Source organism: Nocardioides pini (genome assembly GCF_026712185.1).
In the GTDB taxonomy this organism is placed as follows: Bacteria; Actinomycetota; Actinomycetes; order Propionibacteriales; family Nocardioidaceae; genus Nocardioides; species Nocardioides pini.
Window position 1 is genome coordinate 54,280 of the sequence record NZ_JAPPUX010000001.1, and the last position, 57,077, is coordinate 111,356.

Sequence of the window (57,077 nt, forward strand, 5' to 3'; positions counted from 1 at the left end):
CGCGCTCGATCGCGAGCTCGACCATGTCGGGCGCGGGCTTGGTCGCCGCCTCGTCGGAGCCGGTGACGATCGCGGTCAGGTGCCGGCGTACGTCGACGAGCTCGAGGAGGGCGTCGACCAGGTCGGTCTCCGACGAGCTGGCCAGCACGAGCCGGTGCCCGTGGCCGGCGAGCGCCTCCACGAGGTCGGCGGCGCCGTCGAGGGCGCAGACGGTTCGCAGGTGCGAACGGAAGTAGTCGTCGTGCAGCTTGCGGACGTCGTCGCCGACGGCCGACTCGGCCGAGTCCCCGGCGACGTGGGCGACGAGCCGGTCGCCACCCATCCCGATCGCCTCGTGGACGCGCACGGCGCTCACGTGCAGGCCGACGTCGCGGAACGCCGCGTGCCAGGCGACGACGTGCTGGTAGACCGAGTCGACGAGCGTGCCGTCCAGGTCGAGGACGACGACGGGATGGTGCAGGGTCTCCGCGTTCACGGCGGCGCCGTACCCCGGGGGATGGGGTGCCATGCACCACCGCCCGGGCGGGTGTGGTGGGTCCTTTGCCGTCGGAGGAGCATCGAGGGCTCAGGCAACACCGATGTGTCGAGGGGATCGATATGGAGCTGCTGCCGCAGAGTCGGGAGGCGTTGGACGAGTACGTCACTGCGTCCATCGACGACATGGAGGGCCTGCTGCGGGTGATCGAGGGCTGGGCCGTGCGCTCGGTGCCCGACTGCGTCGCGCTGAGCGTGACGCTCCTCGACGAGGACCTGACCTTCACCCTGGTCGACCGGGAGGCGACGAGCGTCCCGGAGGATGCGGACGCCGTCCGCGAGACCGTCGAGACGGGGCCCGGTCCGCCGGGTCCGGCTGCGGGTGACGCCCACCCGCTCGACGAGCTCGACTGGGCCGACATGGCGCGCGAGCGCGCGTTCGGCACGATCGCCAGCACGGTGTGCCTGCCGGTCGTGGAGCACGGACGTGCCGTGCTCAACATCGACCTCTACGCCTCCACCGCCCACGCGTTCCGTGACCGCATCGACGGGCTCGTGGAGGCGCTCGGCGCGTGGCAGGCCGGCGCGGTCACCAACGCCGACCTGGGGTTCGAGACCCTCCGCCGCGCGCAGCACGCGCCCGAGCGGTTGCGCGAGCAGCGCCTCATCGACGTCGCGGTCGGCCTGGTGGCGGCCCGGATGGCCGTGACCACGGACATGGCGGCGCTGATGCTCCGCGAGGCCGCCGAGCGCGCCGGGGTCTCGGAGTCGGACGCGGCGTGCGTGGCCCGGGTGCTGCTGGCCTGAGCCCTTCACCCCGTCGGGCGCATGAGCCCCGCCCATCGGGGTACTGCGGGCCATGCAACAGCGACCCAACGCCCCCGTCTCCCGCCACGTCAAGGTCGGGATCATGGAGGAGAGCGAGCTCGTCGTCCACGGACTTCGCGCCATGCTCGAGCCCCACTCCGCACTCGTCACCCTGGTGGCTCACCGGGCCGACGGCCCCGCGCCCCTCGTCGACCTGACGCTCTACGAGCCCCACCGCCGCGCCGCGGGCGTGCGCCCCGCGCCGCAGCGCTTCCCGACCCGCATGGTGGCCTTCGGCTGGGACTGCAGTCCCGAGGCGGTCTCCACCGAGATGTCGCGCGGCGCCGCGGGATTCGTCAGCAAGTGGCTGCCCGCCCGGCGCCTGGTGTGGAACCTCCTGCAGGTCGCCGACGGCCGCGTGGTCGTCGACGCGTGGACCGGCCAGGCCGAGGCGGAGAAGGCGGCCGCCGAGAAGTGGCCCCTCACCCAGCGCGAGACCGAGGTGCTGTCGATGATCGCGGCCGGCAAGGCCAACCGCGACATCGCCGAGGAGACCAACCTGAGCATCAACTCGGTGAAGTCCTACATCCGGGGCGCCTACTCCAAGATCGAGGTGACCTCCCGCTCGCAGGCGGTGCTCTGGGCCATCCAGCACGGCCTGCTGATGTCGCCCGAGCCGGAGCAGACCCGCCCGCGCCTGCACGCCCACGCCGTGCGCTGATGACCCGGTTCGGCTACTTCCTCTCCTGCGAGGAGTACGCCCCCGACCAGCTGCTCGAGCAGGCGCGGCTGGCCGAGCGGGCCGGTTTCGACAGCCTCTGGATCAGCGACCACTTCCACCCGTGGACCAACGCCCAGGGGCAGTCGCCGTTCGTCTGGTCGATGATCGGGGCGATCGCGCAGGTGTGCGACCTGCCGGTCACCACTGCTGTGACCTGCCCGACCGTGCGCACGCACCCGGCGATCGTCGCGCAGGCCGCGGCGACGTCCGCGGTGCTGCTCGGTGAAGGGCGCTTCACCCTCGGGGTGGGGACCGGCGAGGCGCTCAACGAGCACGTCCTCGGCGACCGGTGGCCGCACACCGCGCAGCGCCTCGAGATGCTCGAGGAGGCGGTCGAGGTCATCCGCGAGCTGTGGACGGGTGAGGTGGTGTCCCGCGAGGGCCGGCACTACACCATCGACACGGCCCGCATCTACACGCTGCCCGACCAGCCGCCGCCCATCTACATGAGCGCCTTCGGCCCGAAGGCGCTCGACGTGGCGTGCCGGATCGCCGACGGCTTCATCACCACCCAGCCCGACGCCGAGTCGGTGGAGACGTTCCGGGCGGCCAAGGGACCTGACGCCCCCACGCAGTCGGGGTTCAAGGTCGCCTGGGGTCCGACGCGCGACGAGGCGATCGACGCGGCCTACGAGCTGTGGCCCAACTCCGGCGTCCCAGGAGAGCTCAGCCAGGTGCTCCCGAGCCCGCAGCACTTCGAGCAGGCCAGTGAGCTGGTCACGCGCGAGGCGTTCGCGGAGAAGGGCGCCTTCGGGCCCGACGTCGCCGAGCACGTGGAGGCCTACGCGCCGTTCGTCGACGCCGGCTTCGACGAGGTGTACGTCGCCAACATGGGGCCGCACTACGCGGACATGATCGCGGCCTACGGCTCCGACGTCCTCCCGCAGCTGCGCGACTGACGCCGGTCGGCCGCGCGGCTCAGTCGTCGTACTCGGGGTCGCCCTGCACGTCCGCGGGCCGCGCCTCGTGGCCCTCGCGCCCGCGGGTGCGCCGCAGCTCCTTCATCTCCGCCTCGAAGACGTGGCGCTGGCCGTTCATCAGCTCGTCGAGGGCCCGCTGGTGCAGGCCCTTCGCGCGGGCGTAGAAGCCGTCGTCGAACTCGTCGACCATCTGGAAGGACCACATCCCCGGCAGCGGGTTCTGGCCGAGCACGTCGCGGTCCATCGCGTCGGCGATGTCGGTGTGGCCGGCCTTGCGCACCAGCTCCTCGGCCTCCTCGAGCGTCGACTCGGCGCTGCCCATGAGGCGGTGGAAGGCGTAGAGGTGGCCGCGTGCGTCCTCGACGTGGTCGAGGGCGGCGGACAGCTTGCCGACCGCCTCGACGGTCTCGTCGGTGACACCGTCGGGCCGGCGGTGCTCGGGGGAGGGCTGGTCGTCCATGTTCCGAGGCTCACAGATCCGCGACCTGCCTGACCACATGCCAACGGGCGGTCCGGGGCACTGGCAGTCCACGAACGCATGCACGTCGCATGCAGATCACACGACGGACCGAGGAGGTCTTCGCTCACATGAAGGCAGTCACCTGGCAGGGCAAGCAGGACATGCAGGTCAAGGAGGTCCCGGACCCGGTCATCGAGGAGCGCACCGACGTCGTCATCGAGGTGACGTCGACGGGGCTGTGCGGTTCCGACCTGCACCTCTACGACCCGCTGACGCCGTTCATGACGCCGGGCGACATCGTCGGCCACGAGCCGATGGGCATCGTGCGTGAGGTCGGGTCGGCCGTCACCTCCCTCGTCCCCGGCGACCGCGTCGTGGTGCCCTTCAACATCAGCTGTGGCACCTGCTGGATGTGCACGCGCGGCCTCTACAGCCAGTGCGAGACCACCCAGAACCGTGACACCGGCACCGGCGCGAGCCTGCTCGGCTACAGCAAGCTCTACGGCCAGGTGCCCGGTGGGCAGGCCGAGATGCTGCGCGTCCAGTTCGGCGACACGCTCCCGATCAAGGTGCCGCACGGACCGACGGACGACCGCTTCCTGTTCCTCTCCGACGTGCTGCCCACCGCCTGGCAGGCCGTGGAGTACGCCGACGTCGAGGACGGCGGCACGCTGCTGGTCGTCGGCTCCGGACCGATCGGCGACATGGCCACCCGGATCGCCCTGCACCGCGGCCTGCGCGTCATCGTGGTCGACTCCGTGCGCGAGCGGCTCGCCCGCGTGCACGGCCGCGGCGCCGAGACCATCGACTTCACCGAGGTCGACGGGGTGGGCGACGCGGTGCGCGAGCTCACCGACGGCCGCGGTGCCGACGGGGTGATCGACGCCGTCGGCATGGAGGCGCACGGCTCGCCCGTCGCCGAGACCGCGCAGAAGGCGCTCGGCCTGCTCCCCAAGAAGGTGCAGGAGAAGGTCATGCTCAACTTCGGCGTCGACCGCCTCGCCGCCCTCATGAGCTGCATCGACAGCGTGCGTCGCGGCGGCACCATCAGCATCTCCGGCGTCTACGGCGCCCCCACCGACCCGCTGCCGATGTTCCAGCTGTTCGACAAGCAGGTGCAGGTGCGGATGGGCCAGGCCAACGTCCGCCGCTGGAGCGACGACATCCTCGCCCTCCTCGACCAGGAGGAGGACGTGCTCGGCGTCGAGTCGTTCGCCACGCACCACCTGTCGCTCGACGACGCCCCCGAGGCCTACCGCAAGTTCCGCGACAAGGAGGACGGCATGGTGAAGGTGGTGTTCAAGCCGTGAGACTGCCCAAGCCGCGGGGCGGGCTGAGCGAGTGGCTCGTCGCCCGCCTCGCGGAGCCGGGGCTGACCGGCTCGGCTCCCGGGGCGGACTCGTGGGACGACGAGTCGATCTCCCTCTGGACGCTGCACGAGCTGTCCTTCCGCGGCTTCGAGGACGCCGACGACCGCGCCGAGTGGGACCCCGACCTGCTCGGCGTACGTCGTGACCTCGAGACCGCCCTCGAGGAGCGGCTGCGCGCGCGGTGGACCGAGGCCGGCGCTGTCGCGGCGCCCGCCCCCGCCGACGTGCCGACCGCCCTCGAGGACCTCGTCGCCGCCGACGACGGCCCGTCGCTGGCCGACTTCGTCCGCCGGCGCGCCGACCGCGACCAGGTGCTCGAGCTGCTGCGGCAGCGCTCGGTCTACCACCTCAAGGAGTCCGACCCCTCGGCCTTCGTCGTGCCCCGCCTCCCGGTGCGCGCCAAGGCGGCCCTGATGGCGCTGCAGTTCGACGAGTACGGCGACGGCGACCCCAACCGCCTCCACTCCCACCTCTTCGCCCGCGGCCTCGAGGCCGTCGGGCTGCGCGCGGAGTACGGCGCCTACGTCGACGACGCGATCCCCGAGAACCTCGAGATGAACAACGCCGGATCCCTCTTCGGCCTCCACCGTCGGCTGCGCGGCGCGGCGATGGGGCACCTCGCCGCGTTCGAGATGACCAGCTCGCTGCCCTCCCGCAAGATGGTGCAGGGCCTCGAGCGGCTCGGGCTCGAGGGGCCGATGGCCGACTACTACGACGAGCACGTCGAGGCCGACGCCATCCACGAGCACCTCGCTGCCCGCGACATCTGCGGCACCCTCGCCGACGACGAGCCCGACCAGGCGGCCGAGGTCCTCTTCGGGGCCTTCACCTGCCTCGACGTCGAGGCACGCTTCGCGACCGCGATGCTCCGCGTCTGGGAGCCGCAGCGGTGAGCGAGCGCGACTTCGACCACCCCGACGTCGTGCTCGTGCCCCACGGCCCGATGCTGCTGCGCGGCGCGGAGTCCGTGCAGGACCTCGAGGGCACGGTCCACGCCGTGGACCGCCCGGTGGTCGCCCTCTGCCGCTGCGAGAAGTCGAGCCGCCTGCCCTGGTGCGACGGGACCCACAAGGTCATCCCGCGCTGAGCGGCGTACGGCCTGGGTCCCGGAGCGGTGTCGGAGCCACATTCCGGAGCCCCCGGACGTGGCTGGGCCACCGCCGCGGGCGTGTCGGTCGACGGCGCGCTAGCAGCGGTGCGGGAGCCACATTCCTGCGCCGGGGAATGTGGCTGGGACACCGCCCCACCGCGCGCCAGGCGTACGCCGGCGGCGCGGGGTCAGGCGCGGTCGATGCGGGCGAGCACCCCGCGCACCTGTTGGCGTACCTCGACCATCGCGAGCCGGCCCTCGGTGAAGCAGGGCTCCCCGCGCAGGGCGTCGGCCTGTGCGCGGGTCCCGACCTGGAGCACGGCCGAGCCGCCGGGGGCGAGGTGGTCGTCGATGACCGCGAGGCAGGCGCGTGCCACGTCGAGGCCGTCGTCGCCGCCGTCGATCGCGGTGAGCGGGTCCTCGGGGTAGCGGGAGGTCTGCTCGCGCGGCACCCACGGAGGATCGGCGATGACCACCGGGAACGTCTCGTCGGGCGCGAGTGCCTCCTGCAGCCGCGCCTCGCGCACCTCGACCCGCTCGGCGATCCCGGCGGCGAGGGCGTTCGCCCGGGCGTAGTCGCACGCGACGGGGTTGGCGTCGACGCAGACCAGGCGGCGACCGGACGTCGCGACCGCCAGCAGGCCGATGTGCCCGGCGCCGGCGCAGAGCTCCAGCACCGTCCCGCCCGGCGCGGTCGTCATCAGGTCGGCCGCCCATTCGGACTGCGCGGCGGTCCACTCCCGCGGCCGCAGCACGCGGTCGTCGAAGGCGATGGTGAGGGACCCGAAGGTCAGCTGGTCGGTCATCGGCGGATCCTTCGGTGCCAGAGGGCGGCGCGGGCGGCGTTGGCGCCGGCCGAGCCGTGGACGCCGCCACCGGGGTGCGCGGAGGCGGAGGCGAGGTAGAGCCCCGGCAGGCCGGTGGTGGCGCGGCCGCGCATGGACGGGACAGGTCGGAAGACGAGCTCCTGGTGGAGCTGGGACGTGCCGCCGTTGACGGCCCCGCCGACCAGGTTGGCGTCGCGGGCCTCGAGCTCGTGGGGTCCGAGCACCCGGCGCTCCATGACCAGGTCGCCGAACCCGGGCGCCCGCGCCTCGATCCGCGCCTGCATCCGGTCGGCGAAGCGCTGCGCGTCGTCGTGGCCCCACGCTCCGGAGACCTCGTCCGCGGCGTCGCGGCGGGTCCTCCCGGGCTGCGGCACGTGCGTGTAGGCCCAGAACGACTCGGTGCCCGCCGGCGACCGGGTGGGGTCGCTCGACGTCATCTGCCCGGTGAGCAGGAACGGCCGGTCCGGGACGACGCCCGACGAGACCTGGGCCAGCGTCTGGGACATCTCCTCGACCGAGTCGGCGACGTGCACGGTGCCCGGCGCGCGGTCGGGACGGTTGGTCCACGGGATCGGCCCGGAGAGCGCCCAGTCCACCTTCACGGTGCCGGGGTCGAGCTCGAAGTGGCGCATGCCGCGCACGAGCCGCGCGGGCAGGTGCTCCTCGGCGACGAGCCCCCCGAAGAGGTGGGTGGCCGACACGTCGGCGAGCACGGCGCGGGTGGCGTACGACTGCCCGTCGCGGGTGCGTACGCCGGCCACGCGGCCGCCGCGGACGTCGACGGACGTCACCTCGGCGTCCGTCACGAGCTCCGCGCCGAGGGACGTGCAGCGCGCGACCAGCGCGTCGGTGAGCCGCTGGGCGCCGCCCCGCGGGACGGGGAAGCCGACCGTCTGGCCGAGCATCGTCATCAGCACCCCGAAGACCCCCGAGCCCGGTGAGCCGAGAGGGAAATCGGCGTGGCCGGCGTTGCCGTTGAGCAGCAGCTGGGCGGCCGGGCCGTGGAAGAGCTCGCGGCCGAGCGAGGCGACCGGCGTCGCCAGGCGCCGGACGGTGTCGAGGCCGCCGGAGCGGGCCAGCGCCGGCACCAGCCGCGCTCCCGCGCGCACCGGCGGGAAGGGCGAGGTGAGGCCGTCGACCAGCGCCGGGCCGATCCGGTCCCAGGCGGCGCAGAGCTCCAGCCAGGCGTCGCCGTCGCCCGGGTGGAGGGCGTCCAGGCCGGCGGCGGTGTCGTGGCGGTCGCGGTGCAGCACCGCCCACTGCCCGTCGCCGAACTGGTGGCCGAGCACCGACGGGGCGTGCTCCCACCTCAGCCCGTGCTCCTCGAGCCGCAGGCCGGTCATCGCGCGCGAGGCGACGGCGAGCGGGTAGAACGCGCTGAACGTGTCGTGGACGAAGTCGGGGTGCACCTCGCGGTCGCTGCGGACCGCGCCACCGGGGGTCGGCTGCGCCTCGAGCACGAGCACCCGCCACCCGGCGTCGACCAGCAGGTTGGCGGCGACCAGGCCGTTGGGTCCGGCCCCGACGACGACCGCGTCGTAGGCGCCCGACGCGCCGGCGCTCACCGCGTCCGTCCCTCCACCACGAACGCCAGGCGCTTCAGGGCCTCGGTGTTTCGCCAGTGGAGCTGGGGGTCGCGCAGGGGCTTGGGGACCAGGACGCCGGGTCCGGCGGTGGCGTCCTCCTTCATCGTGACGAGCGTCGAGGCGCCGTCGGGGCGCAGCGAGATCTCGACGTGGGCCTCGCCCGCCGGCCAGCCGCGGGCCTTGAGGAGCAGGCGCCTGCCCTCCTCCACCTCGAGGACCTCGGTCGTGTCGTCGATCAGCAGCGGCCACGTCCCGACGCTGTGGTGCAACCGGGCACCGACCGCGGGCCACGACTCGTCGACGTCCCGCATCCGGGACGCACCGACGACGAAGAGCGGGTAGAGCCAGCCGTCGGCCAGGACCTCCCAGACCTGCTCGGGTGTCGCGGACACGGTTCGGGTCGTGGTGCTCATGGTGTGGTCTCCTCGGTGGTGCGCGTGGGTGTCTCGCGGATCCAGTGCCCACCTTCTCGCCGGACCAGTCCCCGGCGCTCGAACTCCTCGAGCCACCCGGTCATCGGCCACGCGCCCCACCGCTCGTGGAACAGCCGGCCGTTGCGCAGGATGTCGTCGAGGTGCTCGACCGGCGGGCTGCTCACGGGGTGGTGCTGGTGGTAGGCGCGCGCTCCGCCGACCCACCCCAGCCCGATGCCGCTGGCCACCGCCGTACGACCCAGGTCGGTGTCCTCGCCGCCGTAGCCGGCGTAGTCCTCGCAGAAACCCCCGAGGCGCCCCCACGTCGCGGGGTCCACGGCGAACGACAGCGACCAGAAGAGGTCCGGGTCGTCGGACTCCAGCAGCTCGCCGGGCGCCGGGCTCGGTCGCGCGGGGTGCGGGTCGTCCCAGCCCGCGAGGTCCGCGGGGTCGTCCGGGTAGCCGCCGGGTGGGGGAGGAGGCAGGTAGGTCACCGGACCCGACCAGATGCGTCCCGGTCGAGCGGTGACGACGTCGGCGTACGACGCCACGAGACCGGCCCCGGCCAGGCAGTCGACGTCGAGGAGCACGACCACGTCGGCGCCGGCGTCGATCGCCGTGCGGACACCGAGGTTGCGGGCGGCAGCCAGGGGCAGCCGACCGCCGGGGCCGCGGCCGATGCCGACGACCTCACGGACGAGACCGTCGTCGTCGGCCACGACGATCCCGGGGTCGTCCATCGCGACGGCGAGGTAGTGGTCGGGCCGGTGGGTTGCGCGGGCGAGCGAGCGGTGCTGCGCCGCGAGGTGCTCGTGCCGGCCGTGGGCGATCGTGACGACGGCCACGTGGGTCACGGGATCGCCCTCACGCGGTCTCGGGTGGCGACGACGACGTCGGCGAAGCGGTCGGCCGCCCACCCGTCGCACCACTGGGTCCAGCCCCGCGGGTCGAGCGCTGCGGCCCGGTCCAGCACGCCGCCCCACTCGCCGGCCGCGGGCCACGTGGTGCGCACGACGGCGGGCCAGCCGTGCGCGAGCACGTCACCGGTCGCCCGCTGCTCGTCGTGGGGGCGCTGCTGGGGCAGCACGACCGCCGGGCGGCGGGCCGCTGCCGTCTCGGCGAGCGCGTTCTGCCCGGCGTGGGTGACGACGACGTCGGCCCCGGCGAGCACGGCCGACGGGTCGTCGACCCACGTGCTGCGGTCGGCGCCCAGGACGTGCCAGCGCCAGCCGGGCGTCGCCCCGCGGGCCAGGCGTACGTCGTCCGCGCTGACGTCGTGCCCGCCCGAGCCGAGCATCAGCGCGACGGTGCGCTCGTGGGTGTGCGGGCGGGGGCGCAGCACGGGCCGCACGGGGTGGCGGGACAGCGCCCCCACGGGCACCAGCCGCTCGCGCAGGCCGTCGGGCAGCCCGGGCGTCATGTCGTGCGCCGTGCGTGGCCAGAAGCCGACCAGCGCCTCGGCGACCCCGAGTCCCAGGAGGTGGGCGGGGTCGTCGCGTCGACCGGGGAGCACCACGCCGACGGCGGGGATCCCGTGCAGGCGGGCCAGCAGGAGCACCTCGACCGAGACGTCGACGACGAGCAGGTCGGGGCGGGCCTCCTCGATCCACGCGCTGATGGCAGCGGCCCGGGACCGGGTGCCGTCGTGGAGCAGCGGAGCCCAGTGGAGGTGCCCGTGGGCCGACACGCGCCGGGGCTCGCCGTCGTCGTCGTGGGGCAGCCGCACCCACTCGCCGTCCCAGCCGTCCGGGCGGGGCAGGGAGGACAGGCCGGTGACCGCGATCCCGTCGCGCCGGAGCCGGGCGGCGAGGACCGTGGCGCGGTGGCGGTGGCCGCTGCCCACGTGGTGCACGTAGTAGCCGACGACCCCTGTGGTGCCGTCGCCGGTCACGCGGCGTCGTCCTGGCGGGTCAGCTCGGCGTAGAGGTCGACGTAGCTGTCCACCATCGCGTCGGCGCTGCAGGTGGACTCGGCGTGGGCGCGCACTCCGGCGCGGTCGAGCCGTGCCGCGGCCACCACGGCCTCCGCCAGTGCGGCCGCGTCACCGGGCGCCGCGAGCACGCCACCCTGGGGGGACACCACCTGGCTCAGGCCTCCCCGGGCGAACGTCGCGACGGGGGTGCCGCTGGCCATGGCCTCCGCGGCGACGAGGCCGTAGGGCTCGTCCCACATCGGCGTCACCACCGCCACCGACGCCTGCCGCAGCAGGGCTGACAGCTCGCGCTGCGAGAGGTGTCCTGCGTAGTGGGCGTCGGCGCCCAGCAGCGGGGCCACCTCGCGGTCGAAGTAGGCCCGGTCCTGGACGGGACCGGCCAGCACGAGCGGCACACCGGCGATCCGGCAGGCCTCGACGGCCAGGTGGGGAGCCTTCTCCGGCACGATCCGCCCCGACCACACGGCCGGCCCGCCGCCCGGCCCCGCCGGCCAGTCGCGCAGGTCGAGCCCGTTGAGCACGACGTCGCTGTCGACCGCGTGGCGCCACGACCTGGCGGTCCACTCGCTCACCGACACGAAGCGCGGGGGGCGCGGGCACAGCGCCAGCGCCGACTCGATCATCGGGAGCGGCGGGGTGTGCAGCGTGGTCAGCATCGGGACGTCGACCGCCGGCGCCATCGCGATCGGCAGGTGGTGGAGGCTGTTGTTGTGCACGACGTCGTACTCCTCGGCGCCGGTGCGCGCGAGGGAGAGCATCAGGGCGAGGTAGGCGTGGTGCTCGGCCAGCCACCCGTGGCCGGGCGCGAACTTGTCGGCCATCGCCGCCGGGCTGACCTCCACCGTGGAGAGCGGGAGCAGGCGCACCGGCAGCGACGTGTCCGAGCCGGGCCCGGCGAAGAGCGTGACGTCGTGCCCGCGCTCGGCCAGCCCGCGCGCGGTCGTCCAGGTCATCGACTCCAGGCCGCCGGCGAAGGGCTCTCGGATGGGGAATCGGCTGGAGGCGATGAGGCAGATCCTCACCGGCCACCACCCGCCACGGCGTCGTACACCCGGGCGTGGGCGGCGGCGACCTGTGCGCGTTGTCGGCGGCGCTCGTCCACGTCGATCGGGACCGCTGCCTCGCCCGCACGGGCCCGCTGGACCGCGCGCACGAGGCTCTCGGCGCCGAAGTGGTCCTCGTCGTGCTCGTAGGTGACCACGGGACCCTGGTCGGCGTAGTAGCCGCACGAGGGGGCGATCACGGTCGTCCCGAGGTCGCGGCAGGCCTCGAGCCAGCCACTGTGCGTGCCGAAGCGGTAGGGCAGGACGGACACGTCGAGGGAGGCCAGGTAGGCCCACAGCGCGTCGTCGTCGAGGAAGTCGTGGATCTGCAGGTCGACCTCGCCGCGGGCGGCGTGGTCCTGCAGCGCCTCGGCCAGCGGGGCGTCGTACCTCGGCCCGCCGGGCACCAGCACGTCGCGGTGCCCGTTGACCTGCAGCACCGAGCCCGGGAGGTCGCGCACGGCGTCGACGAGCACGGGGAGCAGCGGGTGCGGGTGCATGCCGGCGCGGAGGCTCTTCACGTGCAGGCCGATGCGGAGCCCGCGGTCGCGCGGCCCCCGCCCGAGCACGTCACGCATCGTGGCGGCACGGCGCATCACGTCGAGGGGTACGACGTGGGGGTGCGGCACCACGACGGCCTCGCGTCCCCAGCGGGCGCGGATCTCGTCCGCGGCCCCCCGGGTCAGGGTGATGAGGGCGTCGGCCGCGGGCACCAGCACGTCCAGGTGGCGGTCGTGCGCCTCGCGGTCGAGGTGGTGGGGGTTGCGCAGGTCGTGGACCGTGAAGACCAGCGGCTTGCCGCGTCGGCGCAGAGCGGCGACCAGCTCCTCGAGCTCGGCCGGGCTGCGGGCGTCGAAGCCGAAGTGGAGGTGGAAGACGTCGAAGTCGTGGGTCTCGACCCACGCGGCGTCGAGCATGACGGGAGGCCACCACTGCTGCGTGGTGGCGGCACCCGGGGGCGTGGGGTCGGGCAACCGCACCGGTCCCGGGCCGTCCTCAGGCGCGAGGTGGCGGACGTAGACGTGGTTGGCCGGCACCGAGGCGATGACGAGGCGCCCGGTGCGGGGACGCGGCACGGCCCGCGCTGCGGGCGCGTGCGTCGTCATGTCGGAGGTGGTCACGGGCACAAGTACCCGCGCGCATGGGTGGCATGCGCCGGCACCGCGCGGACCGGACAAGTCCATCCCATGGGAGGTGTCGCGCGGGGCGACGGCACGTGCCCGTGTCAGGCGGGAAGCGCCCCGGTCTCGAGGACGTGCTCGGACACGACCCCGATCTTCGTACGACGGCTGCGCGCGGCGGTGCGCAGCGCGTTGAAGGCACCGACGGCGTCGAGCGACTGCTTCGCCATCAGGTAGCCCACGGCCCGCTCGATCACCACCCGGTAGTCGAGGGCGTACTGCAGCTGCCGGGCCAGCTCGCCCGCGGTGTGGGCCTGCAGGGCGGCTCCGAGGGTGGTCGAGATGATCTCGGCGTACCTCCCGAGCGCCGCCTTCTCGCTGTCGTCCCACTCGTGCGGCTCGCTCTTGTAGACGTCGAGGGTGCCGACCGGCACGCCACCGAGGAGCACCGGCGTGCCCAGCACGGCACGCACCGGCTGCTCCTCCATCGCGCGGGCCAGCGTCGGCCAGCGCTCGGACTCGGCCGTGACGTCCCGGGAGGTGACCACCCGGGCCTGCACGAAGGCCTCGGTGCACGGCCCCTCGCCGGCCTCCGCCTCCGTCTGCTCGAGGAGGCGGCCCGGGCCGTCGCTCGCGGCGGCGTAGACGAGGATGTCCTGCTCGTCGGCGATGAGCACGCCGGCACCGTCGACCGAGAAGAGGTCGACGCACGCGGCGACCACGACGTGCAGGGCCGAGACGATGCTGCCGTCGTCGTCGCGGGGCTGGGACAGTCGGCGCAGGCTCTCGGCGAGCGCGGCGTCGTCGATGTTCATGCCGAGGATTATTCCTTGGCGGCGGCCCCGCTCGACCATCCCGACGCGGGAAGGTGGTGGACGAACGTCGCCAGCGTCTCCTGGTCGGCAGCGTCGGCGGTGCCGTCGTGGGTCTTCACGAGCACTCGAGCCACGGTGCGGACCTTGGTGTTGCTGTCCTGCGAGACGCGGAGCATCGTGCGCCACGCCTGCTCGGTGCTGCAGTGGAAACGGGCCGAGAGCAGGCCGATGGCCATGCCGATGTCGCGCTGGGACTGCACGGCCTCGTGCAGGTGCGCGACCTCGTCGCGCAGCGCGTCGTCGCGGGGGCCGGAGTCGCCCGGGGATGGGGGTGTTGCAGACATCGTCACCTCTTGCATGACGTAGGTCCGCGGACACAGGGCGGAGTCGAACAAGTGCGGTCTCCCACCTTACAGGGCAAGCCGAGCACGTCCCGAAGGGCGTGATCAGCGGAACTGGGCTACAGTCGAGGGGACTCAAGCCGTCGGGTCGTCTCCGCACGCTCCTCCAGGAGGTGCTCACATGCCCGACAGGGCTTCCAGAAGCGATTCTCCGGACGTCTTCGACTTCGAGGGTGACGGCGACCAGGCCCGCGAGTGGCTCGACACGGCCTACGGCTCCTCGCTGGGGCTTCGCGGCCAGATGGGCACCGTCCACCACCGGCGTCGCGAGCGGGGAGGCGTGGCCTTCGACCGCCTCAGGATCGAGGCGCCGATCGAGTTCGACGCGGAGCCGATGCCGGTGCTCGTGGTGGTCGACGTGCTCGGTGGTGAGATCGAGTACACCCACGGCTCCGTCACCGACCGTGGGCACGACGGCGACACGGTCCTCGCGTCCGGGTGGGGCATGCCGTTCTCCGGGAGCGGCAACGGCTACGACGTGCGCAACACGAGCATCTCGCTCGAGGTGCTGACCGACGCGATCGCCGACATCGACCCGGAGCGGACCAGTGAGGACCTGAGCTTCAGCAGGTTCGTGCCCCGGTCGGCGGCAGCGGCCGCGCAGTGGCGGGCGGTCGTCGACCGGCTCAGCGCCCGGTCGGCCGAGGCGGAGGACGCGCAGGCCCGGGGCGAGGCGTCCCGGCTGCTGGCCAACACCCTGCTGCACACCTTCGACAACAACATCGTCCGCGACGACTCGACAGATGCCCGCGACCTGCGCGACGCCACGCAGGCCACGGTGCGTCGCGCCCAGAGGCTCATCGACGAGCGCGCCGGCGACGACCTCGCGCTGTCGGAGATCGCCCAGGCGTGCCACGTCACCCCGCGAGCCCTGCAGTACGCCTTCCGCCGCCACCTGGACTGCACCCCGCACGCCTACCTCCGCCAGGTCCGGCTCGACCTCGTGCACCAGGTCCTGCGCGCGGGCGCCGTGCCCACGGTGGGCGACGCCGCGGCCCGCTTCGGCTTCTTCAACCCCGGTCGCTTCGCGGCGGAGTACCGCCTGGTCTTCGGTGAGAACCCTGGACAGACCTTGGTGCGCGCGTCGTCCTGACGGGGGCGTTCGCTTTGCGGCTGTTGCACTGGTCCAGACCATGCAACTGTGGGGTTGACCGTCTTGCTGGAGACCACGGCAGGCGCCATCAACACCAGGAAGCGAGCCGTGGATCCCCATGTCGATCGCCTCTGCACTCCCCACCGGACCCATCCCCGTCCGGACCCGTCCCGCGCAGCAGCCCCTCGAGGGCAAGGCGCGTGCCCGTCGCACCGACGCCATCGTCTGCGACCTCCGCGACGTCAGCCGCAAGACCGACGCCCACGACCTGACCACCCAGCTCATCGAGACCAATGCGGCCGTCGCGCGCAGCATGGCCTCCCGCTACCGCAACCGGGGCATCGACCTCGACGACCTCGAGCAGGTCGCGCTGCTCGGGCTCACCAAGGCCGCGCAGCGCTTCGACCCCGCCGCCGGTCACGACTTCCTCTCCTTCGCGGTGCCCACGATCCGTGGTGAGCTCCGTCGCCACTTCCGTGACTCCGGCTGGATGGTCCGCCCGCCCCGTCGGGTCCAGGACCTGCAGACCCGGATCGCCGGCGCGCAGGAGGAGCTCGAGTCGCAGCTCGGGCGATCGCCCCGCCCCACCGAGATCGCCACCCACCTGGGCGAGCAGACCTCCGACGTGGTGGAGGCTCTCGCCGCCGACGGCTGCTTCACGCCCACGTCCCTGGACGCCAAGGTGGCCGACGGCTCGTCGTCGCTCGGCGACCTGCTCGGCGACGACGACCGTGCCCTGGCCCAGGCCGAGGCCAAGGTCATGCTCGAGCCGCTGATGCGCCGTCTCTCCCCGCGCGACCGACGCATCGTCCGGTTGCGCTACTTCATGGAGCAGACCCAGCAGGAGATCGCCGACACCGTCGGCCTGACGCAGGCCCAGGTGTCGCGAGTCCTCACCCGGATCCTGTCCGACCTCCGCTCCGGCCTGGTCGAGCCCCAGCCGGCCGCCTGAGTCCCAGCGGGGCCCTCGGGGTCGCCGTGCCACCATGGCGCGGTGACCCCCTCCCTCGCCGTCGGGTACAAGGCCTCCGCCGAGCAGTTCGGCCCCCGGGAGCTCGTCGAGCTCGGGGTCCGGGCCGAGGAGGTCGGCCTCGACAGCGTCTGGGTCAGCGACCACCTCCAGCCGTGGCGGCACGAGGGCGGTCACGCCCCCAGCGCCCTGGCCGCGCTCGCCGCGCTCGGTGAGCGCACCGAGCGCGTCGTGCTCGGCACGAGCGTGCTGACGCCGACGTTCCGCTACAACCCGGCCGTCCTCGCCCAGCAGCTCGCCACCATCGCCCTGCTCAACCCCGGCCGCGTCGTGCTCGGTGTCGGGACCGGTGAGGCGCTCAACGAGATCTCCGTCGGCCTGCCGGAGTGGCCCGACTTCAAGGAGCGCTGGGCCCGCCTGCGCGAGGCCGTACGACTGATGCGCGAGCTGTGGGACGGCGAGCGGGTGACCTTCGAGGGCGAGTACTACCGCACCGTCGACGCCACGATCTACGACCGGCCCGAGGGCGGCGTACCGGTCTGGGTGGCCGCCGGCGGGCCGCAGATGGCGACGTACGCCGGCCGCGTGGGCGACGGCTTCATCTGCACCAGCGGCAAGGGGATGGACCTCTACACCGACAAGCTGCTGCCCGCCGTGGACGAGGGCCTCGCGGCCTCGGGTCGGCCCGGGCGGCGCTTCTCGCGGATGATCGAGATCAAGCTCTCCTACGCCGCCACCCGCGAGGAGGCCCTGGAGAACACCCGCTTCTGGGCGCCGCTGTCGCTCAGCGCCGAGGAGAAGCACCGTCTCGACGACCCCGTCGAGATGGCCGCCGCCGCGGACCGCCTGCCCATCGAGCAGGTGGCGTCACGCTGGATCGTGGCCACGACGCCGGACGAGGTCGTCGACGCGGTCCGGCCGTACGTCGACGCGGGTTTCGACCACCTGGTGCTGCACGGACCCGGGCACGACCAGGAGCAGCTCCTCGCCGACCTCGGCGAGCAGGTCGTGCCCGCCATCCGCGCGCTCCGCGGCCCCCTTACGGCGCCGGCCGGGTGAACTCGGGCTCGACCTCGACCACGGCGAGGGCCCAGATGACCGCGACGTTCAGCCCGATCAGGACCAGGGCCCAGAACGGGTAGTAGGGCAGCCACATGAAGTTGGCCGCCATGGCCAGCACCGCGATCGCGATGCCCGCCCACCTGGCCCACGCGGCGCCGGTGAACAGGAAGGCGCCGACCGCGATGAGGACGGCCCCGATGAGGAGGTGGATCCAGCCCCAGGTGGTCAGGTCGAAGTGGTAGGTGTACTCGGGCCCCCGGATGACGATGTCGTCGTTGGCGAGGGCGGCGATCGCCTGCAGGACCTGGAACAGGCCGACGGTCAGCAGCATGGCGGCCGCGAAGAGCATCAGCCCGGAGGCCCAGGCGTTGCGGGTGGAGTAGGTCGACGACATGTGCACCTTCCAATTTCGTGCCCCGGGTAGGGCGCCTGGTGGGTCGGGACGGAGCAGGATCAGGTCGTGGCGGTGACGGTGCTCGCGTGCCCGCCGCGGACCGGGACGGGCGCTCGCATGCCGAAGCCGATCAGGGTGAACACGATGCCCACCCCGAAGGCCATGAACGCGACGCCGAAGGCGACCACGGAGGTGAACAGCGATGCCTGCAGGAAGGCCGAGTCCATGGCGGTCGCGCGGTTCGGGTCGTCCCGGTCGAGCTCGGAGTAGGTGAGACCGCCGGTGATCTTCATGGTGTGCTTGTCGATCACGTTCGCCTGGCAGTAGGCGGAGAACGGTCCGTCGACCTCGTCGCCCGCAAGACAGCTGGCGTCGTCCGACACGACGATCTTCTGGTCCGCGAGGGTGGTGCTGACGACCACCCAGGTGATGACGCCCGCGATGGCCATCACGATGCCCACCACGATGGCGACGATCGAAGCTGTCGAGCGCATGGTCTCTCCTCCGTGTGGTCCGACAGCCTCACCGTCGCGGTCCCGGGGGGTGGGCGGCATCCCCCGGGCGGGGTGAGGTTTGCCGCGGCCAGGGCGCGGGCGCGCCGGACAAGATGTGGCTGAGCCCGCTCTCCGATCGATGCCTACGACGTAGCCTGCGGACTGCCCACCGTCCTCATGACCAGGACAGCGAGGTCGTCGGCGAGCTGGTCGCCGCTGAAGTCGTGGACCGCGTCGACGAGGCGGGTGGAGATCTCGGCTGCGGTCCTGGCGGAAGCACACCCCAGCACGGCCGTGACGCGCTCGACCCCGAACATCTCGCGTTCCCGGCGTGCCTCGACGAGGCCGTCGGTGAAGACGCACAGGAGGTCGCCCGGGCCCAGGTGGACGGTGGTGTCGTGAAGCTCGGGATCGTCGAACAGCGCGAGCGCGGTCCCCAGCGCGCCGACCTCCTCGGCGCCACCCGTGGCCCGCACCACGATCGGAGGATGGTGCCCGGCCAGGGTGAACACCACGGTGGCGCCCTCCGGGTCCGGGCGCACCTGCCCGTACACGAGGGTGCAGTGGCGCTCGAGGTCGGTCTGGCCGAGCAGGCTGGCGTTCACCTGGCGCACCGTCTCGCTGGGCATGGCGTCGGCGGCGGCCAGCGCGCGGAGCGTGTACCTCGTGGCCGCACTCACCGTCGCCGCCTCTGCGCCCTTCCCGCTGACGTCGCCCAGCACGAAGCCCCACGTGTCCTGGCCCAGGTCGAACACGTCGAGGAAGTCGCCCCCCACCTCCCGGCCGTCGCCGGCAGGCAGGTACTGGCTGGCGAGCTCGATGCCCCGGACGTCGGGGAGCATCGGCGGCACCATGCTGGCCTGCAGCGCCGCCGCCACCCGTGACTGGTCCTCCAGGAGGCGCTCGAGGCGCTGTCGGTCGTGGACCCGCTCGGTGATCTCGTGCAGCACCACCACCACACCCGCCGGGCGGCCCGTCACGTCGCTGAGCTGCTGGCGGGAGACGTCGAAGGTCCGGCGGTGCGGCGCTCCGTCGAGGTCGGGCAGGTCGAGCTCCAGGGTCCCCTCGTCGGTGGCGTCGGCCGGCACGACGTCCGCCAGCCACCGGCCCAGCGACGCCGTACGGCTCGTCCCGAGCAGCTCGGTGGCCGCCGGGTTGAGGTCGACGATCCGCCCGTAGGGGTCGGCCACGAAGACGGCGTCGGCCATCCTCTCGAGCACGGCGCTGCGGGCGAGGGGACCCAGGTCCACGAGCCGCTCGTGGAAGAGCCCCCAGACCAGAACCGCCCCCGTGAGGGTGAACGCGAACGGCGTGAGGTCGATGGAGGCGAACCAGCCGACGTTGGTGTTGTGCAGCGCGTTCACCGCCAGGGGGACGAGCGCGGCGACGACGAGCACCACCGCCATCCGGCGGTAGGTGCGCGCCAGGCGCCCCGTGCTGACGACGAACAGCACGGTGGCCCCGACGAGGATGAGGTAGTTGTAGCCGAAGAACGCGTTGAACAGCGGACCCCCCTCGACCTCGGGGACCTCGCCGTCCGCAGCCGGAGGGTACGACCGCAGCAGGTCGTGGGTGGCGGGGATCGCGAGCAGCAGCGTCGTGGTGATCGGTACGACGGCGAGGGCGCACAGCAGCCGCCAGGTCACCCACCGTTGCCAGCCGACGTACTGCAGCACGAAGACGAACCACGCGGGCGCGAGGGTGACGATGCCGAGGTACTTCAGGTCGCCCCACAGGCTCTTGAGCCCGACGTCGTCGACGCCGAGCTCGACCGCGTAGGCGACGCCCCACCAGGCCCCCGCCAGGAGCAGGACGGCCAGGCTCCAGCCCATCCGCGCGTCCCGGCGCCAGGCGACGTAGGCCGCCAGGCAGGCCAGCGCGATACCGGCCGTCGCCATGACCGTCGCGAAGGACGTCAGCACCCCGAGTCCCATTCCGCCCCCTCAAGCGGCACAGCCCCCGACCACCGCCCCGCGAGACCGCGACGGGAGCAGCTGGCCGCGATCCGTCCATTGTCGTGACGCCCCGAGACCCTCCGCCCCGACCAGATCCACCTATTCACCACTTTTGGGGTCATGTCCAGTCCCGGACGGGATGACGACACGAATACCCGGGCCGTGGCGGCGAGGACTAGACCATCGGTGGGAATTCGGCCCGACGTGGCGCATCGTTGAGGTCTCCCTACCAACAGCGGATGCGTCCCCTTCGTGGCGACGCGCGGGAGGTCCGCAGCACGGGATCTCGGGGGCGCTTGCGAGCCGGCCGCCGTGATCACGCGGGGTCCGTCGAGGGTGCGCTGACGAGCCGGCCTCAGTCGGACCCCTCGCTGCGCCCACCGGGCGGGCACGGACCAGGACGTCGCCCCGGCGCCTACGAGTCGAAGCCCAGCCCGGCCCGGTCGAGCACGCGCAGGAAGCCGTTGCGCCGGCCCTCGCGGTGGTCGGCGCGGTCGAGGGACCAGCGGGTGAGGTTGATGCCGGCGGAGGCCAGCGGCTCCGGCGGGAAGGGCAGCGGGCGCTCGCGCACCATGCGCAGCGCAGTGCGCTCCGTCGGCTGCCCGGCGAGGAGGTCGAGCAGCACCTCGGCCGCCCAGCGGGTTGCCCCGACGCCGAGCCCGGTGAACCCTGCAGCGTGGGCGACGCGGCCGCCGTGGGTGGTGCCGTAGAACGCCGCGAACTGCGTGGAGGTGTCGATGGCGCCGGCCCAGCGGTGGGTGAAGCGGATCCCCTCGAGCTGGGGGAACGTCGCGAGGAAGTGCGACGCCAGCCGCGCGTGGCTCTCGGGCCGGTCCTCGTGGCGCGGGTGGAGCCGTCCGCCGGCCGGGTAGACGGCGTCGTACCCGCCCCACAGCACGCGGTCGTCGGCCGTCAGCCGGGCGTAGTGGAACTGGTTGGCGAGGTCGCCGAGCCCCTGCCGGCCGGCCCAGGCGATCGAGGCGCGCTGCTCGGCGGAGAGCGGCTCGGTGACGAGCACGTAGTCGTAGACCGGCACGGTCATCAGCCGGTTGCGCTTCAACAGGGAGGGGAAGACGCCGGTGGCGAGGACGACGCAGTCCGAGGTGACGGTGGCCCGGTCCGTGGCGACCTCGACCTGGTCGCCCTCACGCCGGACCGCCGTGACGGCGGAGTGCTCGTGGACCTCGACCCCGAGCTCGGCCGCCGCCCGCGCGAGGCCGAGCGCGAGCCGCGCCGGGTGGACCAGCGCGGTGTCGCTGGAGAGCTCGCCGCCGAGGAACAGCGGGCTGTCGACCAGCGTGCGCGTCGCCGCCGCGTCGAGGACCTCACCCCCGAGCCAGGCGAGCTGGTGCTCCTCGACCGCGACGGACAGCTGTCCGGTGCGCTCCCACTCGCAGGCCAGGCCGAGGTCGCGCACGTCGGCCTCGAAGGCGTCGAGGTTCTCGGCGCCCAGCCGCTCGAGGACGTCGTGCTCCTCGGGCCAGCGGGACCGGCCGTTCTCCTCGCCGTGGGTGAGCGAGGCCTCGCAGAAGCCGCCGTTGCGTCCCGACGCGGCCCAGCCGACGGTCTGCGCCTCGAGCAGCACGACCCGTCGTCCGGGGTCGCGACGCTTGGCGTGGACGGCCGCCCAGAGGCCGAGGTAGCCGCCGCCGACGACGGTGAGGTCGGCGCGAGCGGGTGCGGTGAGCGGGTCGTACGACGGCACGGCCCCGACGTCGTCGAGCCAGAACACCGACCGCGCGCAGCCGGCCAGCGACGCGGCAACGACCCGTGGGTCCGGCGCGTGCCGCTCGAAGGCGGTGAGGTGGGCGGGCACGGGTGACGCAGCGGTGTCAGCCGGCGGCCGCGGCGAGGGCCGCGTCGAGGATCGCGATGCCCTCGCGTGCCTCGTCGTCCGTGGTGGTCAGCGGCGGGACGACGTGGATCCGGTTGTAGTTGACGAAGGGCAGCATGCCGCGCTCCTGGCACCCCTTCACGATCGCGGCCACCTCCGGGCTGGAGCCGCCGTAGGGCGCCAGCGGCTCGCGGGTGGCGCGGTCGCTGACCAGCTCGACGGCCCAGAAGGCCCCGGTGCCGCGGACCTCGCCGATCCACGCGTGCCGGTCGGCGAGCTCGCGGAGCCCGGGGCCGAGCACCTCGGCACCAAGGCGCTCGGCGCGACCGACCACGTCGTCGTCCTCCATCGCGCGGATGGTCGCCACGGCCGCGGCGCACGCGAGCGGGTGGCCCGAGTAGGTGAGTCCTCCGGGGTAGGTCCGGTGCGCGAAGGTCGCGTGGATCTCGTCGCTGATCGCCACGCCGCCGAGCGGGACGTAGCCGGAGTTCACGCCCTTGGCGAAGGTCAGCAGGTCGGGCACCGTGTCGCCGTGCTCGACGGCGAACCACCGCCCGGCGCGGCCGAAGCCCGACATCACCTCGTCGGCGACGAGCACGATGCCGTGGCGGTCGCAGATGTCGCGGACGCCGGCGAGGTAGCCCGGCGGCGGGACCATGATCCCGGCGGTGCCGGGGATCGCCTCGAGGACGACGGCCGCGATCGTCGAGGGCCCCTCGAGCGCGACCACCTGCTCGAGGTGCTCGAGCGCGCGCTCGCACTCCTCGGCCTCGGTGGTCGCGTGGAAGGGGCTGCGGTAGAGGAACGGGCCGAAGAAGTGCACCGTGCCGGCCGACGCGTGGTCGCTGGCCCACCGGCGGGGGTCGCCGGTCATGTTGACCGCCAGGTGCGTGCCGCCGTGGTAGCTGCGGTACGTCGTCAGCACCTTGTGCCGGCCGGTGTGCAGCCGCGCCATGCGTACGGCGTGCTCGTTGGCGTCGGCACCGCCGTTGGTGAAGAAGACGTGGTCGAGGTCGCCGGGGGTGTGGCTCGCGACCAGGCGAGCGGCCTCGGACCGGGTGCCGTTGGCCATCGCCGGGGCGATGGTGCACAGGTGCTCGGCCTGCTCCCTGATCGCGGCGACGACGCGGGGGTGCTGGTGGCCGAGGTTGGTGAAGACCAGCTGGGAGGAGAAGTCGAGGTAGCGCTTCCCCTCGCCGTCCCAGACGTGGCTGCCCTCCGCGCGGGTGACCACCATCGGGCTGATCTCGGCCTGGGCCGACCAGGAGTGGAAGACGTGGGCGCGGTCGAGCTCGTAGGCGCGCTGCGCGTCGTACGTGCTGGCCAGGTCGCTGGCGATCGTGGTCTCAGTCATTGCGCGGGAACCCCAGCTCGAGGCCGCCCTCGGGGCGGTTGGCGGGGTCGATCCACCGGGTGGTGACGACCTTGCCGCGGGTGAAGAAGTGGACGCCCTCGGTGCCGTGGGCGTGGGTGTCGCCGAAGAGCGAGCGCTTCCAGCCGCCGAAGGAGTAGTAGGCGACCGGCACCGGGACCGGCACGTTGACGCCGATCATCCCCACGGTGACGTCCGCCTCGAACCGCCGGGCCGCCCCGCCGTCGTTGGTGAAGACCGCGGTGCCGTTGCCGTACTCGTTGGCGTTGACCAGCGCGACCGCCTCGTCGTAGGACCCGACCCGGACGACCGAGAGGACCGGTCCGAAGATCTCCTCGCGATAGATGTCCATGTCGGGGGTGACGTCGTCGAACAGGGTCGGGCCGAGCCAGAAGCCCTCCTCGCCGCCGCGGGCGGCGACGTCGCGGCCGTCGACGACGACCTTCGCGCCGGCCGCTTCACCGGCGTCGATGAACGAGCTGACGCGGTCGCGGTGGGCCTTCGTCACGAGCGGGCCCATGTCGGCCTCCTTCTGCCCATCGGTCGCCTCCTTCCCGCCGTCGCCGATGAGCAGGGTGCGGGTGCGGTCGGCGATCCGGGCGACCAGCTCGTCGCCGATCGGGTCGACCGCCACCAGCACGCTGATCGCCATGCAGCGCTCGCCCGCGCTGCCGTAGCCGGCGTTGACCGCCGAGTCCGCGGCCAGGTCGAGGTCGGCGTCGGGCAGGACGACCATGTGGTTCTTCGCGCCGCCGAGGGCCTGGACGCGCTTGCCGTTCCGGCTGGCGGTCTCGTAGACGTACTCCGCGATCGGGGTCGAGCCGACGAAGCTGATCGCCTGCACCTCGGGGCTGGTGAGCAGCGCGTCGACGGCGGTCTTGTCGCCGTGGAGGACGTTGAAGACACCGTCGGGGAGGCCGGCCTCCTGCCACAGCGCGGCGAGCCAGGTGGCCGCGCTCGGGTCCTTCTCGCTCGGCTTGAGGACGACGGTGTTGCCCGCCGCGATGGCGATGGGGAAGAACCACATCGGCACCATGGCCGGGAAGTTGAAGGGGCTGATGATGCCCACGACGCCGAGCGGCACGCGCTTGGAGTGGACGTCGATGCCGGTCGACGCCTCCTCGCTGTGGCCGCCCTTGAGCAGGTGGGAGATGCCGCAGGCGAACTCGACGACCTCGAGGCCGCGGGCGATCTCGCCCATCGCGTCCGAGTGCACCTTGCCGTGCTCGGCGGTGATGATCGCGGCGAGCTCCTCCTTGCGCGCGTTGAGCAGCTCGCGGAAGGAGAAGAGGACCTGCGTACGTCGCGCGAGGGACGTGGTGCCCCAGGAGCGGGCGGCGCGGGAGGCGGCCGCGATGACGTGGGCGGCGTCGGCCTCGCTGGCGAGCGCGACGCGACCGGTCACGCGGCCGGTCGCGGGGTTGGTGACGTCGGCCCAGCCGGTGGGCGATCCGGTCAGGGGCGAGCCGTCGACCCAGTGCACGATCTCGACGGGTGCGTCGACCGGGCCGTCGGTGGGGCTGGAGGTGGTCATGCCGCTCATCCTGCTCGTCGTACGTCGTCGCGACGGGTGTCGGATCGTCGGCATCGGCCGCGGCAGCCGGACACTTCGTCACCCCGCGTCGGCGTAGTCTGGACGGCGTGGTCGACGTGATGCCGGGGGTGACGCTCCGCGAGGCGCTGGAGCTGCCGACCTTCCGCCGTGCCGCACCCGAGGTCGTCGCCGGCGCCGCCGGGACCGGCCGGGCCATCCGCTGGGTCCACGCGACCGAGCGCCCGGACGTGCGCCAGCTCCTCCGCGAGGGAGACCTCCTGCTCACCATGGGGACCGGGCTGCCGGGCGACGACGACGCGGCCGGCCTCGTGTCGTTCGTCGACGAGCTCGCGGACGTCGGGAGCGCCGGCGTGGTCGTCGAGCTCGGTCGGCGGTGGGGGTCCGCCCTGCCCGACGCCCTCGTCGGGGCGTGCGAGCGGCACGGGGTGCCCCTGGTCGTGCTGGCGCGCGAGACCCGTTTCGCGGCGCTCGCCCAGGAGATCGGCGAGCGCGTCGTCGACCGGCAGCTCGCCGAGCTGCGCGAGGCCCAGCGCGTGCACGAGACCTTCACCGAGCTCAGCAACGAGCTGGCCGGCCCCGTCGACGTGCTGCGGGCCGTGCAGCGCCTCGCCGACGCGCCCGTGGTCGTGGAGAACGCCCAGCACCGCCCGCTCGACTACTTCGCCGGTCCCGACGAGGGCGACGGGTTCCTCGACGGCTGGCCCGCGCGCTCGCGCCGCGTCGAGGTCGCGGGGCGCACCGGGTGGGACCCCGCCAACGGCTGGCTGGTGACCCGGCTCGGGACGACCGACCGGTCGTGGGGGCGGCTGGTGATCGGGTCACCGGAGGCGCCGTCGCAGCGGCTCGTCGCGGTCGCCGAGCGCGCCGCGTCGGCCCTCGCGCTGCACCGCCTCCACGACCGCGACCGCGGCACCCTCATGCGCCGCACCCACCTCGAGCTGCTGACCGGGCTGGGCGAGGAGCCCGGCTCCGACGACGTACGACGTCGCTGCGAGCTGGCGGGCTTCCCGGTGCACCGCCGCGGCCTCACCGGTGTCGTGGTGCGCGGCCGGGTGGGTGCGGTGCCGCAGGTGGACCTCGACGAGGTGGCCGCCACGGTCGTCCGGGCCGCCCATGCGCTCCGCCTGCCGGCGCTGGTGTCGGAGGTCGAGCGCGACCTGCGCGTGCTGGTCTCGACGTCTCCCGGCGCGGACGCCGACGACCTGGTCGACCGGCTGGCCGCGCGGGTGCTGGCGCACCACGACGTGGTGGTCGCCGCCGGTCGCACCGCGCCCGACCGCACCGGCGTCGCCCGCACGGTCGCCGAGGCCGGCCAGGTCGCCGACGCGGCACCCCAGGCGCGGCGCGAGCAGGACCCCGACGTCCACCGCCTCGCCGACCTGCACCTGCGCGGGCTGCTGGCGCTGCTCGGCGAGGACGAGCGTGTCCGGCTCTTCGTCGAGCGCGAGCTCGGGCCGCTGCAGGAGCACGACCGCGCCGACGGCTCGCGCACCGACCTCCTCGCCGCGCTGCGCGCGCTGGTCCTGCACCCCTCGAGCAAGACCGAGGCGGCCGCCAGCCTGCACCTGTCGCGAGCCGCGTTCTACGACCGGCTGGCGCGGATCGAGTCGATCCTCGACGCCGACCTCGACGACCCCGACGTCCGGGTCTCGCTGCACGTCGCCGTCGTGGCAGACGAACTGTTCGGCGGGCGGGCGAAGTGACGACAGATCGTCGGGCCGCCGGTGCCGTCCGGCTCGGCACGATGCTGGACATGACCCGTGTGACCACCCGGCTCCTGGACGTCGCCGCCAGCGTGCCGACCACCCCGCTCGACCCCGGCACCGTCGTCGACGGTGCGCCGGAGGCCGGCTCGCGCGCGCTGGCCGCGGTCTCCGGCGTCGAGGTCGGGGTGTGGGAGATGACCCCGGGCACGGCGACCGACGTCGAGGTCGACGAGGTGTTCGTCGTGCTCTCCGGCTGCGGGACGGTGTCCTTCGACGACGACGGCGAGCAGGTCGAGCTCGCGCCCGGCAGCGTCGTACGCCTGCGGGCGGGCGAGCGCACCACCTGGGTCGTCCGCGAGACCATCCGCAAGATCTACGTCGCCTGACCCGAGCCCGAAGGACCGAGGACCGAGATGACCGACCGCACCGAGACCATCCGCAACTTCATCGACGGCGAGCTCGTGGCCTCGGCGGCCACCGACTTCATCGAGCTCGTCGACCCGGTGACCGGCGAGCGCGACGGGCGTTCGCCGATCTCGACGCACGAGGAGGTCGACCGGGCCTACGCCGCCGCCGAGCGCGCGTCGGCCGCGTGGAAGCGGCTCACCCCCGGGGCGCGGCAGGCGTACCTCCTCGACCTCGCCACCGCGATCGCCGACCGCCGCGACGAGATCAGCGCGGTGCAGGCCCGCGACACCGGCCAGCCGGTGCGCTACATCGCGAGCGAGGAGGTCGACCAGGGCGTCGACCAGCTGCGCTTCTTCGCCGGGGCCGCCCGGCTGCTCGAGGGGAAGTCGTCGGGGGAGTACCTCGAGGGCCACACCTCGGCCATCCGGCGCGAGCCCATCGGTGTCGTCGGGCAGGTGACGCCGTGGAACTACCCGTTCGCCATGGCGATCTGGAAGGTGGCGCCCGCGCTGGCCGCCGGCAACACCGTCGTGCTCAAGCCCAGCGACACCACGCCCCGCTCCACCGTGCTGCTGGCCGAGATCGCCGGCGCGATCCTGCCGCCCGGCGTGCTCAACGTCGTCAACGGCGACGCCTCGACCGGTCGCCACCTCGTCGAGCACCCCACCCCCGGGCTGGTCGCGATCACGGGCTCCGTCCGGGCGGGCACGGAGGTCGCCCTGTCGGCGGCGAAGTCGCTCAAGCGCGTGCACCTCGAGCTCGGCGGCAAGGCGCCCGTGGTCGTGATGCCGGACGCGGACCTGCCGCGCGCCGCGGAGATGGTCGCCGCGGCCGCCTACTTCAACGCCGGCCAGGACTGCACCGCCGCCACCCGCGTCATCGCGCACAGCAGCGTCCACGACGAGCTCGTCGACCTGCTCGTGAAGGCCGCGGAGGGGACCAGGCCCGGTGCGCCGTCGGACGAGGGCGCGGACTACGGCCCGCTGAACAACGCCGCCCACCTCGCCAAGGTCGAGGGATTCCTCGCGGAGCTGCCCGGTCACGCGACCGTCCGCACCGGTGGGAGCCGGCACGGCGAGGCGGGCTTCTTCTTCGCCCCGACCGTCGTCACCGGCGTGCGCCAGGACGACCGCATCGTGCAGGAGGAGGTCTTCGGGCCGGTGCTGACGGTGCAGTCCTTCGACGAGGAGGCCGACGCGGTCGCGATGGCCAACGGGGTGCCGTACGGCCTGGCCGCCAGCGTCTGGACCCGCGACGTCGGCGTCGCCGACCGGCTCACCCGCGAGCTCGACTTCGGCTGCGTGTGGGTCAACACCCACATCCCGTTTGTGTCCGAGATGCCGCACGGTGGCTTCGGGTCCTCCGGCTACGGCAAGGACCTGTCGGGCTACGGCTTCGACGACTACACGCGGATCAAGCACGTGATGACGGCCCACTACTGAGCCGTCGACTGCTCCTCGGGCACGCCGACGTCGAACACGTCGAGCAGCTGGGCGAGGGTCCGGTAGTAGCCCACCAGCACGACCAGCTCGGTGACGGTGGTCGTGCCCAGCACGTCGGCGTACGCGGCGTAGGTGGCGTCGTCCATGGCCGCCGGCCTCCCGGCCGCGAGCAGCCGGCGGCACAGGTCGTCGGCGGCGGCCTCGCGCGGGTCGACCGGCGAGAACGAACCGTCCGCGATCGCGGCCAGCTCGTCGTCCGACAGCCCGACGGCCCGGCCCACCCGCTCGTGGGCGAACGCCTCGAACGTGCTGCCGGTCCCGGCGGCCACGGTGAGGACGGCGATCTCCCGGACCCGGTCGGTGAGGCCGGTGGCGTACCGCAGCGCCGTGCCCAGCTCCTGCAGCCGGGATCCGAGCGCCGGCTCGTGGAGCATGATCCCGAACGGCCCGGTCAGCGACCCGTCGTCGTGCTCCAGCGGGAAGTGCTGGGGCCCGGTGCCCCGCGGGCCGCCGACGATCCGCTCCCGCAGCGCGCGCTGCTCGTCGGTCAGGTCGGCGGGCGTGAGGCGCGGCAGGCGCACGGATCCTCCTGTGGACGCGGTCGTTGGTCGCGAAGGTACCCGCGGGAGAAGGTGGGCTGCCGGTCGTCGGGCATCCTTGGGGCATGCGCTTCACCGAGCACGAGCTGACCGTCGCCGTCACCGCCGCCGCCAAGATCGTGGCCGGCGGCAAGATCGGCAAGCGCGGCAAGGGCGAGGAGAAGTGGGAGGCGATGAGCAAGATCGACCGCTACCACCTCCTCGAGGCCGTGGGCAGCCAGGTGCTGCCGGTGCTGCTCGCCCTGCCCGACGTGGACGTGCCCGCCGGCACCCGCCCGACCTTCACCGACGCCCAGATCGCGGAGGCGGTGGAGCAGACGCTCGGCGAGAGCGGGGTCGGCCGGCTGCGCCAGAAGGTCGCGGTCGCCGCCCGCCTGACGCTCGTGCGCACGGCGCTCGCGCAGCTCCCGGTCCGCCAGGACCCGGACGCGCTGGTGGTGCCGGACTCCCTCGACGACCTGTGACCCGGACCACGGTCGCGCGAACCCTGAGGACGGCCCTCAGGTTCGGTGCGTACCGTCGACGGCGATGACTCACACGATGACCTCCCTGTTCAGCTCGCGCGCACGCACGGCCCTCGGCGCCCTGTCGGTCGCCGCCGTGCTCACCCTCTCCGCCTGCGGCGGCTCGGACTCCTCGGACTCCGACGCCGGCAAGGACGCCTCGTCGAGCGCCTCGCCGTCGGCGAGTGGCTCCGAGGGGGCGGACGGCGCCTCCGAGGGCCCGCAGCCCGACCTCGACGCGATCCCCGACGTCGTGGCCGAGGTCAACGGCGAGCAGGTGACCAAGGAGGAGTTCGTCCCGATCTACGAGGCGGCGTTCCAGCAGGCGGCGGCGCAGGCGCAGATGGGCGGCGAGGGTCCCGACGAGGAGGCGCTGCGCAAGCAGACCGCCGACAACCTCGTGGACACCGAGCTGCTCCTGCAGGAGGCCGAGTCCCGTGGGCTCGAGGTGTCCGACGAGGCGGTCGACGCCGAGCTCACCGACCTCGCCGAGCAGAACGGCATGAAGTCGGCCGACGAGCTGCTGAAGGCCGTCGAGGCGCAGGGCGTCAGCGCCGACCAGGCGCGCCAGCAGGTCGAGACGCAGGCGATGGTCGAGGCTCTCGTCGAGGACGAGAACGGCTCGATCGAGCCGACCGACAAGGAGCTCCGCACGCTCTACGCGCAGGTCAAGAAGCAGCAGGCCGCCTCCGGCGGTGGTGGCCAGGAAATCCCGCCGTTCGCCCAGGTGCGTGACCAGCTCGCCGAGCAGGCGTCGAGCCAGGAGGTCGGCAAGGTCGCCACCGGGCTGGTGGAGGACCTCCGCAAGGACGCGGACATCACCATCAACCTCTGATCAGTCCGTCGCGAGGAATCCCGCCAGCAGGTGGCGGAACGCCGACGGCTGCTCGACGGGCGGCGCGTGGCCGCACCGGCCGAAGGCGTGGAGCCGTACGTCGGCGAGGTGCTCGAGCAGCGGCAGCGCGGCGGTCCGCAGCGGCGTGAGCCGGTCCTGCGCGCCGTGGACCAGCAGCACGGGGGCCCGGACGTCGTTGAGGGTGGCCGCGGACAGGGTGAGGTCGTCGACCCACCGCGTCCGGGGGACGGGGAACATGGCGGCGAAGGACCGTGCCCCGGCCTCCATCGCCCGGGCCCGCGCGGTCACGGCCTCGTCGGTGACGAGCGAGGGGTCGTGGAAGAGGCGGCCGAGCATGTCACGGGCGCCGTCGGGGCCCGGGACCGCAGCCCACACGGCGTTGAGGTCGTGGGAGAGCCCCGCGCCGGGTGCGCCCATCGTCGCCACCGCGACGACGCGGGTGACCTGGCGCGGGCGCGCAGCAGCCAGGGCGAGCGCGACCGCGCCCCCCATGGAGTGACCGACGACGGCGTACGACGTCTCGCCGAGCGCGTCCATGAGGCCGGCCGCCTGCTCGGTCCACTGCCGTAGTCCGCCGGTGGTCCCGGGTGGCAGCGGAGTGCGACCGAACCCGGCCTGGTCGGGTGCGACCACGCGGTGCGAGCCGGCGAGCGCCAGGGCGGTGGTCGTCCATGCCCCGGTCCCCGTGGTGCCGGGCCCGGAGCCGTGCAGCAGCAGCACCGCGGGCCCGGTGCCGGCCTCGGTGACGTGCACCGGACTGCCGGCGACCTCGACGCTGCGGTGCTGGAGCACCGCAGCGTCGGTGGCCGTGGTCATGCCGACGCGTCGCCGATGGACTTGTCGAAGACGTCCATCATGGCGCGACCGAACTGCGGCATGTCGGGCCAGCCGCGGCAGGAGACGAGGTTGCCGTCCACGCAGTCGGGTGCGTCGATGACCGTCGCTCCGGCGTTCTCCATGTCACCGGTGATGGGCGGGAAGCACGCGGTCCTGCGGCCCTTCAGGAGTCCGTAGACCGCGGGGACCTGCGCGCCGTGGCACACCAGGGCGATGGGCAGGTCGCGGGCGAAGAAGTGCTCGGTGATGCGGCGCACGTCGGCGTCGACGCGGATCCACTCGGGAGCCCGGCCGCCGGGGATGATCAGGGCGTCGTAGCGCTCCACGTCGACCTCGGCCCAGGTGAGGTCCACCGGCAGCTTGCGACCGTTCTTCTCGACGTAGGCGTCGCAGTTGGGGTCGAACTCGTGGATCACGAGCTGGATGTCCCGCGTCGTCAGCGAGGCGACGTCGACGTCCCAGCCGCCCTCCTGCACGCGGTAGTAGGGATACATCGTGTCGAGCTCCTCGGCGGCGTCGCCGGTCATGAGCAGTGCTCTGGGCACCTTGGTCTCCTCGCACTCTGGGGCGGGTGGCTGATGATCCAATCGGATCCGATCGGATCGGGTGTGCTCAGAATCACGTGCTCAGGTGGCCTCGTCAAGGCCCTGTCCGGACCGGCCGGACTCCTCGGACTCGTCGAAGAGCCGTCGGAAGCGGTCGCGCGAGAGCAGGATGTGGCGGCGCATCGCGTACGCCGCCGCGTCGGGGTCGCGAGCGGCGATGGCGCCGAGCACCTCCTCGTGCTCGCCCATCGCCAGGAACGTCACCTCCGCGTCGTAGAGCAGCCGGAAGAGGTGCACGTGCGTGTGCAGACGCGCGAGCGCCTCGCGCACCACCTGGTTGCCGGCGCTGTCGGCCACGAGGTCGTGGAAGGCGGCGTCGCGCAGGCCGAAGGCGCCGTAGGCCGCGTGGCGGTCGCCCTCGACCAGCTCGGCCATCTCGTCGATCATCCGCCGCAGGCCGCTGACCTGCTCGGACGACGCGCGCTCCGCCGCGTGGCGGGCGGCCGCGGGCTCGAGGAGGAGGCGGATCTCCACCATGTCCTCGAAGCGCTCGCGGGTGATCTGGGGCGGGATCCGGTAACCGGCGTGAGGCACGCGGACCACCAGGCCGTCGGCCTCCATCCGGTTGAGCGCGTCGCGGATCGGGGTCTGGGACACGCGCAGCTCGCGCGCCAGCGCATCGATCGTCACCCGCGAGCCCGGCTCGATGCGCAACGACATCAGCTGCGCGAGCAGGGTGTCGTAGACCTCGTCGGCCAGCCGCCCCCGCGTGCGGTCCACCCGGAGGCCCCCGTCCGTCGCCCGCGCGAGCGTCGTGTCGGGCCGACCCGTCGTCGCCTCGTCCATGCCGGTCCCTTTCCCGCGTGTCGTGCCCGGACCTGTTGACAGCGCCCGGTGTGGTGGCTCATGCTCTCGCACCAATCGGATCGTATAGGAAATGGGTCCGGTCGCAAGCCATCTGCCGGTCCGGCACCCTTCACGACACGGAGACCCCATGAGCATGCTCGGCGTCCTGCGCGGTCCGCGCCAGGTCCTGTTCGGAGCCGGGCAGCGCCACGCCCTCGGGACCGTCGTCTCGGCGCTGGGCTCCCGGGCGCTGGTCTGCACCGACGCCCGGTTCGGGGCCACCCCGGAGTTCGCCCACCTGGTCGGGCTGCTCGAGGCAGCCGGCGTGCAGGTCACGACGTACGCCGAGGTCGAGCCCGACGTCCCCGTGCACCAGGTCGTGCAGTGTGCCGAGCTCGTCGCGTCGGCGGACCCCGACGTCGTGGTCGGCATGGGCGGGGGCAGCTGCCTAGACCTGGCCAAGGCCGTCGCCGTGCTGCTGACCCACGGCGGCGCGCCCGCCGACTACTACGGCGAGCTGAAGGTGCCCGGCCCGGTCGTGCCGGTCGTCGCCCTGCCCACCACCGCCGGCACCGGGTCCGAGGTCACGCCCGTGGCGGTGCTCACGGATCCCGGGCGGATCAGCAAGGTGGGGATCTCGAGTCCCTTCCTGATCCCGCACACGGCCCTGTGCGACCCGGAGCTGACCGTCGGCTGCCCGCCTGCGCTCACGGCGAGCGCGGGCGCGGACGCCCTCTCCCACGTCGTCGAGGCGTTCACGGCGATACGCCGCCCGGTGACCGCCGAGCTGGCCACCGAGCGGGTGTTCGTCGGCAAGAACGAGCTGACCGACACCTACGCGCTGCTCGGCATCCGGCTGATCGCCGGCAGCCTGCACCGCGCATGGTCCACGCCCGACGACGCCGAGGCCCGTGAGGCGATGATGCTCGGCGCGACCGCCGGCGGCTTCGCGCTCGGCACGGCGGGGACGGCCGCGGCGCACGCCATCCAGTACCCGGTCGGCGCCCTCACCCACACGCCGCACGGCGTGGGCGTGGGCGCGCTCCTGCCCTACGTCATGGAGTTCAACCGGCCGACCCGGGTCCCGGAGCTGGCGGCCGTCGCGGTCGCGATGGGCGCCCCGCGCGAGTGGTCCGCGGAGGACCTCGCCGACGAGGCGATCGACCGGGTGGCGGCGCTGCTGGCGTCCATCGGGATCCCCGCCACCCTCGCCGAGCTCGGGCTGCCCGCCGACCAGCTGCGGTGGACGGCCGAGCAGGCGTCGGGAGCCGAGCGCCTGGTCGCCAACAACCCCCGTCCGCTCGACGTCGACGCGCTCGAGCACATCGTGCGTGCCGCCCACGCGGGCGATCGCGCGGCGCTGCGCGAGGTCGTGCCCACCGCACCCGGCCTCGCCGCGACGGGGGGTGCGCGATGACGGTCGTGGACGAGCTGCTGCGCCCGGTCGCCGACGTCATCGACGTGCCGACCGACCTCTACGTCGCGGGATCCTGGCGCCCCGCCACCGGCGGGCGCCGCCTGGAGGTGTCGGACCCCGCCACGGGCGCGGTGCTCGCCACGGTGGCCGACGCCGGCACGGAGGACGCCACCGCGGCGGTCGACGCCGCCGCCGCGGCCGCCCGCGACTGGGCGGCGACGTCCCCCCGGCACCGTGCGGACCTGCTGATGCGTGCCTTCCACCTCATGCACGAGCGCAGCGAGGAGCTCGCGCTGCTCATCTCGCTCGAGAACGGCAAGGCGCTGGCCGATGCCCGGGGCGAGGTGGCCTACGCGGCGGAGTTCTTCCGCTGGTACGCCGAGGAAGGCGTCCGGCTGCGAGGCCAGGTGGGCCACGCGCCGAGCGGCGCCAACCGGCTCCTGGTCACCTACCAGCCCGTCGGTGTCAGCGTGCTGGTCACGCCGTGGAACTTCCCTGCCGCGATGGCCACCCGCAAGATCGCACCGGCTCTCGCGGCCGGGTGCACGACGATCCTCAAGCCGGCGGCCGAGACCCCGCTGACCGCCCTCGCCGTGGCCGCGCTGCTCGAGGAGGCCGGCGTGCCGGGCGGCGTGCTCAACGTCGTCACGACGTCCCGGCCGGGGCCGGTCGTGGAGGCGATGCTGACGGATCCGCGCACCCGGATGGTGTCGTTCACCGGCTCCACCGAGGTGGGGCGCGTCCTCCTGCGGACCGCCGCCGACGGCGTGCTCAAGTGCGCGATGGAGCTGGGCGGCAACGCCCCGTTCATCGTCCTCGCGGACGCCGACCTCGAGGCCGCCCTCGAGGGCGCCATGGTCGCCAAGATGCGCAACGGCGGCCAGGCCTGCACCGCCGCCAACCGCTTCTACGTGCACGCGTCGGTGCACGACGCGTTCGTGGAGGGACTCATCGCCCGGATGGCCGCCCTGCGCGTCGGCCCCGGCGCCGACGAGGCCACCCAGTGCGGCCCCCTGGTCAACGACGCCGCCGTCCGCAAGGTCGACCTGCTGGTCCGCGACGCGGTCCAGCGCGGGGCCCGCGCGATGATCGGCGGCCGCGCTCCCGACGGCCCCGGGTCGTTCTACCCGCCGACGGTGCTGGTCGACGTGCCGCCCGACGCCCGGGTCCTCCGCGAGGAGGTCTTCGGGCCGGTCGCGCCGGTCGTCCGGTTCGAGCGGGAGGACGACCTGCTGCCGGTCGTCAACGACACCGACCTCGGCCTGGTCAGCTACCTCTACACCCGCGACCTCGCGCGTGGCCTGCACCTCGCGGAGCGCCTCGAGAGCGGGATGGTCGGCCTCAACCGCGGGCTCGTCTCGGACCCCGCCGCCCCCTTCGGCGGCACCAAGCAGAGCGGACTCGGCCGCGAGGGCAGCACCGAGGGACTCCTCGAGTTCCTCGAGGCCCAGTACGTCGCCACGTCCTGGTGACCCCGTCCACCACCCACCCCGTGAGATCACCCACCCGAGCAGGAAGCAGGAAGCAGATGCGGTACCTACAGCGAGCGGGACACAGGTCCCTCCCCGGCCGGCGGGCCCGCCTGGCCACGGCGGCCATCCTGGCGGTGACGGCCCTCGCGGCCTGCGGCGGCGGTGACGGCGGTGGCGGCGAGGCCGAGGCGGCCGACGGCCCGAAGGCGCCGGCCACGATCCCCGAGCTCACCGACGACCCGCTGACGCTCAGCTTCATCTGGTTCGAGTGGCCCCCGGCCCAGGCGCTGGAGGACTTCGCCAACGCGGAGTACACCAAGGAGCGGCCCAACGTGACCATCGAGGTCAACACGGTGCCCAACGCCAACTGGCACGACGCGATGTTCACCCAGTTCGCCGCGCGGCAGACCGACTTCGACATCCCGATCCTGGACTCCCAGCACATCGGCGAGGCCGTCACCAACGGGAACATCCTCGACCTCACCGACTTCGTCGACGAGAACATCGACGTCGACGCGTACGACCCCTACCTGCTGGCGGCGTACGGCCAGTACCCCCAGGCCGAGACCGGCCAGCGCGACGAGGACGCCAGCCTCTACGGCCTGCCGCTCCTCGGCGACACGTGGACGATGATCTACCGCAAGGACCTCATCGGCGACGAGCCCCCGGAGACCTGGGACGAGATGATCGACGCCGCCCAGAAGTGCCAGGACGAGAACCCGGGCGTCAGCGGGCTCGCCTTCCACCAGGCCAACGGCTCCGACGCCGCGGCCGTCACCTACAACACGGTCAACGGCGTCTACGGCGGCAACCTCTGGAACTCCGAGGACAAGTCGATCGAGGGCGTCATCAACGACGAGGCCGGCCAGAAGGCCATGGACGTCCTCGTCAACGAGATGAAGCCGCTCACCGCCAAGGGCTCCGGCAACTGGTTCATCGACGAGGTGAACGCCGCGGTGGCGCAGGGCAAGGCCTGCATCGCCTTCCAGTGGATCGCCGCCGCCGGCGGCCTGCTCGACCCCGCGCAGTCGACGCTCGGCACGACCGAGGACGAGATCCTCGACACGCTCGGCTTCGCCACACTGCCCACCCAGGACGCCGACGTCGTGCCCCTCGGCGGGATGGGCATGCACATCTCCGCCTACGCGCCCGCCGAGCGTCAGGCCGAGGCACTCAACTTCATGAAGTGGTTCGAGCAGGAGGACATCCAGAAGAAGTGGGCCGCGGCTGGCGGCGTGCCGGCTCGCACCGACGCGCTCGAGTCGCCGGAGTTCCTCGAGGCCGGACCCTTCAACCAGGTGTACGCCGACTCGGTGTCCCGCATGCGCGACATGTGGAACGTCCCGGAGTACGCCCAGCTGATCGACATCGAGAACACCAACGTCAACGCCGCGCTCAACGGGGCCAAGGACCCCGAGGAGGCGCTCGACGACATCGCCGAGCAGCAGCAGCAGGTGCTCGACTCCAGCGGCGGCGGGCTGTGAGCCGGCGGCCATGACGACCACGACCGACCACCCGGTGCAGGAGGCGTCCGCGGCGCCGCCGCCTGCACCGGGGCGGTCCCCCCGCCTCACCGACCGCCGGCTGGCGCTGGTGTTCATCTCACCGGCGATGTTGCTGCTGCTGACGATGTCGGTGTTCCCGCTGCTGTGGGCGCTCTACCTGTCCTTCACCGACTACTCCGCCACGCGCGACGCGCCGGCCGACTTCGTCGGGCTCGGGAACTACACCACCATCCTCACGTCGCCGGAGGTCTGGCAACGGGCCCTCACGACCCTGGTCTACGTCACCGGGGCCGTGGCGCTGCAGACGGTGCTGGGCTTCGGGATCGCCTACCTGATCTCGCGCCGGGCCCGCGGGCGAGGGGTGCTGACCACCCTGTTCCTGGTTCCGATGATGCTGTCGCCGGTCGTGGTCGGCCTGTTCTGGAAGTTCATGCTCGACGCCCAGTTCGGGGTGATCAACTCGATGCTGGGCTCGCTCGGCCTCGGGCAGGTGGAGTGGCTCACCCGGCAGCGGACGGCCCTTCTCTCGCTGATCGTGGTCGACACGTGGCAGTGGACGCCGTTCATCATGCTCATCGCGCTCGCCGGCCTCACCGCCGTCCCGGCGTACCTCTACGAGGCCGCGTCCATCGACCGCGCGTCGGAGTGGTTCCGCTTCCGCCACATCACGCTGCCCCTGGTCTGGCCCCTGCTCCTCATCGCGGTCATGTTCCGCGCGATCGAGGCGTTCCGGCTGTTCGACCTCGTCTACATCCTCACCAGCGGAGGCCCCGGCGTCTCCACCGAGACGTTGTCGTTCCACGTCTACAAGGTCGCGTTCCTCGGGTTCAACACCGGGCTCGCGTCGGCCTACGGGATCCTCATGGTCCTCGTCGTCATCGTCCTCGCGCAGATCTACCTGCGCTACCTGAACAAGCTCAAGGAGGGGTGATGGCCATCACCATCGACGAGGCCGTTCCCGGCCCCGCCACGGATGACGCGCCGCCGGCGCGTCGCCGCGGCGGGCGGGGCCGGATGGTGGTCGAGGTCCTGCTCCTGACCGCGCTGGCGGTGGCCATGCTCTTCCCGGTGCTCTGGATGCTCGAGACGTCCATCAAGGAGAACCGCGACGTCTACGCCGTGCCCGCGAAGTTCTTCGGCTTCGACCTCACCCTGGACCACTACAAGGACGTGTTCGTCGCGCGCGGCGGTGGCCGGTCGGACCTGTCCGGGTCGTTCCTCAACTCGGTCGTCGTGGCCGGTGCGTCCACCGTCCTCGCGACGGTGCTGGGCGTCCCCGCGGCCTGGGCCTACTCGCGCTTCACCCTCAAGGCCAAGAAGGACCAGCTGTTCTTCATCCTGTCGACCCGCTTCATGCCGCCGGTGGTCGTGGTGATCCCGATCTTCCTCATGTACCGCACGCTGGGGCTGATCGACACCAAGCTGGGTCTCGTCCTCATCTACGCCGCGTTCAACGTGCCGTTCACGATCTGGATGATGAAGGGGTTCGTCGACGAGGTCCCCGCGGAGTACGAGGACGCCGCGATGCTCGACGGCTACACCCGGCTGCAGGCGTTCTGGCGCGTCACGCTGCCGCTGCTCGTGCCGGGCATCGCCGCGACAGCGGTCTTCGCCCTGATCTTCTCGTGGAACGAGTTCGTCTTCGCCGTCTTCCTCACCTCCAGCCAGGAGGTCCGCACGGCGCCACCCGCGATCGCCGGGCTGATCGGCGGCACCACCGTGGACTGGGGCCTGGTCGCTGCGTCGGCGGTGGTGTTCGCGGTGCCGGTGCTGGTGTTCGCGTACCTCGTGCGCAAGCACCTCGTGGCGGGCGTGACCCTCGGGGCGGTGCGACGCTGATGGCCGGCATCGAGGTGACCTCACTGCACAAGCGCTACCCCGACGGCACCGTCGCGGTCGAGCACGTCGACCTGTCGATCGGTGACGGCGAGCTCTTCGTCATGCTCGGCCCGTCGGGCTGCGGCAAGACGACGACCCTGCGCGCGATGGCCGGCCTGGAGCGACAGACCTCCGGCGACATCCGCATCGGCGACACGCTCGTCAACGACCTGCCGCCGGCGGAGCGCGACATCGCCATGGTCTTCCAGTTCTACGCGCTCTACCCGCACCTCAGGACCCGCGACAACCTGGCCTTCCCGCTCCGAGCCGAGGGCAAGCCGGAGAAGGAGGTCAAGGAGCGGGTCGCCGAGGTCGCGCGGATGATGCAGCTCGAGCGCCTGCTCGACCGCAAGCCCCAGCGCCTCTCGGGCGGCGAGCAGCAGCGCGTCGCCCTGGCCCGCGCCCTCGTCCGCCGGCCGCGCGCCTTCCTGATGGACGAGCCGCTGACCAACCTCGACGCGGAGCTGCGTGCGGACGTGCGCACCGAGATCAAGCACCTGCAGGCCGAGCTCGGGACGACGATGGTCTACGTCACCCACGACCAGGTGGAGGCCATGTCGCTCGGGCACCGGATCGCCATCCTCAACAAGGGCCGCGTCGAGCAGGTCGGCACTCCCCTGGAGGTCTACGACCGGCCGGCCAGCCTGTTCTGCGCCGCCTTCATCGGCTCGCCGCCGATGAACCTCATCGAGGTGGAGGTGGCCGACGATGCGCTGCGTGGGTCGGGGGGCCTCGTCCTCACGCCGCCGGCGGGGCTGCCGCGCGACCGCGCGCTCGTCGCGGGCGTACGACCGGAGGCGCTCGAGGTGACCGCGCCGGGCGCCGACCGGACGGTCCCCGCACGGGTCGTCTCGGCCGAGGCGCTGGGCGACGAGATCATCTACGTCGTCGACCACGGCGGCGCGAGCGACGTCCGGGTCCGGATGCCACCCACCGTGCGCTTCGCGGCCGACGACCGGGTCGGGCTGCGCCACTCCGGCGGGACCCCGCCGGTCTACGACACGAGCACGGAAGAGCTGGTGGCCTGATGGGAACCGTGGAGGCGCACGGGCTGCGCAAGGCGTTCGGGGACGTGCAGGCCCTCGACGGGGTCGACCTCGACGTGCCGGACGGCTCGTTCTTCGTGGTGCTCGGCCCGTCCGGTGCCGGGAAGACCACGACGTTGCGCGCGATCGCCGGCCTCGAGAAGCTCGACGGCGGGTCGGTGCACCTCGACGGCCGGGACGCCACGGACGACACGCCGGCCGCGCGGGACCTCGCCATGGTGTTCCAGAGCTATGCGCTCTACCCGCGGCAGACGGCGTACGACAATATCGCCTCGCCGCTGCGGGCCCGCAAGGCATCCGCGAGCGACATCGCCGCCGCGGTCGAGCAGGTCGCCACGCTGCTGCACATCGAGCGGCTGCTGAAGCGCCGGCCTGCGCAGATGTCGGGCGGCGAGATGCAACGGGTGGCGCTCGCACGCGCGCTGGTGCGGCGCCCGCGCGCCTTCCTCATGGACGAGCCGCTCACCAACCTCGACCTCAAGCTGCGCGTGGAGATGCGCACCGAGCTGACCCGGATCCACCGCGCGCTCGGCGGGACGTTCCTCTACGTCACCAACGACCAGGTGGAGGCGCTCTCGATGGCCGACCACGTCGCGGTGCTCAAGGACGGTCGGGTGCAGCAGGTCGGCACGCCGGCCGACGTCTACGAGCGGCCCGCGAACCAGTGGGTGGCCGGGTTCGTCGGGAGCCCCCGGATCAGCCTGCTCGCCTGCCGGGCCGAGGGCGACCGGCTGGTCGGGGCCCAGGGGTGGTCGCTCCCGCGGCCGCGCTGGACCACCGCCGAGGACGGGCGGCCGCTGCTCCTCGGCCTGCGCGCCGAGGACGTCTCGGTCGAGAGGCGCGGCGACGTCGCGCTGGCCGGGGAGGTCTACGCCCTCGAGCCGCTCGGCGACCGCACCGTGGTCGACGTCAAGGTCGGATCGGAGCTGGTCAAGGTCAAGGCCCGACCCCACGTGACGGGCACGCCGGGGGACCGGGTGTCCGTCACGGTCGACCTCGACCGTGCGCACATCTTCGACGCCGGCACCGGGCTCGCGCTGTCGACAGCGGGGCGGTGAGCGGCGGGCTCAGCCCGTCCCCGGCGCGGCCAGGAGGGTGTCGACGGCGGCGAGGAACTCGTTGCGGTTGAACGGCTTCGGCAGGAAGTGGCGGTGCTCGTCACCGACGTCGAGGTCGCCCGACATGATGAGCACCTTGGTGGACGGGCTGGTGCGTCGCAGCTCGTCGGCGACCGCCAGGCCCGTCATCCGCGGCATGTGGTGGTCGACCACGACCAGGTCGTAGCTCTCGGCCGACGCGTGGGCCAGCACCTCGGCGCCGTCCCCGGCCAGCGTCACGACGTGGCCGGCGCGCTCGAGCACGTGTCCGATGAAGTCGCGGATGTCGGGCTCGTCGTCCGCGACGAGGCTGCGCAAGGACATGGCACAGAGTCTGGACCCCGACGGTCGCCACTGTCGCGCCGCCTGACCGTTTCCGGGGCAGATGTGAGCGGATCGTGAGGTGTGGGCTGAGCCGTTGCCCGGTCCGGCACCCGTCGCCGGTCGTACTCTGTGCGCATGTCGAAGGCCCTGTCGCCGACGCGGGCCGCATCCTTCGCGGCGGCGTACGCCGTGCTCACCCTCATCGGGCGGGCCACCGCCCTCGAGGGCCAGGTCGTCAGCCTCATCTGGCCGGGCTCGGGAGTCGCACTGCTGTGGCTGCTGGCGGAGTCGCCGCGCCACACCCTGCGCGTGCTCGCGCCGCTGCTGGCCATCCACTTCGGCGTGGTCGTCGCGACCGGCGCCTCACCGCTCCTGGGCCTCTTCGGGGCCACGTCGGTGACGGTGCAGACCGCCGTCACCGGCCTGCTGGTGCGTCGCTGGTGCCCGACGATGCTCGGCGCGGGCGGCACGGCCAGCATCCGCTCGCCGCGCAACCTCGCGGCGATGGCCGGGGCAGCAGCCATCGGCTGCGCCCTGGGGGCGGTGATCGGGACGCTCGGGCTGTGGCTCGACGCGGCACCCGTGACGGCCCTGACCCCGGTGGCCTGGTTCGCCCGGCACGTCGCCGGTGTCCTCACCGTCGGCGCCGTCGGCCACCTGGCGTGGGAGTGGCGCACGCAACCGATCCCCGACCGCATCCACGGTGGCTCGCGCACCGAGCTGGTGGTGCTCTGGGTCGTCTCGGTCGCCGTGACGGTCCTGCTGTTCGTGCAGCCCTATCCCGTCGTCTTCCTCGTCATCGCCTTCGCCGTGTGGTCGGCGGCCCGGTTCCCGACCTTCCCCGCAGCGCTGCACTGCCTGGTCCTGGGTGGCATCGCGCTCTCGCTCAGCCTCACGGGGCACGGACCGTTCGACTCGGTCGACGACCCGGTGGCCGAGGTGCTCGTCTCGCAGCTCTTCATGGTCGCCGTCCTGCTCACCGGCCTGGCGGTGGGAGCCCTCGGCGACCGCGTCGACGAGTCGTACGCCGCCGAGACCGCGGCCCGCGCGGAGGCGGCCGAGCAGGCCGAGCTGCTCGCCGAGATGACCGAGAGCATGGACGAGGGGCTCGTCGTCCTCGACGCCGACGGCCGGGTCGAGCGCAGCAACGGCGCGACCCGGCGGCTGGCGCACCGGGTGAGCCCGGCGACCGCGGACGCCGACGCCCTGGCCGAGCTCGTCAGCCGGCTGCGCGAGCCCCCCTCGTCCGACACCGGCGCGGTGCGCGCCGAGCTGGGCGTCGGCGACGTCGTCATCACGTTGAGCAGCGGCGAGGAGATCGTCCTCGCGGTCTCCCGCGCCACGCTCACCCGCACGGACGGGCGCCCCGGGATCCTGCTCGTGCTGCGCGAGGTGACGGAGCACCGCTCCGGCCTGCGGCCCCTCGCCGGCTTCGCGTCGACGGCGGCCCACGACCTGCGCGGCCCGCTCTCGGCGATCCGCTCCTGGGTCGGCCTCGCCGCCGACGACCTCGAGCCCGGCTCGCCGGCCGCCGAGCCGCTGCGTCGCGCCGAACGCGCGGCGGAGCAGATGGGCGAGCTGATCGGCGACCTGCTCGAGCACGCCCTCGCGGAGTCGGGCGAGCTGGCGGCGCGCGAGGTGGCGATCTCCGGTCCCGACGGCGTGCTGGACCAGGTGTCGGGGCTGCTCGGCCCCGACGACGTGCTGACGGCCGCACCCGACCTGCCGTCGGTCCGCGCCGACCCGGTGGCGTTGCGCCAGCTCTTCGGCAACCTGATCGGCAACGCGGTGAAGTACGCCCGGCCCGGCGAGGCCGCGACCATCACCGTGCGCGCGCGCCGCCAGGGCTCGCGCGTCGTGGTCGAGATCGAGGACTGCGGGGTCGGGGTCGAGGACTCCGAGCGGTCGCTGATCTTCCAGCGCTTCCACCGCAGCGGCGCCGTCCGCGCCCACTTCCGCGGGACCGGGATGGGCCTGTCGATCTGCCAGACCATCGTGCAGCGCCACGGCGGCACCATCGAGTGCCTCGCCACCCCGCCCGGGAGTGGCACGGTCTTCCGCTTCGACCTGCCGGCGGCGTCCACCCCAGAGGGTGGGACCGGGAGCAGCTGAGACGAACCTTTACCTTCGGGCGGCGAACCTACGCCAATGTGGGCATGCCGGCCTCGGGTGCCGCGGCCTACCAATGCTGTAGGCCCGGCCGAGCGAACCCGCCCCGGGCGGGCCGCCCAGCCACCGGCCGCGGGTCGATTCTCGGTAGGACTTGCCCACACCCTGAGTGAGGCGCCATGCATCGCTTCTCCGCATGGATCTCGGTCCTGCTGCTCGCGGCGGGAGTCGCCCTGACGCCGCTCCCCGCCGGTGCGGCTCCCGGTGCCCCAGCCATCACGGGTCACCCCGCGGCGACGGTCGAGACACCGTACGCCGCGTTCTCCTTCCTCGCGCCAGGGGCGGCGTCCTACGAGTGCCGCGTCTTCCCTGCGGGGACACCGGACGGGTCGCGACCGACGTACGGCGACTGCGGCGTGACGGGCAGCCACCTCACGAGCGTGCCGGCCGACGGCCAGTGGACCTTCGAGGTCCGTGGGGTCGACGGGGGCGGCGCCGGCCCGAGTGCGACCCGGGACTGGACCGTCACGTCGCAACCCGTCGTGCAGTGGATCGTCGAGCCCCAGGGCAGCTACTCGGCCCGGGTCGTGTCGGCGACGTTCACGGCCGCGGGGGCGTCGGCGTACGAGTGCCGTCTGGACGGCGGGGACTTCGCCCCATGTGGGTCCGGGCGTGACGGCTTCTGGACGTCGGGGCAGCTGCCGGCGGGACCGCACGCGCTCCAGGTTCGGGCGCTGCGCGGCGGAGTCCCCGGCCCGGTCGCGACGGCGACCTTCACGGTCACCGACCCGCTCGGCATCAGCTGGCTCGAGGAGCCCGGCGACGTCACCGACGGGCGGACCGTCACGGCGCGTTTCACGGCCCAGGGAGCGCACCGCTACGAGTGCCGTCTGGTGCGCACCGACCCCCTGCCGGACCCGCTGCCGGACATGGTCGGCTGCGGCTCCGGCGTGAATGGCCTGTGGACCAGCGACGAGCTCGCCGATGGTGCCTGGCGCCTCGACGTGCGCGCAGTGGAGGGCGCTGAGACCGGTCAGGTCGCCTCCAGTGCGTTCGTCGTGGACGTCCAGGGCACCGTGCAGTGGGTCTCACGCCCGCCTGCGACGATCGACGGCAGCGTGGCCTCGGCCGTCTTCCGCGCGCCGGGCGTGCACGCGTATGACTGCCGGGCCTACCGCACCGATCCCGTCCCGGAGACGTTGCCGGACTTCGAGGTCTGCGGAGGCGGACAGCAGGGGTGGTGGACGTCGGGTGTTCTCGCGGACGGCGCGTGGCGGCTGGACGTGCGACCGCGGGACGCACGGGATCCGCGTCCGGTCGCCTCGACGACCTTCACCATCGCCCCGCAACGTGAGATCGAGTGGGTGGTCCGGCCGGCCGGGACCCTGCCCGGGACCGGCTACGCCGCGGCCTTCAGGTCTCGGGGAGCGCATGGCTACGAGTGCCGCGTGGACGATGGTGACTGGTTCACCTGCGGCTCAGGACGTGAGGGTCACGTGACCGGCACCGGCGATCCCGGCCCGCACCAGCTCGACGTACGCGGCGTAGCCCCTACCGGGACCTCGCCCGTCGCATCGACGACGTTCACCCTGGCGCCCACCACCGGTGCCTCGAGCGATGCCACCATCGTCCTGGGAGCGCAAGGCACCACGACCGTCCCGTGGACCGCGTTCGCCTGGACCGCCGAGGACGTGGACTGCTTCCGCTGGAAGCTCGACGGTGACGACGACCTCTCCACGCAGGGGTGCTACAGCCCCGGCGGGAACGGCACCTACGCCGTGGCGCAGGCGTTCGGCTCGTTGCCGGACGGTGAGCACGTCCTGCGCGTCCAGGCGAGGTCGACCAGCGGCGACTACGGACAGGTCGCGACCCGGACGTTCACCGTCGACACCTCCACGGCGTCGCGTCCGCAGGTGATCTCCGGGCCGACCGGCACGGTTGCGACGCCGTGGGCGGCGTTCTCGTGGGCCGCGACGGACGCCGAGTGCTTCCGGTGGGAGCTCGACGGTGACGACGACCTCTCCACTCAGGGGTGCTACAGCCCCGTCGGCAACGGCGCCTACGCGTCCACCCAGGGCTTCGGGAACCTGGCCGACGGACCGCACGTGCTCCGCATCCAGGGGCGGTCGCCCGGTGGGTCCTTCGGAGAGCTCACGACCACCTCCTTCACGGTCGACACCTCGGCGGCGACGCGGCCACGCTTCACGAGCGGCCCGGCGCAGGGCGCGACGGTCACCCGTGCGGCGGTGGCGTACTCGTGGACGGGCGATCAGGTCGAGTGCTTCCGCTGGGAGCTCGACGGCGACGGCGACCTCACCGACCAAGGCTGCTACAGCCCCGTCGGGAACGGCGCCTACGCGCTCACCCAGGCGTTCAACGGGCTGGGCGACGGGCCGCACACCCTACGTGTCCAGGGCCGTTCGGCCGGGAACGCCTACGGTCCGGTCACGACCCGGTCGTTCACCGTGGACACCAGCGCGGCAACCCGCCCGCGCTTCGTCTCGGGCCCAGCCGAGGACGCCACCATCCCGACCGCCGCGGTCGCCCTCTCGTGGGTGGCCGACCAGGTCGAGTGCTTCCGCTGGGAGCTCGACGGCGACGGCGACCTCACGGACCAAGGCTGCTACAGCCCGAGCGGCAACGGCGCCTACGCCCAGGGCCAGGCCTTCACCAATCTGACCGACGGGTCGCACGTGCTACGGGTCCAGGCGCGGTCGTCGGCCGGGACGTACGGGCCTGTGACGACCCGTGCCTTCCGCGTCAACAGCGGACCGTGGGTGACCGTCTCGTCGCGACCTCGCCAGGTCCTCCCGAGCGGCACGTCAGCAATGGCCTGGTCGGCCCCCTCGGCAGCGTGCTTCCGGTGGGAGCTCGACGGCGCCGACGACGACCTCTCCGACCAGGGATGCTACGACCCGATCGGCAACGGCGCGTACGCCCAGCAGCAGGCGTTCACCGACCTCGGCGACGGTGCCCACGTGCTGCGTGTGCAGGCGCAGGGGACCGGTGGCAGCTACGGACCCGTGACCCGCGTGCCGTTCACCGTCGAGACCAAGGCGCCCGAGACGACCATCACCAGCGGACCGACGGGATTCGTCTCGTCGCGGGCCGCCTCCTTCACGTTCAGCGCGGACGAGACCGCCACCTTCCAGTGCAGCCTCGACGGGGCGGCGTACGCGGCGTGCGCGTCTCCGCTCCAGCTCGACCAGCTCGACCAGGGCGGCCACACGCTCGCCGTGCGCGCGATCGACCTGGCCGGCAAGACCGACGCCACGCCGGCGACCCGGTCGTGGACGGTGGACACCGTGGACCCGACGGTCATCGACCTCGACGGTCCCAGCGGGACGATCGTCGACCCGAACTTCGTCGCGGTCCTCACCTTCCTGGCGGACGAGCCCGGGGGGTTCGAGTGCCGCCTGGTGCCGGCGGCCTTCGCGACGTGCGGCTCGCCGACGTCGTACGCCGACCTGCCGGACGGGCAGTACCGGTTCGAGGTGCGCGCCGTCGACCGCGCCGGCAACCGGAGCGCCGTTGCCTACCGGGAGTGGTCCCTGGTGACCGACCCACCGGAGACCACGATCACCAGCGCCCCGTCCGGCGTGGTGCGCCAGACGTCGGCGACCGTCACGTTCACCTCGCCAGACAGCCCGGTCAGCTTCGAGTGCGAGGTGGACGGCGCCGCGTGGGCGACCTGTGCCAGCCCGTTGCCGCTCACGGGTCTCGACCAAGGCGCGCACACCGTCCGCGTCCGCGCGGTCCTGCAGGGAACGCTCCGTGACCCCTCGCCCGCCACCGTCACGTGGACCGTCGACACCGTCGGTCCCACCACGACCATCACGTCCGGACCCTCCGGCACCGTGGGTGCGGGCCCGCGGACGTTCACCTTCGTCGCCGACGAGCCGTCCAGCTTCACCTGCGTGCTCGACGGCGGCACCCCCTACGCCTGCTCCTCGCCTGAGGGTCTCGGGACGCTCGGATCGGGTGCCCACACCTTCACCGTGCGCGCGACCGACGATGCGGGCAACGTCGGGGAAGCGGCGGCGCGGAGCTGGGTCGTGGACGCCGAGGCGCCGGTGGTCACGATCACCGGCAGGCCGGCCGCGGTCACCAATCAGACGAGCGGCAGCGTGGCCTTCACCGTCGACGACGCGAGCGCTTCGGTGGAGTGCCGGCTCGACGGCGGGACGTGGTCCGCGTGCGCCTCCCCCGTGACGCGCACCGGTCTCGCGGAGGGCGAGCACGTGCTGGAGGTGCGGGCCACCGACGCGGCCGGCAACGTCTCCGACCCGGCTGCCGCCCAGTGGCGCGTGGACACCACGGCGCCGGTCGTGACCATCACGTCCGCCCCGGTGCTGCCCGTCTCCTCGCCGCGGGTGACCATCGGGTTCACCGTGAGCGAGCCGGCGGACACGGTCTGCCGGGTCGACGGAGGGGCCTTCACGCCCTGCACCTCGCCCTTCGAGTTCACCGGCCTCAGTGACGGCGTGCACCGGCTGGAGGTCCGCGCGACCGACGCCGCGGGCAACACCGGGCTCGTGGCCGGTCGCGACGTCACCGTCGACACCGTCCCGCCCACGGTGACCATCATCGGCGGCCCGACCGGCACCATCGCGCAGACGAGCGCGACCTTCTCCTTCACGGTCGACGAGGCGCCGGTGACCACGCGGTGCAGCCTCGACGGCGCCGCGTTCACCGTGTGCAGCAGCCCGGTGACGTACGCCGGTCTCGACCAGGGTGTCCACACGCTGCGGGTGCAGGCGACTGACACGGCCGGCAACACCGGAGCGGCCGCGCCGCGCACCTGGACGGTGGACACACCCGAGCCCGAGACGACGATCGACACCGCGCCCCGGTCGCCGAGCAACGACACGACCCCCTCGTTCGCCTTCAGCTCCGACACCCCGGGGGCCACCTTCGAGTGCCTGCTCGACGGCGCAGCCACTTGGACCAGCTGCGCGAGCGGGCTCGAGGTCGGCCCCCTGGCCGACGGGTCTCACACCTTCAGGGTGCGGGCGGTCTCCGGAGGGTTGACGGACCCGACGCCCGCGACCCACACCTGGACGGTGGACGCGACGGACCCGGTCGTCACCGTGACCCAGCGTCCGACCGGGGTGACCAGCATCCCCGAAAGCCGGTTCGTCTTCACCACCAGTGAGCCCGGTGTGGTCGAGTGCCAGGTCGACGGCGGGCCTTGGCAGGTTTGCTCGAGCCCCTTCGACCCGGTCCTCCCCGACGGGGCCCACAGCGTCCGCATCCGCGTCACCGACGCAGCGGACAACGTCGGCCAGACGGCGGTGATGTCGTGGACCGTCGACGGGACCGAGCCCGACGTCGTCATCACGTCAGGCCCCTCGGGCGACCACGCGAGCCGGACGGCGACGTACACCTTCACCGTCGACGACCCCACCGCGACGGTCGAGTGCCTCCTCGACGGCGGCACCTGGTCACCCTGCTCGAGTCCTCGGACCTTCACCGGGCTCGAGGACGGCCCGCACTCCTTCTCGGTGCGGGCCACCGATCCAGCGGGCAACCGGGGAGCCGAGGGACGGTCGTTCTTCGTCGACGCCACGGCGCCGGTCGTGTCGTTCACCGACGGACCGGCTCAGGTGACGACGGCCCGGACGGCCCGCCTCGTCTTCACGGTCGACGACGCGGTCGCCTCGCGTACCTGCCGCCTGGACGGTACGGCCTACACGCCCTGCACGAGCCCGGTGGACCTGACCGGACTCGCGGACGGGTCGCACAGCTTCCGGGTCGAGGCCACGGACGCCTTCGGCAACGTCGGCACGGCCACCCGCACGTGGGTCGTCGACAACACCCCGCCGACGGTCACCATCACGGACGGGCCCTCCGGGACGGTCACCACGAACGACGTCTCGTTCTCGTTCGTCGCCGACGACACCCCGGTGACGTACGAGTGCCGGCTGGACGCTGCGGCCTTCACGACGTGCGCCTCACCGCTCGCCTACGACGACCTCGCCGCGGGTGCCCACCGGTTCGAGGTCCGTGCGACCAACGGTGCCGGTGTCACCGGACCGGTCGCGTCCCGCGACTTCACGGTTGCCGTGCAGGGCGACCCCGCAATCGCCGTGACGGTGCAGGCTCGCACGATGGCCGGCGCGGCCCTGTCCTCGACCGGGCTCGGCGACGACTTCGTGGTCCGTGCCTCCCTGACGAACAGCGGGCCGGTCGCCTCGGACACCACCGTGCTGACCGTGCCGCTGTCGTCCGACCTCACGCTCGCAGGAGGGCTGCCCGCCGGGTGCACGTCCCCCGACGCCGACGGCCCGGTCACGTGCGCGATCGGAGTCGTCGGCGCAGGAGCGACGACGGTCGTCGACCTCCGGGTCGACGCGTCGTTCACCTGCACGGTGTACGGCGACTCCGCCGCCCAAGCGAGTGCGGTGTCGAGCCTGAGGGGCACCACCGGGGACGATGTGATCTGCGGCGGTGGTGGCGGCGACGAGATCCTGGGTCGCGGCGGCAATGACGTCGTGTGGGGCTATGGGCCCACGGGCCTGGTGTCGACGAGCGCGTCGGTCGCCTACGGCCCCGGGAGCCGCAGCGCCACGGCCCTCCCGGCCTCCATGATGATCGATGGCCCTGACGGGGCGGACACCATCACCACGGCCCAGGGGGCCGACATCGTCCGGGCGCAGGACGGCGACGACGTGGCCTCCACGGGCGCGGGCGTCGACCGGGTCGAGGCAGGGGACGGCAACGACCGGGTCAGCACCGGCACCGGTGAGAGCGACGTCACCGGCGGGCGGGGGGTCGACTCGCTGACCGGAGGACCCCAGCGCGACGTAGTGAGCGGGGGCGACGACGCCGACACCATCACCACCTTCGACGGGGCTGACGCGGTCTCCGGGGATGGGGGCAACGACACGATCAACGCCGGCCCGGGTGGGAACACCGTGAACGGCGGGGACGGCGACGACCGCATCACGGGGAGCGCGGGCCTCGTCAGCGGCGGCGACGGTAACGACACCGTCTCCGGCACGACAGGCTCGGTGAACGGTGACGCGGGGAACGACACGATCAGCAACACCACAGGGCCGGTCAACGGCAATGACGGCAACGACACCATCAGGGGCACCGCCGGCGTCGTGATCGCTGGTCCAGGCAACGACTCGGTGACCGGGACGTCCGGGCCGGACGAGATCCACGGCAACGCGGGAGAGGACGCGATCACCTCGGCGGGTGGTGACGACACGGTCACGGGTGACGAGGACGGCGACAGGATCAACGCGGGCGCGGGTGCCAACACCGTCAACGGCGGCAGCGGGGACGACCGCATCACGGGTAGCGCCGGGGTCATCAGCGGTGGAGACGGCAACGACATGATCTCGAGCACGACCGGCACCGCGAACGGCGACGATGGCAACGACACCATCTCGAGCACGACCGGGCCGGCGGCCAACGGTGGCGCTGGTGACGACACGATCATCGGCACCACCGGCACGGCCGACGGCGAGGACGGTGACGACCGGATCACCGGGACCGGTGCGGCGAACGTCATCAACGGCGGGAGCGGGAGTGACGTCGTCAACGCCGGAGGTGGGGCCGACACGATCGACGGCGGCGACCTCCCGGACACGATCAACGGAGAGGGTGGCAACGACACCATTCGCGGAAGCTTCGGCGCGGACACGATCTCGGGCGGCGACGGTGTCGACATCCTGTCCGGGGACACCGGGGACGACACCATCCTCGGGGACGCGGGCGCGGACGTCGTCAACGGAGACAACGGCATGGACCGGCTCTTCGGAGGGACCGGCAACGACCGCATCACGGGCGGCATCCTCCAGGACGAGCTGAACGGCGAAGCCGGCGACGACGTGCTCAACGGTGAGGACGGACCCGACACGCTGTTCGGCGGCACGGGCAACGACACCCTCGCCGGCAACGACGGCACCGACACCCTGCGCGGCAACGACGGCGAGGACGTCGCCCTCGGAGGTCCGGACGCCGATCACGTCCTCGGCGGGGACGGGCACGACTACCTCGCGGGCGGTGCCGACGCCGACTACGTCAACGGGCAGCTGGGGCGCGACGTGGTCCGAGGTGGCGACGGCAGCGACGAGCTGGACGGCGGCGGCACCGACGCCACCAGGAGCGAGGCCCCCCGCGACCACTGGAACCGGCTCTACGGTGACGCCGGCGGCGCCGACATCTGTCACTTCGGCCCGGGTCTCGACACGCAGATGACCAACTACCGCGACCCGTCCTGCGAGCTGCGCGACGAAGGCCTCAGCAATCCTGGCGAGGGCTGGCTCAACGGGTCGGCGATCCGGCTGGACCGCGTCCGGAACGACGGAGACTACCCGGGCTGAGTCGCGAGGCTCAGACGTTCCTGCGGTACTGCCCGCCGACCTCGAAGAACGCCTCGGTCACCTGCTGCAGCGAGCACACGCGTGCGGCGTCCATCAGGACGGCGAAGACGTTGTCGCCGGAGATCGCGGCGTCCTTGAGCCGGGCCAGCGCCTCCTGCGCCTCGGCGCCGTGCTGGGCCTGGAAGGCGCGCACACGGGCGAGCTGCGACTCCTTCTCGGACTCGGTGGCCCGGGCGAGCTCGACCTCCTTGGGCTGCGCGTCGGCCGCCGACTCCTTGACGAACGTGTTGACGCCGATGATCGGCAGCGAGCCGTCGTGCTTGCGGTGCTCGTAGAGCATCGACTCGTCCTGGATGCGGCCACGCTGGTAGCCGGTCTCCATCGCGCCAAGCACGCCGCCGCGCTCGTTGATCCGGTCGAACTCCTGGAGGACCGCGGCCTCGACGAGGTCGGTCAGGTCGTCGATGACGAAGGAGCCCTGGAGCGGGTTCTCGTTCATCGCCAGGCCCCACTCGCGGTTGATGATCAGCTGGATCGCCAGCGCGCGGCGCACGGAGTCCTCGGTCGGGGTCGTCACCGCCTCGTCGTACGCGTTCGTGTGGAGGCTGTTGGCGTTGTCGTAGATCGCGATGAGGGCCTGCAGCGTGGTGCGGATGTCGTTGAAGTCCATCTCTTGCGCGTGCAGCGACCGGCCGCTCGTCTGGACGTGGTACTTCAGCTTCTGCGAGCGCTCCGAGGCGCCGTACTTCTCCTTCATCGTCACCGCCCAGATGCGGCGGGCGACGCGTCCGAGCACGGAGTACTCCGGGTCCATGCCGTTAGAGAAGAAGAAGGACAGGTTGGGCGCGAAGTCGTCGATCGCCATGCCACGCGCGAGGTAGGCCTCGACGTAGGTGAAGCCGTTGGCGAGGGTGAACGCGAGCTGGCTGATGGGGTTCGCCCCGGCCTCGGCGATGTGGTAGCCCGAGATCGACACCGAGTAGAAGTTGCGCACCTGGTGCTCGATGAACCACTCCTGGATGTCGGCCATCATCCGCAGGCTGAACTCCGTGGAGAACAGGCAGGTGTTCTGGCCCTGGTCCTCCTTGAGGATGTCGGCCTGCACCGTGCCGCGGACGTTGGCGAGGGCGTACGCCGCGAGCTGCTCGCGCTCCTCGGCCGACGGCTCGCGGCCCTCGCGCTCGCGGAAGGCGTCGACCTGCTGGTCGATGGCGGTGTTGAGGAAGAACGCCAGCACCGTCGGCGCGGGGCCGTTGATCGTCATGCTGACGCTGGTCGTCGGGGAGACCAGGTCGAAGCCGTCGTAGAGCGCCTTCATGTCGTCGAGCGTCGCCACGCTCACGCCGGACGTGCCGACCTTGCCGTAGACGTCGGGGCGCGGGTCGGGGTCGCGGCCGTAGAGGGTCACCGAGTCGAACGCCGTCGACAGGCGGGTGGCGTCGTTGCCCTCGGAGAGGATCTTGAAGCGTCGGTTGGTGCGCGCCGGGTCGCCCTCGCCGGCGAACATCCGGGCGGGGTCCTCGTTGTCGCGCTTGAACGGGAAGACGCCGGCGGTGAAGGGGAAGTAGCCGGGCAGGTTCTCGTTGCGCCAGAAGCGGACGAGCTCGCCGTGGTCGGTGAAGCGGGGGAGCGAGACGCGCGGGATCTTGTTGCCGCTCAGCGACTCCCTGGTCAGCCGGGTGTGGATCTCCTTGTCGCGCACCACGACGACCTGCTCGTCGCCGGAGTAGGACTCCACGACCGCCGGCCACCGCTCGATCTGGTCGACGACCTCGTGCGGCACGGCCTTGCGCGCCTCCTCGAGCAGGGCGGCCACGCCGCCCGCGTCGCCGTCCGCCAGCGCGTCGGCGACGTGCTGCACGCGCTGGAGGTTGCGCGCCGCCTCGGCGAGCTCGGACGTGCGGGCGTGGTAGCCGCGGACGGTCTCGGTGATCTCCGAGAGGTAGCGGACGCGGTCGGCAGGCACGACCTGGCGGATGCCGGAGGAGTGGCGGACGTCGACGTGCGGGAGGGTTCCCTCCTGCACCTCGAGCCCGGCGTCGGCGAGCTCGGCGCGCAGGTGCTGGTAGAGCGCGGTGACGCCGTCGTCGTTGAAGGTCGCGGCGCTCGTGCCGAACACCGGCATGTCGTGCGGCTGCTTGCCGAAGGCCTCGCGGTTGCGGACGAGCTGGCGGCCGACGTCGCGGAGCGCGTCCTTGGCGCCGCGGCGCTCGAACTTGTTGATCGCGACGCTGTCGGCGAAGTCGAGCATGTCGATCTTCTCGAGCTGCGAGGCGGCGCCGAACTCCGGCGTCATGACGTAGAGGGAGTGGTCGACGAGCGGCACGATGCCGGCGTCGCCCTGGCCGATGCCGGGGGTCTCGACGATGACCAGGTCGTGGCCGGCGGCCTTCATCACGTCGATCACGTCGGCGAGGTGCTCGGGCACCTCGTGCGCGCCGCGGGTGGCGAGCGAGCGGAAGAAGACGCGGTCGCCGTCGAGGGCGTTGGCGCGGATCCGGTCGCCGAGCAGCGCCCCGCCGCCCTTGCGCCGGGTCGGGTCGACCGCGATGACCGCGATGCGGAGCTTGTCCTGCTGGTCGGTGCGGAAGCGGCGGACGATCTCGTCGGTGAGGCTCGACTTGCCCGAGCCGCCGGTGCCGGTGATGCCGAGCACGGGTACGACGCGGCGCGCGGCCGCCCGGCGTACCTCCTCGAGCAGCGACTCGTCGAGCCGGCCGCCCTCGGCCCCGGTGATGGCGCGGGCGACGGCGAACCGGTCGCCGGTCAGGACCTGCTCGGCAGTGACCTGCCGGTCGGCCCACAGGTCGACGTCGCAGTCGGCGACGACCGAGTTGATCATCCCGACGAGGCCCATCTTCTGGCCGTCCTCGGGGGAGAAGATCGTGACGCCCGACTCGCGCAGCCGCTGGATCTCCTTCGGCACGATGACGCCGCCACCGCCGCCCACCACCCGCACGTGGCCCGCGCCCGCGGCGCGCAGCGACTCGACGAGGTACTCGAAGTACTCCACGTGGCCGCCCTGGTAGGACGACACCGCGACGCCCTGGACGTCCTCCTCCAGCGCGGCGTCGACGACCTCCTGCACCGAGCGGTTGTGGCCGAGGTGGATGACCTCGCAGCCCTGGCTCATGAAGATCCGCCGCATGATGTTGATCGAGGCGTCGTGGCCGTCGAACAGCGCGGACGCCGTGACGAGGCGGATCGGGTGCGTGGGGGTGTGCAGGTCGGCCATGCTTCGATAGTAGGACATCCAAGTATCTACTCGCGAGTCACCAGCCGCGGCGGTCACCGGATATCCGGTGACCGCCCTGCTTACAGGTACAGATCTGTACCTGTAAGCACGGAACTCGGGTGCAAACCCGCCCTGCGTCAGACGTCGCCGAGCCCCGACCGCAGCCCGGTCAGCCGGTCGGTGAGCTCGCGTACGTCGCCCTCGGGGAGGCCGGGGGTCTCGAAGACCTCGCGGTTGAGGACGGCGGTGGCCTCCTCGACCGCGTCGCGGCCGGCGTCGGTCAGCACGGCGCGCACGACGCGCTTGTCCTCGTCGCTGCGCACCCGCTCGACGTAGCCCTGGGCCACCAGCCGGTCGACGGCGCTGGTGACGCTCGTCGGGTGCACCTGGAGCAACGACCCGAGCCGCGACATGGGCATCGCGGCGCCGCGGGTGAAGGACAGCAGCCGCAGCACCTCGTAGCGGGCGAACGTCAGGCCGCGCGGGCGCAGCACCGCGTCGATGCGCTCCATCAGCAGCTGCTGCGCACGGACGACCGAGGTCACCATGGCCATCCCGTCGGCGGCACCGGCCCAGCCGTGGGCGACCCACTGGCGGTGGGCCTCGCTGATGGGGTCGCGGGTCATGGGAGGCGAGGCTACCCAGCCAGGCCGGACAGCACGGCGTGCGCCTCGACCATCGCCGGGCCGTACCACGTGAGCAGCCGCCCCGACACCAGTCGCGTCGGGGTGCGCAGCGCCTCGGGGCCGTCGTCGGCGGTGAAGACGTAGGGCTCGTCCGGGAGCAGTACGACGTCCGCGCCGGCGCCGTCGATGTCGTCCGGGGTCACCGTCGGGTAGCGCCCGTCGCGGCCGGCCAGCACGTTGGTCAGCCCGGCGCGGGCGAGGAGGTCGTCGGTGTAGGTCTGCGACCCCACGACCATCCACGGGTCGCGCCAGATCGGCACGGCGACCCTGAGGCGAGGGGCGGCGGGGACGGACCACAGCGTGCGGGCCTCGACCAGCCACGACGGGTCCGGCAGCCCGAGGGCCTCGCGGAGCAGCCGTGACATCGACTCGAGCGACTCCTCGACGATCTCGATCCGCGTCACCCAGACCGCGACACCGGCGTCGCGCAGGCGGCGTACGTCGAGCTCGCGGTTCTCCTCCTTGTTCGCCACGACGAGGTCGGGGGACAGGGCCCGGACGGCCGCGAGGTCGGGGTTCTTGGTGCCGCGCACCCGCGCGACGTCGAGGTCGGACGGGTGGGTGCACCAGTCGGTCGCGCCGACGAGCCGATCGGCCGCCGTGGCCGCCAGCGCCTCGGTCAGCGACGGCACGAGGGAGACGATCCGCGTCGCGGGGGCCGGCAGGGGGACGTCGGCCCCGAGGTCGTCGCGCATGTGTCCGAGGCTAGCCACCACCCGCGCGGGTGGAACGCACCACGAAGTGACGAGGCATGGGCACCCGGCGTGATGGAGTTGGCCCCATGAGCAAGCACGCCCGTCCCCGGGGGCTGCCGGTCGACGGCGTCGAGCGGCCGACGGCCGACGGCTGGACCTTCCCGGCGCGCAACCCGGCGACCGCGGAGCCGCTGTGGGACGTCCCGGACGCCGGGATCACCGACGCCCGCGACGCTGTCACCGCCGCGCGTCGCGCCTTCGACGCCACGCAGTGGAGCACCGACGCCGACCTCCGCGCGGACGGTGTACGACGCCTCGCCGCCGCTGTCGCCGACCACGCCGACGAGCTGGTCGCCCTCATGGCGGCCGAGACCGGGGTGCCGGTCGCGCTGCGGGATGCCCACCTCGACGACGCGCTGGCCGCGATGACGACCGGCTCGCAGGGCGACCCGGCCGGCGTGACGGTCGTCGTCACGCCCGCCACCGCGCCCCTGTCCGTCGCGCTCGCCGAGGTCGGTCGCGTGCTCGTCGAGGGCGGGACCGTCGTGCTGAAGCCCGCCCCGGAGGCCGCGACCGCCGCGCTGGAGCTGGGCCGGCTCGCCCTCGACGTCCTGCCGCGCGGTGTGCTCAACGTCGTCACCACCCGCGACGTCGACGTCGCCATCGCGCTGACCCTCGACGAGCGGGTCGACGCCGTCTCCCTCAGCGGGTCACCGGTCGTGGCCGAGCGGGTGCAGGTCGCGGCCGAGCGGGCCGGCAAGCGCG

The 57,077-nt window shown here is 72.9% G+C and carries 49 protein-coding genes (2 of these 49 only partly in view); 24 read left to right on the plus strand and 25 right to left on the minus strand.

Annotated features, from left to right (window positions below):
* Nucleotides 1-475, minus strand: the 5' portion of a protein-coding gene (locus tag NYO98_RS00300; RefSeq protein ID WP_268109516.1) for an HAD family hydrolase. 215 nt of this gene lie to the left of the window's left edge; only the first 475 of its 690 coding nucleotides appear in the window; it begins with the start codon at nucleotides 473-475; the stop codon falls past the left edge of the window.
* A 122-nt stretch (nucleotides 476-597) separates the two neighbouring features.
* Between NYO98_RS00300 and NYO98_RS00305 the strand changes: the two genes are divergently transcribed.
* Genes NYO98_RS00305 through NYO98_RS00315 form a run of 3 tightly spaced genes read left to right on the plus strand, consistent with a single transcriptional unit; the run spans nucleotide 598 to nucleotide 2,961 of the window.
* Nucleotides 598-1,281, plus strand: coding sequence for a hypothetical protein (locus NYO98_RS00305; RefSeq protein WP_268109517.1), 684 nt, complete (start codon nucleotides 598-600; stop codon nucleotides 1,279-1,281).
* Nucleotides 1,282-1,333: 52 nt separating this feature from the next.
* Nucleotides 1,334-2,002, plus strand: coding sequence for a helix-turn-helix transcriptional regulator (locus tag NYO98_RS00310; protein ID WP_268109518.1), 669 nt, complete (start codon nucleotides 1,334-1,336; stop codon nucleotides 2,000-2,002).
* Nucleotides 2,002-2,961 carry a TIGR03557 family F420-dependent LLM class oxidoreductase gene (locus tag NYO98_RS00315; protein WP_268109519.1) on the plus strand — a complete coding sequence of 320 codons (960 nt, stop codon included), beginning with the start codon at nucleotides 2,002-2,004 and terminating at the stop codon, nucleotides 2,959-2,961. The genes NYO98_RS00310 and NYO98_RS00315 overlap by 1 nt, the downstream gene beginning before the upstream one ends.
* Nucleotides 2,962-2,980: 19 nt before the next feature.
* Here NYO98_RS00315 and NYO98_RS00320 read toward each other — a convergent pair whose 3' ends face one another.
* Complete coding sequence (locus tag NYO98_RS00320; RefSeq protein ID WP_268109520.1) at nucleotides 2,981-3,442, minus strand: hypothetical protein; 462 nt, start codon at nucleotides 3,440-3,442, stop codon at nucleotides 2,981-2,983.
* 89 nt (nucleotides 3,443-3,531) lie between these two features.
* On the opposite strand from NYO98_RS00320, the gene NYO98_RS00325 reads away from it, so the two are divergent.
* The 3 genes from NYO98_RS00325 to NYO98_RS00335 are packed head-to-tail and all read left to right on the plus strand — an operon-like array spanning nucleotide 3,532 to nucleotide 5,899.
* Entirely contained in the window at nucleotides 3,532-4,752 is a 1,221-nt protein-coding gene (locus NYO98_RS00325) for a zinc-dependent alcohol dehydrogenase (protein ID WP_268109521.1), read from the plus strand.
* On the plus strand, nucleotides 4,749-5,705 hold the full coding sequence (locus tag NYO98_RS00330) for an iron-containing redox enzyme family protein (RefSeq protein WP_268109522.1): 957 nt from the start codon (nucleotides 4,749-4,751) through the stop codon (nucleotides 5,703-5,705). The genes NYO98_RS00325 and NYO98_RS00330 overlap by 4 nt, the downstream gene beginning before the upstream one ends.
* Nucleotides 5,702-5,899: a CDGSH iron-sulfur domain-containing protein gene (locus tag NYO98_RS00335; protein WP_268109523.1), complete on the plus strand. Its 198-nt coding sequence runs from the start codon at nucleotides 5,702-5,704 to the stop codon at nucleotides 5,897-5,899. The genes NYO98_RS00330 and NYO98_RS00335 overlap by 4 nt, the downstream gene beginning before the upstream one ends.
* 191 nt (nucleotides 5,900-6,090) lie before the next feature.
* On the opposite strand, the gene NYO98_RS00340 is transcribed toward NYO98_RS00335, so the two are convergent.
* The 9 genes from NYO98_RS00340 to NYO98_RS00380 form a co-directional block, all read right to left on the minus strand.
* Entirely contained in the window at nucleotides 6,091-6,708 is a 618-nt protein-coding gene (locus tag NYO98_RS00340) for a methyltransferase (protein ID WP_268109524.1), read from the minus strand.
* Complete coding sequence (locus NYO98_RS00345) at nucleotides 6,705-8,294, minus strand: phytoene desaturase family protein (RefSeq protein ID WP_268109525.1); 1,590 nt, start codon at nucleotides 8,292-8,294, stop codon at nucleotides 6,705-6,707. Before NYO98_RS00345 ends, NYO98_RS00340 begins: the two co-directional genes overlap by 4 nt.
* The gene (locus NYO98_RS00350; RefSeq protein ID WP_268109526.1) at nucleotides 8,291-8,728 is read right to left on the minus strand and encodes an SRPBCC family protein; all 438 of its coding nucleotides are present in this window, start codon (nucleotides 8,726-8,728) and stop codon (nucleotides 8,291-8,293) included. The genes NYO98_RS00345 and NYO98_RS00350 overlap by 4 nt, the downstream gene beginning before the upstream one ends.
* A complete protein-coding gene (locus tag NYO98_RS00355) occupies nucleotides 8,725-9,582 on the minus strand; it encodes a glycosyltransferase family 2 protein (protein WP_268109527.1) in 858 nt (285 codons plus the stop codon). Before NYO98_RS00355 ends, NYO98_RS00350 begins: the two co-directional genes overlap by 4 nt.
* The gene (locus NYO98_RS00360; RefSeq protein WP_268109528.1) at nucleotides 9,579-10,619 is read right to left on the minus strand and encodes a glycosyltransferase; all 1,041 of its coding nucleotides are present in this window, start codon (nucleotides 10,617-10,619) and stop codon (nucleotides 9,579-9,581) included. Before NYO98_RS00360 ends, NYO98_RS00355 begins: the two co-directional genes overlap by 4 nt.
* Nucleotides 10,616-11,683, minus strand: a complete 1,068-nt coding sequence (locus NYO98_RS00365) for a glycosyltransferase (RefSeq protein WP_268109529.1) — start codon at nucleotides 11,681-11,683, stop codon at nucleotides 10,616-10,618. Before NYO98_RS00365 ends, NYO98_RS00360 begins: the two co-directional genes overlap by 4 nt.
* Entirely contained in the window at nucleotides 11,680-12,825 is a 1,146-nt protein-coding gene (locus tag NYO98_RS00370; protein ID WP_268109530.1) for a glycosyltransferase, read from the minus strand. The genes NYO98_RS00365 and NYO98_RS00370 overlap by 4 nt, the downstream gene beginning before the upstream one ends.
* 104 nt (nucleotides 12,826-12,929) lie before the next feature.
* Entirely contained in the window at nucleotides 12,930-13,640 is a 711-nt protein-coding gene (locus NYO98_RS00375; protein ID WP_268109531.1) for a GAF and ANTAR domain-containing protein, read from the minus strand.
* Between the two features lie 8 nt (nucleotides 13,641-13,648).
* Entirely contained in the window at nucleotides 13,649-13,984 is a 336-nt protein-coding gene (locus NYO98_RS00380; RefSeq protein WP_268109532.1) for an ANTAR domain-containing protein, read from the minus strand.
* 178 nt (nucleotides 13,985-14,162) lie between these two features.
* Here NYO98_RS00380 and NYO98_RS00385 point away from each other — a divergent pair, with 178 nt between their 5' ends.
* From NYO98_RS00385 to fgd, 3 genes are all read left to right on the plus strand, one after another.
* The gene (locus tag NYO98_RS00385; protein ID WP_268109533.1) at nucleotides 14,163-15,134 is read left to right on the plus strand and encodes an AraC family transcriptional regulator; all 972 of its coding nucleotides are present in this window, start codon (nucleotides 14,163-14,165) and stop codon (nucleotides 15,132-15,134) included.
* A 118-nt stretch (nucleotides 15,135-15,252) separates the two neighbouring features.
* Nucleotides 15,253-16,086: a sigma-70 family RNA polymerase sigma factor gene (locus NYO98_RS00390; protein WP_268109534.1), complete on the plus strand. Its 834-nt coding sequence runs from the start codon at nucleotides 15,253-15,255 to the stop codon at nucleotides 16,084-16,086.
* A gap of 42 nt (nucleotides 16,087-16,128) precedes the next feature.
* The gene (fgd, locus tag NYO98_RS00395) at nucleotides 16,129-17,163 is read left to right on the plus strand and encodes a glucose-6-phosphate dehydrogenase (coenzyme-F420) (protein WP_268109535.1); all 1,035 of its coding nucleotides are present in this window, start codon (nucleotides 16,129-16,131) and stop codon (nucleotides 17,161-17,163) included.
* Here the strand turns inward: fgd and NYO98_RS00400 are convergent.
* The 6 genes from NYO98_RS00400 to NYO98_RS00425 all read right to left on the minus strand — a co-directional run bounded on the left by NYO98_RS00400 (nucleotide 17,144) and on the right by NYO98_RS00425 (nucleotide 24,749).
* Nucleotides 17,144-17,560, minus strand: a complete 417-nt coding sequence (locus NYO98_RS00400; protein WP_268109536.1) for a DUF7144 family membrane protein — start codon at nucleotides 17,558-17,560, stop codon at nucleotides 17,144-17,146. The two genes, fgd and NYO98_RS00400, sit on opposite strands and share 20 nt — an antisense overlap.
* Nucleotides 17,561-17,619: 59 nt before the next feature.
* Complete coding sequence (locus NYO98_RS00405; RefSeq protein WP_268109537.1) at nucleotides 17,620-18,054, minus strand: aromatic ring-opening dioxygenase LigA; 435 nt, start codon at nucleotides 18,052-18,054, stop codon at nucleotides 17,620-17,622.
* A gap of 143 nt (nucleotides 18,055-18,197) precedes the next feature.
* The gene (locus NYO98_RS00410) at nucleotides 18,198-19,988 is read right to left on the minus strand and encodes a histidine kinase N-terminal 7TM domain-containing protein (RefSeq protein ID WP_268109538.1); all 1,791 of its coding nucleotides are present in this window, start codon (nucleotides 19,986-19,988) and stop codon (nucleotides 18,198-18,200) included.
* Nucleotides 19,989-20,424: 436 nt separating this feature from the next.
* Nucleotides 20,425-21,825 (minus strand): NAD(P)/FAD-dependent oxidoreductase, encoded by a 1,401-nt coding sequence (locus NYO98_RS00415; protein WP_268109539.1) that lies wholly within the window; start codon nucleotides 21,823-21,825, stop codon nucleotides 20,425-20,427.
* Between the two features lie 16 nt (nucleotides 21,826-21,841).
* The gene (locus NYO98_RS00420) at nucleotides 21,842-23,197 is read right to left on the minus strand and encodes an aspartate aminotransferase family protein (protein ID WP_268109540.1); all 1,356 of its coding nucleotides are present in this window, start codon (nucleotides 23,195-23,197) and stop codon (nucleotides 21,842-21,844) included.
* Nucleotides 23,190-24,749 (minus strand): CoA-acylating methylmalonate-semialdehyde dehydrogenase, encoded by a 1,560-nt coding sequence (locus NYO98_RS00425; protein ID WP_268109541.1) that lies wholly within the window; start codon nucleotides 24,747-24,749, stop codon nucleotides 23,190-23,192. Before NYO98_RS00425 ends, NYO98_RS00420 begins: the two co-directional genes overlap by 8 nt.
* A gap of 107 nt (nucleotides 24,750-24,856) precedes the next feature.
* Between NYO98_RS00425 and NYO98_RS00430 the strand changes: the two genes are divergently transcribed.
* From NYO98_RS00430 to NYO98_RS00440, 3 genes are read left to right on the plus strand one after another with little or no spacing between them, the layout of a single operon-like run.
* Nucleotides 24,857-26,473, plus strand: a complete 1,617-nt coding sequence (locus NYO98_RS00430) for a PucR family transcriptional regulator (RefSeq protein WP_268109542.1) — start codon at nucleotides 24,857-24,859, stop codon at nucleotides 26,471-26,473.
* A 50-nt stretch (nucleotides 26,474-26,523) separates the two neighbouring features.
* The gene (locus NYO98_RS00435; RefSeq protein ID WP_268109543.1) at nucleotides 26,524-26,862 is read left to right on the plus strand and encodes a cupin domain-containing protein; all 339 of its coding nucleotides are present in this window, start codon (nucleotides 26,524-26,526) and stop codon (nucleotides 26,860-26,862) included.
* Nucleotides 26,863-26,889: 27 nt separating this feature from the next.
* A complete protein-coding gene (locus NYO98_RS00440; RefSeq protein ID WP_268109544.1) occupies nucleotides 26,890-28,326 on the plus strand; it encodes a gamma-aminobutyraldehyde dehydrogenase in 1,437 nt (478 codons plus the stop codon).
* Here the strand turns inward: NYO98_RS00440 and NYO98_RS00445 are convergent.
* Nucleotides 28,320-28,907: a carboxymuconolactone decarboxylase family protein gene (locus tag NYO98_RS00445; protein ID WP_268109545.1), complete on the minus strand. Its 588-nt coding sequence runs from the start codon at nucleotides 28,905-28,907 to the stop codon at nucleotides 28,320-28,322. The genes NYO98_RS00440 and NYO98_RS00445 overlap by 7 nt on opposite strands.
* An 83-nt stretch (nucleotides 28,908-28,990) precedes the next feature.
* Here NYO98_RS00445 and NYO98_RS00450 point away from each other — a divergent pair, with 83 nt between their 5' ends.
* Complete coding sequence (locus NYO98_RS00450) at nucleotides 28,991-29,389, plus strand: hypothetical protein (RefSeq protein WP_268109546.1); 399 nt, start codon at nucleotides 28,991-28,993, stop codon at nucleotides 29,387-29,389.
* 64 nt (nucleotides 29,390-29,453) lie between these two features.
* Complete coding sequence (locus NYO98_RS00455; protein WP_268109547.1) at nucleotides 29,454-30,263, plus strand: SurA N-terminal domain-containing protein; 810 nt, start codon at nucleotides 29,454-29,456, stop codon at nucleotides 30,261-30,263.
* On the opposite strand, the gene NYO98_RS00460 is transcribed toward NYO98_RS00455, so the two are convergent.
* The 3 genes from NYO98_RS00460 to NYO98_RS00470 form a co-directional block, all read right to left on the minus strand.
* A complete protein-coding gene (locus NYO98_RS00460) occupies nucleotides 30,264-31,100 on the minus strand; it encodes an alpha/beta fold hydrolase (protein WP_268109548.1) in 837 nt (278 codons plus the stop codon).
* Entirely contained in the window at nucleotides 31,097-31,666 is a 570-nt protein-coding gene (locus NYO98_RS00465; protein WP_268109549.1) for a DJ-1/PfpI family protein, read from the minus strand. The genes NYO98_RS00460 and NYO98_RS00465 overlap by 4 nt, the downstream gene beginning before the upstream one ends.
* Before the next feature lie 81 nt (nucleotides 31,667-31,747).
* Nucleotides 31,748-32,512 (minus strand): GntR family transcriptional regulator, encoded by a 765-nt coding sequence (locus NYO98_RS00470; protein WP_268109550.1) that lies wholly within the window; start codon nucleotides 32,510-32,512, stop codon nucleotides 31,748-31,750.
* A gap of 148 nt (nucleotides 32,513-32,660) precedes the next feature.
* Here NYO98_RS00470 and NYO98_RS00475 point away from each other — a divergent pair, with 148 nt between their 5' ends.
* From NYO98_RS00475 to NYO98_RS00505, 7 genes are read left to right on the plus strand one after another with little or no spacing between them, the layout of a single operon-like run.
* Nucleotides 32,661-33,929, plus strand: a complete 1,269-nt coding sequence (locus tag NYO98_RS00475) for an iron-containing alcohol dehydrogenase (protein ID WP_268109551.1) — start codon at nucleotides 32,661-32,663, stop codon at nucleotides 33,927-33,929.
* Nucleotides 33,926-35,401, plus strand: coding sequence for an NAD-dependent succinate-semialdehyde dehydrogenase (locus tag NYO98_RS00480; RefSeq protein WP_268109552.1), 1,476 nt, complete (start codon nucleotides 33,926-33,928; stop codon nucleotides 35,399-35,401). Before NYO98_RS00475 ends, NYO98_RS00480 begins: the two co-directional genes overlap by 4 nt.
* Before the next feature lie 56 nt (nucleotides 35,402-35,457).
* Nucleotides 35,458-36,885, plus strand: coding sequence for an extracellular solute-binding protein (locus NYO98_RS00485; RefSeq protein WP_268109553.1), 1,428 nt, complete (start codon nucleotides 35,458-35,460; stop codon nucleotides 36,883-36,885).
* A gap of 10 nt (nucleotides 36,886-36,895) precedes the next feature.
* Nucleotides 36,896-37,837, plus strand: a complete 942-nt coding sequence (locus tag NYO98_RS00490) for a carbohydrate ABC transporter permease (protein WP_268109554.1) — start codon at nucleotides 36,896-36,898, stop codon at nucleotides 37,835-37,837.
* Nucleotides 37,837-38,745, plus strand: a complete 909-nt coding sequence (locus tag NYO98_RS00495; protein ID WP_268109556.1) for a carbohydrate ABC transporter permease — start codon at nucleotides 37,837-37,839, stop codon at nucleotides 38,743-38,745. Before NYO98_RS00490 ends, NYO98_RS00495 begins: the two co-directional genes overlap by 1 nt.
* Complete coding sequence (locus tag NYO98_RS00500; protein ID WP_268109557.1) at nucleotides 38,745-39,812, plus strand: ABC transporter ATP-binding protein; 1,068 nt, start codon at nucleotides 38,745-38,747, stop codon at nucleotides 39,810-39,812. The genes NYO98_RS00495 and NYO98_RS00500 overlap by 1 nt, the downstream gene beginning before the upstream one ends.
* A complete protein-coding gene (locus NYO98_RS00505; RefSeq protein WP_268109558.1) occupies nucleotides 39,812-40,888 on the plus strand; it encodes an ABC transporter ATP-binding protein in 1,077 nt (358 codons plus the stop codon). The genes NYO98_RS00500 and NYO98_RS00505 overlap by 1 nt, the downstream gene beginning before the upstream one ends.
* Nucleotides 40,889-40,897: 9 nt before the next feature.
* Here NYO98_RS00505 and NYO98_RS00510 read toward each other — a convergent pair whose 3' ends face one another.
* The gene (locus NYO98_RS00510) at nucleotides 40,898-41,251 is read right to left on the minus strand and encodes a response regulator (RefSeq protein WP_268109559.1); all 354 of its coding nucleotides are present in this window, start codon (nucleotides 41,249-41,251) and stop codon (nucleotides 40,898-40,900) included.
* Between the two features lie 135 nt (nucleotides 41,252-41,386).
* Here NYO98_RS00510 and NYO98_RS00515 point away from each other — a divergent pair, with 135 nt between their 5' ends.
* Both NYO98_RS00515 and NYO98_RS00520 read left to right on the plus strand, forming a co-directional pair.
* Nucleotides 41,387-43,363, plus strand: a complete 1,977-nt coding sequence (locus NYO98_RS00515; protein WP_268109560.1) for an ATP-binding protein — start codon at nucleotides 41,387-41,389, stop codon at nucleotides 43,361-43,363.
* Nucleotides 43,364-43,539: 176 nt separating this feature from the next.
* A complete protein-coding gene (locus NYO98_RS00520) occupies nucleotides 43,540-51,696 on the plus strand; it encodes an Ig-like domain-containing protein (protein ID WP_268109561.1) in 8,157 nt (2,718 codons plus the stop codon).
* 10 nt (nucleotides 51,697-51,706) lie between these two features.
* Here NYO98_RS00520 and icmF read toward each other — a convergent pair whose 3' ends face one another.
* The 3 genes from icmF to NYO98_RS00535 all read right to left on the minus strand — a co-directional run bounded on the left by icmF (nucleotide 51,707) and on the right by NYO98_RS00535 (nucleotide 56,312).
* Entirely contained in the window at nucleotides 51,707-54,931 is a 3,225-nt protein-coding gene (gene icmF / locus NYO98_RS00525) for a fused isobutyryl-CoA mutase/GTPase IcmF (RefSeq protein WP_268109562.1), read from the minus strand.
* 137 nt (nucleotides 54,932-55,068) lie between these two features.
* The gene (locus NYO98_RS00530) at nucleotides 55,069-55,557 is read right to left on the minus strand and encodes a MarR family winged helix-turn-helix transcriptional regulator (RefSeq protein WP_268109563.1); all 489 of its coding nucleotides are present in this window, start codon (nucleotides 55,555-55,557) and stop codon (nucleotides 55,069-55,071) included.
* 11 nt (nucleotides 55,558-55,568) lie between these two features.
* Nucleotides 55,569-56,312, minus strand: a complete 744-nt coding sequence (locus NYO98_RS00535; protein WP_268109564.1) for a helical backbone metal receptor — start codon at nucleotides 56,310-56,312, stop codon at nucleotides 55,569-55,571.
* Nucleotides 56,313-56,398: 86 nt separating this feature from the next.
* Here NYO98_RS00535 and NYO98_RS00540 point away from each other — a divergent pair, with 86 nt between their 5' ends.
* Nucleotides 56,399-57,077, plus strand: the 5' portion of a protein-coding gene (locus NYO98_RS00540; protein ID WP_268109565.1) for an aldehyde dehydrogenase family protein. It continues 440 nt past the right edge of the window; the window shows 679 of its 1,119 coding nt (coding positions 1-679); its start codon is at nucleotides 56,399-56,401; its stop codon lies off the right edge, out of view.

Coding starts and splice junctions, on each gene's coding strand:
- NYO98_RS00495 (WP_268109556.1), top strand. CDS start 37,837: ATGGCCATCACCATCGACGAGGCCGTTCCCGGCCCCGCCACGGATGAC.
- NYO98_RS00390 (WP_268109534.1), top strand. CDS start 15,253: ATGTCGATCGCCTCTGCACTCCCCACCGGACCCATCCCCGTCCGGACC.
- NYO98_RS00490 (WP_268109554.1), top strand. CDS start 36,896: ATGACGACCACGACCGACCACCCGGTGCAGGAGGCGTCCGCGGCGCCG.
- NYO98_RS00535 (WP_268109564.1), bottom strand. CDS start 56,312: ATGCGCGACGACCTCGGGGCCGACGTCCCCCTGCCGGCCCCCGCGACG.
- NYO98_RS00315 (WP_268109519.1), top strand. CDS start 2,002: ATGACCCGGTTCGGCTACTTCCTCTCCTGCGAGGAGTACGCCCCCGAC.
- NYO98_RS00325 (WP_268109521.1), top strand. CDS start 3,532: ATGCAGATCACACGACGGACCGAGGAGGTCTTCGCTCACATGAAGGCA.
- NYO98_RS00340 (WP_268109524.1), bottom strand. CDS start 6,708: ATGACCGACCAGCTGACCTTCGGGTCCCTCACCATCGCCTTCGACGAC.
- NYO98_RS00385 (WP_268109533.1), top strand. CDS start 14,163: ATGCCCGACAGGGCTTCCAGAAGCGATTCTCCGGACGTCTTCGACTTC.
- NYO98_RS00350 (WP_268109526.1), bottom strand. CDS start 8,728: ATGAGCACCACGACCCGAACCGTGTCCGCGACACCCGAGCAGGTCTGG.
- NYO98_RS00500 (WP_268109557.1), top strand. CDS start 38,745: ATGGCCGGCATCGAGGTGACCTCACTGCACAAGCGCTACCCCGACGGC.
- NYO98_RS00405 (WP_268109537.1), bottom strand. CDS start 18,054: ATGCGCTCGACAGCTTCGATCGTCGCCATCGTGGTGGGCATCGTGATG.
- NYO98_RS00380 (WP_268109532.1), bottom strand. CDS start 13,984: ATGTCTGCAACACCCCCATCCCCGGGCGACTCCGGCCCCCGCGACGAC.
- NYO98_RS00455 (WP_268109547.1), top strand. CDS start 29,454: ATGACTCACACGATGACCTCCCTGTTCAGCTCGCGCGCACGCACGGCC.
- NYO98_RS00460 (WP_268109548.1), bottom strand. CDS start 31,100: ATGACCACGGCCACCGACGCTGCGGTGCTCCAGCACCGCAGCGTCGAG.
- NYO98_RS00400 (WP_268109536.1), bottom strand. CDS start 17,560: ATGTCGTCGACCTACTCCACCCGCAACGCCTGGGCCTCCGGGCTGATG.
- icmF (WP_268109562.1), bottom strand. CDS start 54,931: ATGGCCGACCTGCACACCCCCACGCACCCGATCCGCCTCGTCACGGCG.
- NYO98_RS00310 (WP_268109518.1), top strand. CDS start 1,334: ATGCAACAGCGACCCAACGCCCCCGTCTCCCGCCACGTCAAGGTCGGG.
- NYO98_RS00480 (WP_268109552.1), top strand. CDS start 33,926: ATGACGGTCGTGGACGAGCTGCTGCGCCCGGTCGCCGACGTCATCGAC.
- NYO98_RS00515 (WP_268109560.1), top strand. CDS start 41,387: ATGTCGAAGGCCCTGTCGCCGACGCGGGCCGCATCCTTCGCGGCGGCG.
- NYO98_RS00450 (WP_268109546.1), top strand. CDS start 28,991: ATGCGCTTCACCGAGCACGAGCTGACCGTCGCCGTCACCGCCGCCGCC.
- NYO98_RS00410 (WP_268109538.1), bottom strand. CDS start 19,988: ATGGGACTCGGGGTGCTGACGTCCTTCGCGACGGTCATGGCGACGGCC.
- NYO98_RS00425 (WP_268109541.1), bottom strand. CDS start 24,749: ATGACCACCTCCAGCCCCACCGACGGCCCGGTCGACGCACCCGTCGAG.
- NYO98_RS00440 (WP_268109544.1), top strand. CDS start 26,890: ATGACCGACCGCACCGAGACCATCCGCAACTTCATCGACGGCGAGCTC.
- NYO98_RS00510 (WP_268109559.1), bottom strand. CDS start 41,251: ATGTCCTTGCGCAGCCTCGTCGCGGACGACGAGCCCGACATCCGCGAC.
- NYO98_RS00530 (WP_268109563.1), bottom strand. CDS start 55,557: ATGACCCGCGACCCCATCAGCGAGGCCCACCGCCAGTGGGTCGCCCAC.
- NYO98_RS00520 (WP_268109561.1), top strand. CDS start 43,540: ATGCATCGCTTCTCCGCATGGATCTCGGTCCTGCTGCTCGCGGCGGGA.
- NYO98_RS00420 (WP_268109540.1), bottom strand. CDS start 23,197: ATGACTGAGACCACGATCGCCAGCGACCTGGCCAGCACGTACGACGCG.
- NYO98_RS00375 (WP_268109531.1), bottom strand. CDS start 13,640: ATGAACATCGACGACGCCGCGCTCGCCGAGAGCCTGCGCCGACTGTCC.
- NYO98_RS00485 (WP_268109553.1), top strand. CDS start 35,458: ATGCGGTACCTACAGCGAGCGGGACACAGGTCCCTCCCCGGCCGGCGG.
- NYO98_RS00505 (WP_268109558.1), top strand. CDS start 39,812: ATGGGAACCGTGGAGGCGCACGGGCTGCGCAAGGCGTTCGGGGACGTG.
- NYO98_RS00320 (WP_268109520.1), bottom strand. CDS start 3,442: ATGGACGACCAGCCCTCCCCCGAGCACCGCCGGCCCGACGGTGTCACC.
- NYO98_RS00470 (WP_268109550.1), bottom strand. CDS start 32,512: ATGGACGAGGCGACGACGGGTCGGCCCGACACGACGCTCGCGCGGGCG.
- NYO98_RS00475 (WP_268109551.1), top strand. CDS start 32,661: ATGAGCATGCTCGGCGTCCTGCGCGGTCCGCGCCAGGTCCTGTTCGGA.
- NYO98_RS00435 (WP_268109543.1), top strand. CDS start 26,524: ATGACCCGTGTGACCACCCGGCTCCTGGACGTCGCCGCCAGCGTGCCG.
- NYO98_RS00305 (WP_268109517.1), top strand. CDS start 598: ATGGAGCTGCTGCCGCAGAGTCGGGAGGCGTTGGACGAGTACGTCACT.